This window comes from Allobosea sp. Tri-44, assembly GCF_004123845.1.
Classification (GTDB): domain Bacteria; phylum Pseudomonadota; class Alphaproteobacteria; order Rhizobiales; family Beijerinckiaceae; genus Allobosea.
Map to the genome: position 1 here is coordinate 112,249 of NZ_NBDP01000036.1, position 55,938 is coordinate 168,186.

The following is a 55,938-nucleotide window of genomic DNA, read 5'->3' on the forward strand; positions in this document are numbered from 1 at the left end:
GTCGTCAGCGATTGCGTCACGAAGGTATTGGCCGCGCCTTGCATCAGCACGGCGTAGAAGCGCGTCTTCGCGGCAACGAGCGTCGCACGATCGCTCCCTTGGGCTGCAGTCGCGAAACCGTCGACCGCGCGCCCGAGTTCGGCAATCGCCGCATCGCTGCCATGCTCCGCAAAGTTCCGGCCCGCAAAGCCTTCGAGTAGCGCTCGCAGCTCATAGAGCTGGCGCGCTTCATCATGGCTGATCGAACTCACCTCCGGGCCGCGGTGGGGAACCGTGACGACGAGACCTTCTGCCTCAAGTTGCCTTAGCGCTTCTCGGACGGAGGTCCGTCCTACCCCGATCTGTTCGCAGAGCTCGCGCTCGATTAGCCGCTGCCCTGGTTTGAAATGCCCGGCGGCGATGGCGCTGCGGATCCTGTCCTCCACCAAAAGGCGAAGCGTCGCAGCCTGGCGGGGAATTTGAAGATCGATCGTGTTCATTCTCCACTCTTCGCGCCCGTCTGATGATCAGTCAATCGGCGGTTGCATGCATAAGATAATGACAGATTGTCTGATAGCAGGCAATATGATAACGCGCTTCCTCTCATGAGCAGAGTCCATCTGCCGATCCCTTGGAGGAAACATGCTTCGCCTTGCCAAGCCACTGCTCGCCCTGGGCTTCGCCCTCGCCTCATTCAGCAGCGCTGCCCAAACCTACCCGACCCGCCCGATCAGCATGATCGTCCCGTTCGCTGCCGGTGGCACGACGGACGTTCTGGCCCGCATCGTCGCCGAGGCGATGGGCCAGCAACTCGGCCAGAACGTCATCGTGGAAAACATCGGTGGCGCCGGTGGCCGTACCGGGACCGAACGTGTCATTCGGGCCGCGCCGGACGGCTATACGATCCTGTTCGGCAATATGGGGCCGATGGCCGCCAGCAAGGCCCTGTTCAAAGACCAGCGCTACGACCCGCGCAGCGATCTCGCTCCAATCGGACTCGTGTCCGACGTGCCCATGGTCATCGCCGCGAGCAAGAAGAGCGGCGTGACCGATCTAAAGACCTTCGTCGCCAGGATGAAGGAGAAGGGCGACGCGGTCACATTCGGCACGGCCGGCTACGGCGCGACCTCGGACATGGCGCCGAATCTGCTGCTGCATCTGACAAAGCTCAAGGCCACCATCGTGCCCTATCAGGGGGCGGGACCTGCGATCCGAGATCTGACGGGGGGGTTCGTCGACGCCGTGATCGACCAAACCGTGACGCTCCTGCCACTCGACCAGGGCGGTGCGGTCAAGGCTCTGGCCGTCAGCGGGCCGAAGCGCATTCCGCAGGCGCCAGACCTTCCGACCTTTGCAGAAGCCGGGCTGCCGGAATTCAGCATGACCGTGTGGAACGCGATCAGCGCACCGAAAGCGACGCCACAGCCGATCGTTCAGAAGCTCGTCGCGGCGTTGGATGCCAGCCTTTCCGCGCCGACTGTTCAAAAGCGCTTCGAGGACCTGGCCGTGCCAGTGCCCGCCCCCGAATTGCGCGGGCCCGCCGTCTTGCAGAAGCTCGTTGCAACCGAGGTCGAACGTTGGGCTGCCGTGTTTAAGAACGTCGATAAGCCCTGATCTCAGCCCAACCGCGGATACGGCCTCACCAAAAGTGCATCACACCAGCTCTGCTGATGCTACGACGTGAATTCCGGGGCTCTCGGCCAAGGCAGCCTCGAGCATGGCGGCTGCAATCCTGCCGGCCGGGTTGATGCGCCATCGACGCGGAAGAGCTGGTCCAATCAGGTGCAGGACGACCGTTGCCAGCCTTTCGCCCACACGAAACTCCTGCCGGTCACCACCAATCAATCCTGGCCGCACATAGGTGAGCGAATGAAAGCCGAGCGTGGCAAGGTCGCGCTCGGTATCGCCCTTGACGCGGTTGTAGAAGAAGCTGGAGCCGCTGTCGGCGCCGATCGCCGAATTCAAGATGAATGCCGGCACACCATGCCGACGGGCGAGCCGGGCGATCGCGATCGGATAGTCGTGATCGACGCGGTAGAATGCCTCCCGGGAGCCGGCCGTCCGTAAGGTCGTACCCAGCGCGCAGATCACCGCATCCGCCGCCCACCAGGGCGCCTCTTCGGGCAAGGCTTCGAAATCAACTATAGGCGCAAGCAGTCTTGGATGCGCAGGCAGCGCACGGCGAACCGGGGCGATGACCTGAGTGACGCGATCTTCAGCGAGCGCTAATCGCATGACGTGACTGCCGACCAAGCCTGTCGCACCCACGAGCAGTAGCTTCATCTCGCCCTCCGACCTGCGTTAGCGGCGTGCTAGCTGCTCGACCGCTTCCTTGATCGGCGTCGCGCCAGCGGTGAGCTCAATGATGGCATGGTTGAGTTCAGGGTGCTCGACAATCGCGACCAATGTCGCCGCGACGTCTTCGCGCGATACGGTGCCGTAAGGTATCGCCACATCGGCGCGGACCTTTCCGGTGCCCGGCTCGTCCGACAATGTGCCCGGCCGCACAATCACCCAATCGAGATCTGTCGCGACAAGATGGGCGTCGGCGAGTTTCTTTACGCGGATGTAGTTCTCGAAAGCTTCCGAGGGCTTCTCGTCGCGCAGCGCGTCGGGAAATACCGAGACAAGTAGAAAACGCGCGACGCCGGCGATCCTTGCCGCCTCGACAGCCAGTTCCAGCCCGCGCCCGTCGATGGCGTTGGTGACTTCCATGCCGGCGCCACCGGCGCCGGCGGAGAAGACGACCGCGTCGCTGCCTTTTATCAGCGCGGCAAGCGCTTCGGCCGTTAAGGTCGTCAGATCGCCCGCGACGGGCGTCGCACCGAGGCTGGCGAGCTCATCTGCCTGCTCCGGCTTGCGATACAGCGCCCTGGGCTCGTGACTGCCCTGCGCCAGTTGACGCGACAGCCGACGGGCGACCTTGCCGGCGCCGCCGATAATAAAGACCTTGGCCATAGTACGATCCTTCTTCCGGGTAATCGCAAGACAACCGGGCGCCGCAAGCCGCGCCCGGTTGGCCGAAATCAAGCGCTCAGGGGGCGGAATGGGTATGGTAGATCTTGCTGACCACTGTCCACTTCCCGTCGACCTTCAGCAGATTGAAGAAGTCGGTGAAGCGGTAACCGGAGATGTTGTCAGTATCGACCCGGGCGCTGGCGGCGGTGCCAACGATATCAACGCGGACGATCGCAGCCTTGGCTTCAGGCGAGGGACGGAAGGCCGAGTCGATGACGTCAAAGAGACCCTGGATCGGGCCACCCGACAGCTTGCCGTCCTCAATGCCGAAAATGGTCGCCTTCTCGCTGAAGGCCGGCTTCATGATGGAGCTGTCGGCCTTGGCGCCACCGGAATTGTACTTGTTCAAGACATCTACGATGGCGTTATACTCGTCGAGATAAGTCGTGTTGGGCATGGCATTGTTCCTGTTTTGCGAGATCGCAGTTGTTGTCGAAACAGCGAGAGCTGTGGCGACGGTCGCTGCGGTCAAGAAAGTTGCGAACCGGACGCGGAGCGAATTCCAAAAAGAGTTCATTTTGTTCCAGAATTTGTGGGTGAAACGCCCGGTCAGTCGCCCTGGTGGGTGTGGTAGATCTTGCTGACCACCGTCCACTTGCCGTCGACCTTCAGCAGATTGAAGAAGTCAGTGAAACGGAAACCGGAGATATTGTCGGTATCGATCCGGGCACTGGCGGCGGTGCCGACGATGTCGATGCGAACGATCGCGGCCTTCGCCTCCGGCGACGGGCGGAAGGCGCTGTCGATCGTATCGAACAGTCCCTGAATTGGGCCGCCGGACAGCTTGCCGTCCTCAATGCCGAAGATGGTCGCCTTCTCGTTGAAGGCCGGCTTCATAATTGCGCTGTCGGCTTTCTTGCCGCCCTCATTGTACTGATTCAGCACCGCGACGATGGCATTGTATTCGTCGACATAGGTATGATTGGTCATTGGAGTCTCTTTCCTGATGATTGCTATCCCCAGGGGCACCTTGGGGACGGATTGAGCCGACTAGGCGGCTACTTGCCCGGCCGGGGACACAGGTCCCAATTGCCGGAGCTTGTTCTCCCGGCCGTTCAGCCACCAGCCGATCTGCGGCGGCCAGTTGGCAAAGGGGGTCTCGGGATTGGCCGCGCCCAGTGCCTGCTCGGCATGGAACGCGAAATTGGGATCGCGCAGCGCCTCGCGGCCGATTGCGACTAGATCGGCCTGCCCCGACGCCACGATCGCTTCGGCCTGTCGCGGATCAACGATCAGCCCGACGGCCATGGCGCCGAGCCCGGTCTCGGCCTTGACCCGCTCGGCATAAGGCACCTGGTGACCATAGCCGGTCGGATGCTCGTAAGGTCTGCCGATACCGCCCGACGAGCAGTCGACCACATCGACGCCGATCCCGGCGAGCTCGCGGGCAAAGGCGACGCTGTCTTCGATGGTAACGCCGGCGCGGCTGCCATCGACCGCCGAGATGCGGACGAACAACGGCTTGTCCTGCGGCCAGATCGCGCGCAGATCGCGAGCGATCTCCAGCGGCAGGCGCATCCGGTTCTCCGGGCTGCCGCCGTACGCATCGCTGCGCCGGTTAGTGAGTGGCGAGAGGAACGAGTTGAGCAGATAGCCATGGGCGCAATGCAACTCGATGACCTCGAACCCCGCGGCCAGCGCGCGCCGTGCCGCCGCGGCGAAGTCTGCACGGACCTTGGCAATACCATCCGCATCGAGCGCGGCCGGTACCAGCCAGCCCTTCTCGACCGGCTGAGCGCTCGCCGAGACGATCGGCCAGGGATGGTCGCCGCGGGCGTGATCTTCAGCTGTTAGCGGGCCGTCACCGTAGTAAGGACGCTGCATCGCAGCCTTGGGGCCGGCATGGGCGATCTGGATGCCAGGCGCCGCCCCGTGTCGCTTCAGGAAGCTCGCGATCCCTGCCAGCCCCTCGACCTGGGTATCGTTCCAAAGGCCGACATCGCCATGGGTGATCCGTGCTTCTGGCGAAACCGCCGTTGCCTCGACCATCACCAAGCCAAAGCCACCGAGGGCGAGCTTTCCGTAGTGAACAAGGTGGTAGCTGGTCACGAAGCCATCTTCCGCCTCGTATTGGCACATCGGCGAGACAGCCAAGCGGTTGCGCAGGGTCACCCCCCGCAGCGTCAATGGATTGAACAATTGGCTCATTATCTCTCGTCCAGGAAAGGCCTTGCCATTTTGGCTTCGGCGATTAAATGTCTGTAGCGATCGCTACACTTCGTTCATTTGTAGCGTCCGCTACAAACAGTCAAGCCCTCTGGGAGCAAAAAGTTCAACCGGACATGACCACGACGATCGCACCCCATCGCAGCAAGGGACGGCCTCGCTTCGACCGCGCCGTAGCGCTTGAGCGCGCCCTCGGCGTGTTCTGGCGACGCGGCTACGAACCGGCGAGTGTCGCCGAACTCTGCGCAGCCATGGAAATCAATCCGCCGAGCCTCTACGCAGCCTTCGGTAGTAAGGCGCAACTGTTCATGGAGGCGGTTGAGCACTACGAGCGCATCTATTGGGACGCCGCCTGGGAGCGCTTGGCCGACGTCGCTGACGTTCACGAGGCGATCGCCGGCTTCTTCCACGACGCAGTCCGGATCCTAACGTCACAGGATGCGCCTTGCGGCTGCCTCGTGATCTTGGCCGCCACCAACGTCTCGGCCGAAAGCCAAGAGGTCAACGACGCACTGAAGGCCTTGCGCAAAGAAGGCCGCGATTGGTTCCTTGCCCGGCTCCAACGCGCTGTGAGTGACGCGCAGCTGCCTGCGCAAACCGATACGGACGGGCTGGCAGCCGCGCTGAACACGATGCTGGAAGGCCTATCGCTTCAAGCTCGCGACGGTGCCAGCCAGGACGAACTCACCCGGATCGTGGTCGTCGCGATTACGATGCTGCCGGACAGCCCAAGGCGCTAACGCCGCCGGCGGACTGGAGTTTGCGGGAGCAAAGAGAAGGAGAGGACATGGGGAAGTTCGTTACGATGGGCGTAGACGGCACCGAACCCGAAACCTACGGACCGGACGAGGGTAGCGTGATCGCCGGCGCACCCCGCTTCAGGTCGTGGACGCTGGATGAGGCGGAAGGCGGCCTTTCGAGCGGGCTCTGGGAAGCGACTCAGGGTAAATGGAATTTTGAGAACGCCCATTGGGAGTATTGCCGGATCCTGTCCGGCGTCTCGGTCGTGACCGAGGAGGGCGGCGCGGCGCACCTGGTCAGAGCCGGTGACAGCTTTGTCCTGCGCGCCGGCTTCAGGGGCACCTGGGAGGTCATCGAGACGACCCGTAAGGACTACGTGATCCGAACCTGACACAGCGCTACGGGCGGCCGACGAGCGCATCGGTAGCCGCCCTTTCTCCGCGCGACGGCTCAGCCCTTGGCCTTGCTGGCCTCGTAGCGGGCCTTGTTCTCGGCGTTCGGCGGATAGAGCCCCGGCAAAGCAGCGCCAGCTTCGACCTCGTTCATGATCCAAGCCTCGAGCCGCTCCTGCTCGGGAGCCGCCTCCAGCACCGCGTCGACCAGTGCCGCAGGTATCAGCACAGCCCCGTCGTCGTCGACCACGATGATATCATCCGGGTAGACGGCAACGCCGCCGCAGGCGATCGGCTCCTGCCAGTTGACGAAGGTCAGTCCTGCGACCGAGGGCGGTGCGGCCGCGCCCTGGCACCAGACCGGCAGGCCCGTGCCGAGCACGCCGGCGACGTCGCGCACCACGCCGTCGGTGATCAGCGCCGCCACGCCCTTCTTCGCCATGCGGGCGCAGAGAATGTCTCCGAAGATGCCGGCGTCTGTGACGCCCATCGCATCAACGACCGCGATGCAGCCCTCCGGCATCGCCTCGATCGCGGCGCGGGTCGACTGTGGTGAAGACCAGGATTCCGGCGTGGCGAGGTCCTCGCGCGCCGGCACGAAGCGCAGAGTGAAGGCACGTCCGACCAGACGCGGCTGACCCGATTTTAGCGGCCTCGTTCCGCGCAGCCAGACATTGCGCAAGCCCTTCTTGAGCAAGATCGTGGTCAGGGTCGCCGTCGTCACCTTGGACAGGACTTCGACGATGTTTGCATCGGTGGTCATCGGAGGTTCTCGCTACTGAAGGATGGGAAGGAACGATCAGATGCTGGCGATCAGGCCGCCGTCGACGCGGATGACGCTGCCGGTCAGGTAGGCGGCGCGTTCGCTCGCCAGGAAGGCGACGACATCGCCATACTCCTCCGGCCGGCCATAGCGACCGAGCGCGATCGCGCCGGTACTCTCTGCGGCGACGGCTTCGACGCTGCGGTTCTCGCGCTTGGCCTTCTGCTCATCGAGGAAGCTGATGCGCGACGTCGCGATCCGGCCGGGCAGCACGATATTGGCGGTGACGCCGTCGGCGCCGACCTCTCGCGCCAGCGTCTTCGACCAGCCGACCAGCGACAGCCGCAAGGCGTTCGAGATGCCAAGATTGGGAATCGGCGCCACCACACCCGAGGAGGTCGAGGTGATGATCCGGCCCCATTTGCGCTCTCGCATGGCGGGCAGGACCCGGTCGGTCAGCGCGATCACCGAAAGCACCATCGCCTGGAAATGCTTCACCCAGAGTTCGCTCGGCTGCCCGGAGGCGGGGGTCGGCGGCGGACCGCCGGTGTTGTTGACGAGGATGTCGACCGGCCCGAGCTCCGTCTCGATCGCGGAGATACGCGCCTCAATCACAGAGAGGTCGGCGAGGTCCCAGGCCAGCGGCAGGGCCGTACCACCCTCGGCCCGGATTTCGCCGGCCGTGCGCTCGACCGCCGCTGGATCGATGTCGCCTAGCGCGACTCGAACACCTTCGCGTCCCAGTGCCTTGGCGATCGCGCTGCCGAGACCCCCGCCGGCCCCGAGCACGAGCGCTGTCCTTTCGGTGATGCCGAGATCCATCGATTGGGTCCTTTCAAAGTCCGACCAGTCTCAGCCGAGCTTGCCGCAGGCATCGGCGATGCGCTCGCAGGCGAGCCGGAGGCGCTCCGTGGCGGTGGCGAAGGAGATCCGAAAGAACGGCGCCAACCCGAAGGCCGAGCCGGGAACGACCGCAACATTGGCCTCCTCCAGTAGGAAGGTCGCGAAGTCGACATCCGTCTCGATGACTCGCCCGTCCGCCCTACGACGGCCGATCATGCCGGCGCAGGATGGGAACAGGTAAAACGCGCCGTCCGGCTTGCGGCAGCCCAGGCCCTCGATGCTGTTGAAGGCCTTCAGGCCGAGATCGCGCCGCTCTTGGAAGACGGCATTGCGCTCCGCGAGGAAGTCGAGTGGGCCGCTCAGAGCGGCAATCGCGGCAGCCTGCGACACCGAGCTGGGATTGGTCGTGCTCTGCGACTGGATGGTCGCCATCGCCTTGATCAGCTTGGTTGGCCCGCCGGCATAACCGATGCGCCAGCCGGTCATCGCATAGGCTTTCGAGACGCCGTTGCAGGTCAGCACGCGGTCGAACAGGGCCGGCTCGACGGCGGCGATGGTGGTGAACTCCCAACCGTCATAGCGCAGGTGCTCATACATGTCGTCGGTGAGTACCATCACCTGCGGATGGTCGAGCAGGACATCAGCGAGCGAGCGCAGTTCGGACGCCGAATACCCGGCCCCCGTGGGATTGCTCGGCGAGTTGAGCACCAGCCATTTTGTGCGGGGCGTGATCGCCGAGCGCAGCGCCTCAGCCGTCAGCTTGAAATCATCAGCTTCGCCGCAGGCCACCGTGACCGGCTTGCCGCCGGCGAGTCGCACCATGTCGGGATAGGAGACCCAGTAGGGTGCCGGGATAATGACCTCGTCGCCCTCGTCGAGGGTCGCGCACAGCGCATTGTAGAGCACCTGCTTGCCGCCGGTCCCGACGCTGATCTGAGCCGGTTCGTAGCGGAGGCCGTTCTCGCGCTCGAATTTGGCGACGATGGCGCGCTTCAGCTCGGGCGTGCCATCGACATCGGTATATTTCGTTTGGCCGGCGTCGATGGCGGCCTTGGCCGCCGCCTTGACGTGATTCGGCGTGTCGAAATCCGGCTCGCCCTGCGACAGGCCAATAACGTCCTTGCCTTGCCGGCGAAGCTCGTTGGCGAGTTGGGTTATAGCGATCGTAGGAGATGGCTGGACCGCCGACATGCGCCGCGCGAGCCGAACGCCAAGGGCCGTTGCAGTGGTGCCATGCATCATCCCATCTCCATCAGATTGGGGCTTTGCCACCCCTCCGGTCCTCTTCCTCTTCGGAAGCATGCGCCCGCATTGAAGAAAGGGAAATATGGGTTTCATCGCTTTCGAAAATCAGAAAAACTATCAGATACCGGCAGGCGTGGGTCGGTCTGCTAGGCGGGGGCTAAGCTGAGTTCCTGCCGGATTGCGCGAGCCTCGAGCTCGACCTCGCCACCTGCGATCGGCGGACGGGCGCGGTAGACGAGCACGCCACGACGGATCGGCTCGCCGAGTGCGCCGAGCAGGGCCGGCCCCCACAGCTCCGGGATCTCGTGCGCATGGAAGAGCGCGATGCGCGTGGTTTCGCTCCAGGAATGCCCGAGCTTCGCCAGCGTCGTGCCGACCGTGTCGATGGTGAAGTGGGTGCGGCGCTGCATCGCGGCCGGGCTCGTATCGCCCTCGGCGATGATTTTGCCGTCCGCCCCGATATCGGCCTGGCCGGACAGCAGGAAGGTGGTCGCCTTCACCGTCCTGGGAACCGTATAGCTGAAAGCACACATCGCGGTCGCAGCCGGTGGATGAAGGTCGAGCGCGATATTCGAGCGGCAGACCAAGCTATAGTCGCCGAAGACCAGGCCCCATTCGCGCAGCTTTGCGAGGTAGGGCACGTTGAAGCTCGACCATTTGTCGAAAGTTAGCGGCTCCGGCACCCGCAGCTCGATGCCGCAGAAGGCCTGGACCGGCCGGCCGATGCTCTTCAGGTAGCTTTCGATGAAGCCATAGGCCTCGCCGAGCGGAACCCAGCTCTGGAGCTCGGCGCGCACAACCTCATATCCCTGATCGGGAACGATGCCGGAGCAATAGGCCGCTCCGCTCGGCAGGATGGCGTAGTTGCCGGCGATGTTGGCGAGCAGCCCGTCGGAACGGGTGGTGATCTGCGGCGTGTCGGTCATGGCACTCTCCCTGATGGCGGCTTGAGGCGGCCTAGAACTCGTCGAGCGCCGGCGGGTCGAACCAGTTGGTCAGCGACAGACCGCCATCGACGACAAAGGCCGAACCCGTGACATAGGCGGATAGGCGGTTCGACAGGACCGCGAGCGCCATCGGCGCGAGATCCTCGCTGCATCCGAGCCGCCCAAGGGGAATATGCCGCGTAAGCGACGGATCGGCCACGAATCCTCCGGCGGCGATAGCGCCCGGCACCAGTGCGTTGACCCTGATGCCGAAGCGGCCCAGCGTCTTGGCAAGCTCCTTGACCAGCATGGCCAGCGCCGCCTTCGAGGTACTGTAATGCGGCAGGTTGCGCGGCGTCGCGGCATGCAGCGAGGTCAGCAGCAGGAACGAACCGGGCTTGCGCTCCGCGATCAACGAGCGCGCGATCTCGCGCGCAAGGTGGAAGCCGGCGTCCACGTTCACGGCGCGCATGTATTCCCAGGTATCATCCGACACCGCCAGCGCGTGATCCGTCTCGCGCCGCGGCGGCGCGGCGCTATGGACGAAATGGCTGACGGTTCCGAGCGCGGCGCGGGCATGGGCGAGCAGCGCATCGCAGCCCTCACGGACGGCGAGGTCACCGGCCCACGGCACGGCCAGTTCCGGCCGGGAAGAGCCTGCGATCGCAGCCTCGACTTTATCCTCACTCAGATCGGCGAACACGGTGCGTACGCCTTCCGCAACCAAGGCCTGCGCGATGGCGCGGCCAATGCCGTTACCGGCGCCGGTCACGAGAGCCGTGTCGTGCTTCGGATCGAAAGGGCGATCGAAAACGCTCATATGGCTACATCCTGATCGAGGAGCCGCCGCCACGACGCCCAATTGGCGAAATCGTCACCCGCGGCACTGCAGCACATGATCATTGACGCCGCCGCGGTGCGAGGGAATATGTGTTTTCCTGCCTTCGACATTCAGGGAAACTGATAATGGAGACGCGCTTTCTCCAAACTTTCCTAAGCGTCGTGCAGACTGGTTCTCTCTCCGAGGCGGCAAGGCGGCTCAACATCACGCCGTCGGCGGTCATCCAGCGAATCAAAGCGCTGGAAGACGAGATCGGACGGCCGCTCATCCAGCGTTCCGGCCATACGATGCAGCCTACACCGGCCGGAGCCGCCATTCTTGCGGAAGTCGAGCGCATGCTCTCCGTCGCGGAAGACATCAAGGCTGCCGCCGCAGCTGACCTCGAAACTGGCTTGCTACGCATTGGCGTGATCCACTCCGCCCTGACCGGCCTGCTCCCCGACCTGCTCGTGCAGTTGCGGCAGAACCGGCCCGGGATAGAACTCTACATTCTGCCGGGAATGTCCGGGGACCTCTATTCCTGCATTATCGAGGGCGAGCTCGACGCGGCTATTATGGTCCAACCTCACTTCGCGCTTCCCAAGGCCCTGGACTGGCTCCTGTTACGCCAGGAGAAGCTACTGGTCATCACGCCGCTGAGCGTTACCGAATCCGATGCGCGCGCGATCCTGAAGCGCGAGCCCTTTATCCGCTATGATCGCAACCACTGGGGCGGTCGCATCGTCGATCTGCACCTGCGCAAGCTGAAAATCCGGCCGCGCGAACAATATGAACTCGATTCCCTCGAGGCGATCACAGTCCTGGTCAGCCGCGGCCTCGGCGTTTCGCTCGTGCCAGACTGGCTGCCACCCTGGCCAGAAGGCGCCAATGTGCGCCGAATCAAGGCGAGCGGCGCACCGACACGCGATGTCGGTATCCTCTGGTCGCGAAGTTCGAAGCGGTTGCCGCTTATCCACGCCTTCATGGCCGAGGCAGTCAAGGCGATCCGTCTGAAGCATTCCCCTGGCGTACAGCCTGCGTAGAGACAGCCACGGCCCTACACTGCGGCGCTCGGGCGTCCGTGATGCCGGGCCGGGCCGGCCGAATGGAAGACTGCCGGTGTGTTCCTGGCGATGAGGGTCACACGGTCCGGCCGACTGCATAGGCCAACGTCGGCGAAGCTCGCCTGCGCCTTGGCTAGGCCGGCCGCGATTGCACAGACAGGAAGCCGATGGCGATTATCCCGCTTCGCACATACTCCGTGACGGTCAGATCGGTTTGTGGGCGTCGACCCAGCCATCGACGAGATTGAGGCTGAGCAGGAATTCAGAGCTGAAACGCTTGCGAACCAGCGGCTCGACTGGGATTGCCGCAGACAGGAAGGCCTGTTCCGCGGCCCGCGCTGCCACCGCCTCCGCATGCGTCGCGACGTGGAAGCGGAGCGAGGTCCCGGGCCGCGCCTGGGCGAGACGCCCGAGGTCGGGACCGATGATCGTCGCGATTTTGGGATAGCCACCCGTCGACTGCCGGTCGGCCATCAACACGATTGGCTGGCCCTCGCCCGGCACCTGGATCGCACCCATGGCGATGCCGTCGGAAGCGATGTTGTAGCCGAGGAGATGACTGAGCTTCGGCCCTTCCAGGAAGCAGGCCATGCGGTCGCCGCGGGCTGAGATCGTCCAGGGGCCGGCGAGGAAGTCGGCGATCTGGTCCGGCGCGAAATAATCGTCCTGCGGGCCGAGAATGACGCGGATTGCCTCGGCCGGCCGTTCCAGTAGCGGCGCGATGATCTGGCCCGTCTCGACCTCGGCGGGCGACGCTCCGCCAATCGCCAGGCGATCGCCGATCATGAGCCCCCGCCCTTCGATGCCGCCAATGCCGGTGCGGGTATGGGTCGCGGCCGAGCCGAGGACCTGCGGCACGTCAAAGCCGCCCGGCACAGCGAGATAGCACCATGCTCCGGCCTGGCCGGCTCGCAGCTTCAGCTTGGCACCCGGCTCGACCGCGACGACGACGGCCGGCGGTAACGCCTGGCCGTCGAGCGTCACTGCAAAGGAGCCGCCGGCGAGCGCGACCGCAACGGGGCCTCCTTCCGCCGTGACCTCGAGACCGCCGAGCGAGACCTCGATCGCGGCAGCGCAGGCAGGATTACCGAGGGCGCGGTTCGCGAGCGCATGGGCGAAAGGGTCCATCGGGCCCGCGCCGGTGACGCCGTAGCGCAGATAGCCATGGCGGCCGCCGTCCTGGATGGTAGAGCCCGGGCCGGCCGCAAGCACACGCAGCGCCGCGGTCACGCTGTCTGCCTCAGGGCGATGACCTCGCCCGACTCGGCGCGCGCGTCCAGCCTGGCGAAGGTCGCGACGTCGATCGGCTCGAAACGCAGGCTGTCGCCGGGCTCGATCAGGAAAGCGCTCGGGCGCTCCGGCGCATAGAGCCGTTCCGGCGTGCGCCCGACCACATACCAGCCGGTCGGCATGGAGAATGTGGCGATGGCGCTCAAGCCCCCGCCGACGAGTACGACCTTCGTGTCATGCGGCGGGCGCGGCTTCGTCCGACGTGAGATCGCGATCTCCTCGGGCAGGCCGCCGAGATAGGTGAAGCCCGGCGCGAAGCCGTACATGTAGGCGCGATACGTAGCACCGGCATGGATCGCGACCGCCTCGGCGGCTGACAGGCCCATGATCGCCGCCATCTCGGCGAGATCCTCGCCATAGGGTTCGTCGTAGCAGCAGGGAAGCGTCCAAAGTGAGGCCGCGCGCGCGTGCGCCACCGGCGCGGCCAGGCGTTCCTCCACGAGTGCGACCAGAGCGTCCCGGCCGAGCCGCAGCGGATCATAGTGGATCATCAGGGAGCGATAGGTCGGGACCAGCTCGCGGACACCTTCAGGAGTGGCGGCCGCCAGCGCGGCGTCGAGGGCGAGCACGCGGTCACTGATTGCCGGGTCGACCTCCGTGCCGAACTCGACGACCAACGCCGCCTCGCCGGCGTCGAGAAAGCGCGGGCGCAAGGGACACTCCGAGGTCATGCGAAGGCTGCGAGCCGCACGCCCGCCTGTTCCAGCGCCCTGCGCACATGCCGCGCCATCGCGACGGCATGGCTGGAATCGCCGTGCACGCAGACCGAGTGCACCTTCGTCGGCAGGCGCCTGCCCGAGGCGGTGATGACGACGCCTTCCGTTACCATCTCGACGACGCGGCCGGCGGCTTCCTCCGGATCGGTGATCATGGCGCCGGGCTGGCTGCGGGCAATCAGCTGGCCCTGTTCGGTGTAGCCGCGATCGGCGAATATCTCCTGATGGACGGAAAGTCCGGCGGCTTCACCGGCGGCGACCTGCTCGGTCAAGGCTATCGCCAACAGCGCGAGGCCGGGATCGACCGCCTTGACGGCGCGCGCGATCGCATCGGCCACCGGGCGCTCTTCGCAGGCGATGTTGCCGAGCGCGCCATGTGGCTTGACGTAGGTGATGCGATGCCCGGCATAGACCGCGAGCGCCACCGCCGCGCCGACCTGATAGGCGACGAGGCGCTCGATCTCGCCGGTCGAGAACGGGATTCGCCGGCGCCCGAAACCCCAGAGATCAGGAAAGCCCGGATGGGCGCCGACCGCGACGCCGCGCTGATGCGCCACCGCGAAGGCCTTCGCCATGATCTCGGGGTCGCCGGCATGCAGTCCGCAGGCGACATTGGCCGAGGTGACGATGGCGAGCATGGCTTCGTCGTCGCCGCAGCTATAGGCACCGAAGCCTTCGCCAAGATCGGAGTTGAGATCGACGGACACCATCGGAAATCCTCGCTGGCCGGATGGAACGGACACGGAGCGCGGCCCCGCCGGCCGGCGGAGCCGCCGCCATCAAATACCGAGATAGGCCTGGCGGATATCCGGATTGTCTCGCACCTCGGCGGCAGTGCCGGACAGGATCACCCGCCCGGTCTGCAGGACATAGGCGCGATCGGCGATCTCCAGGCTTTCGGCGAGACGCTGCTCGACCAGGAGTACGGTGACGCCGACCTTGCGGATCGTCAGCACCGCCTCGAAGATCTCGTCGACGAGCTTCGGCATGATGCCCTGCGACGGCTCGTCGAGCATCAGGATGCGCGGACGCGTCATCAGCGCGCGGCCGATGGCCAGCATCTGCTGCTCGCCGCCCGACAGCGTCGCGGCGCGCTGCGGCAGGCGCTCTTTCAGGCGCGGGAACAGCGTGAACACCTGCTCCAGTGGCTGCTCGCGGTCGGCCTTGGCCCGGTGCAGATAGCTGCCGAGCTTGAGATTGTCGGCGACCGAGAGGCGTGGGAAGAGCCGCCGGTTTTCCGGGACATAGGCGACGCCGCGCCGGGTGATCTCGTGGCCGGGCAGCCCGCTGATCCTCTCGCCGTCGAAGCGGACCTCGCCGGAGCGGGCCCTCTCCATGCCGGAGATGGTCTTGAGCAGGGTCGATTTGCCGGCCCCGTTGGCGCCGGCGACGACGACGATCTCGCCCTCGGCTACCGAGACCGAAATATCGGAGATGGCGATCAGGCCGTCATAGGCCGTGGTGAGGGAGGCGACTTCAAGCAGCACGGTGTCTCTCCCCCAGATAGGCGGTGATGACGGCGTCGTCGCGGACCACGTCCTTCGGCTTGCCCTCGGCCAGGACCTTGCCGAGATTGAGCACCACCGCGCGGTCGACCAGCGGCATCACGATCTCCATGACGTGCTCGACCATGATCACGGTGACGCCCTGGTCGCGGACCTTGCGGACGAGCTCGACGCCGAGGCGAGCCTCGCTCGGGGTGAGGCCGGTCATGACCTCGTCGAGCAGCAGGAGCTTCGGCTTCGTCGCGAGCGCGCGGGCGACTTCCAGCCGGCGCTTCTCCGGCGGGGTCAGGTCGCCGGCCGAAGCCTCGGTGCGGTGAGCTAGGCTGCAGAAGTCGAGCGTCTCGATGGCCGTCCGGCGTGCGGCGTGACTGCCGGGAACCTTGGCGAAGGCGCCCACCATCACATTGTCCAGGACGCTCATCGAGTCGAAGGAGCGCGGCACCTGGAAGGTGCGGGCGATGCCGAGCCGGCAGCGCGCCGGCGCCGGCAGCCCGGTGATGTCCTGGCCCTCGAAGAGGATGCGGCCCTCATTCGGCGGGAACGTTCCGGCGATGAGGTTGAACAATGTCGACTTGCCGGCGCCGTTGGGGCCGATCAGGCCGAGCATCTCGCCGCGGTGGACGGTCATCGACACGTTGGAATTGGCGACGAGGCCGCCGAAGCGCCGCGTCACATTGGCGACGGTCAGCAGGGTGTCCGTGCTCATGAACGTGCCTCCGCCTTGGGCTTGCGCCGAAACAGGCTGAGGAGGCCCTCTGGCTTGGCCAGCGAGACGAGCATGATCAGCCCGCCATAGATGATCAGATCGATGCCGGAGCCGGAGCCGCCAAGATAGGATCGGGTGATCTCGGTCAGCGGGATCAGGATGGCGGCGCCGACGACAGGCCCCCAGAGCGTGCCGATGCCGCCGAGCACCGCCGGGAGCGCGAAGAGCAGCGAGAAGCGGAAGCTCATCACGCTTTCGGGGTCGATATAGGCGAGGAAGCTCGCATAGAAGCTGCCGCCGACCGCCGTGAAAAAGGCCGAGACCGCCGCCGCCGCCATCTTCGAGTGGAATATCTCGACGCCGAGGCTTTCGGCCGCCTCAGGATTGTCCTTGACCGCCCGCCACCAATAGCCCCAGCGCGAGCCCTCGATCAGGAAGGTCACGAACCAGGTGATGGCGAGCAGGCCGAGGGCAAGGTGAACGTAGGGCACCTTGTCGCGGGCGAACTGCAGGGTCCACCAGCTATCGGAACCGAACGGCCACTGGATGCCGAGCGCACCGCCGACGAAATCCCAATTGTGGACGAGCACGAGCCCGATCTCGGCGATGACGATCGTCGCGATCGAGAAATAATGGCCTTTGAGGCGGAAGCAGGGATAGCCGAGCAAGAGCGCGATCGCCGCCGAGAGCACGCCGCCGACCAGCATGCCGCCCCAGGGCACGACGCCATAGGTCACGAACAGGACCGAGGTCGCATAGGCGCCGATGCCGAAATAGAGCGCGTGGCCGAGCGAGATCTGGCCGCAATAGCCGCCGAGGATGTTCCAGCTCTGCGAGACCGCGGCATAGAGCAAGGTCAGCACCAGGACGTTCTGAAGGTAGACGTCCCTGACCAGGAACGGGATCAGGGCGATCGCCGCGAAGACAGCCGCGGCAACGAGAAGCTGGTTGCGGCGCCGCGGCAGCAGGCCGGTGGCGGGCGGGAAAGGCAGCACATCCGTCGTCATGATCAGAGCTTTCCGAACAGGCCGCTCGGCCGGATGAAGACGATGCCCAGATAGAGCGTGTAGATGCCGATCGACTTCATCGCCGGCGGCAGCAGCGCCGCGGTGAGGGCCTCGACCAGGCCGACGATGACGCCGGCGGCGAGCGCCCCGAAGACGCTGCCGAAGCCGCCGAGCGCGACCGTGACATAGGCGATCAGGCCGAAGGTCGCACCGACCTGGGGATGAATGTAGTAGAAGATCGCGAGCACCGCGCCGGCAAGGCCGACGAGCGCGGCGCCGAGCCCCCAGCCGAGCGCGAAGACGCGGTTGCGGTCGATGCCGACCAGCGCCACCGCGCCCTGGTCCTCGCGGGTCGCTTCCAGGGCCTTGCCGAAATCGGTGCGCGACATCAGCAGATAGAGCCCGCCGAAAGCGGCGATCGAGACCAGCCCGCCGAAGATCTGCGGCCAAGGCAGAAAGACGCCGGCGAGGTTGAGCGTCTTGCCGCCGAGCCAGGAGTTGCCGATGCTGCGATAGTCCGGTGTCAGGAAGTACTGAGCGGCACCCTGCATCAGCGTCGCCAGCCCGAAGGTGGCGAAGATTTGCACCATGCCCTGATTGGCCTTGGCGCGCATGGCGAAGCGCACCACGCCGAGATAGGCCGCCGCACCGACCACGAAGAGTGCGGCGGCCGCGACCGGCACGAGCAGGACCGGGTCGATCGCGGTGAACAGGAACATCCCGAAGACGACGTACATCGCCGTCATCAGGAACTCGCCATGAGCGAAGTTCACGACGTCCATCAGGCCGAATATGAGCGAGAGGCCAACCGCGATCAGGGCGTAGATCAGCCCCATCAGCAGGCCGCTCGCAAGCACCTGAAGCAGGGCTTGCGTCGTCATGGCGAAATTCCTTCCAGTGCTGCGGTTCAGCCGTTCATCGGCCAGATCGCGTCCGCGATCGCCACGTCGCTCGGGAAGATCGTCACGAACTTGTTGCCGACATACTGCAGCAGCACCGGGCTGGCATCGGCGTTCTGTCCGTCCGCGCCGTATTTCACGCGCGACCAGGGCATGATCGTGCTGGTGCCCGGGATGTCGGTCGCGGCAATCGCATCGCGCACCTTGGGACCTTCAAGGGAGCCGGCGCGGTCTATCGCCTCGGCGAGCAGGAGCATTCCCATGAACTGCCGCGAGGTGTTGTCGTTCAGGTCGCGGTTCGAGCGAGCCTTGAACATCTCGTTCACCTTGGCGATGAACGGGCGCTTCGCCGCCAGATCGAGCGAGAAACTGGCGCGGGTGATCGCGCCCTTCAGCTTGTCGCCGACCGCGTCATAGGTCACCTGTTCGGAGAAGCCGCTCGCCTGTGCCACCAGGTTCTTCGGCTTGTAGCCGAGCTCGGCCGTGGTCTTCACCAGCAGCATGGCGTCGGTGGTATAGCTCGAGGGCATGAGCACGTCGGCATCGGCCGATTTGAGCTGCTGGACCTCGGCGGTCAGCGAGGGTGAGTTGGTCTTGTATTTAATGTCCGCCGCGATCTTGTAACCGCGGTCGTTGGCGAGCTTGCGCTGCGTGTTCGAGGAATCGACACCGAAGATCGTGTCCTCGAAGAACAGCGCGACCGTGTCGATCTTCTTGCCCTTCTTCTTCTGCGCGTCGAAGAAATCGAACATCGCGGCCGAGAACATCTCGTCCTGCGCAGCCGGGCGGAAGAAGAACTTCATGCCGCGCTTCTGCAGGCTCGGCGATGAGGAGTCCGCACACAGGAACGGCACGCCATAGCGCTCCGTCACGGCGCTGACCGTGGCCGAAACGGAAGACTGGTAGCAGCCGATGATGGCCGAGACCTTCTCCTGCGTGATCAGGCGCTCGGCTTCGGCCCTGCCTTTTTGCGGGTCGGCCTGGTGATCGGCGAAGACGAGGCGGACCTTGGCGCCGCCGAGCGCGGTCAGGCCTGCGCCCTTGGCGGCCACCAGATCGAGCGCATGATCGTTGTTGATGATGTCGAGCGCGGTCTCGAAGGCGTGGCGCGCATCGATGCCGACCTGCGCGCTGGCGCCGGACATCGGGTAGATGACGCCGATCGTCACCTCCTTGGGCGCCTGGGCGAGCGCGGCGTTGCGCGGATAGGCGACGGCGGCCGCGGCAACGGTCGATGCACCTGCCAGGAGCAGTTCTCTACGATTCATGGTGACCCCTCTTTGCTGTGTTGTGATGGCTGCGCGGCTCTTTGCGGCCGGCAGGTCGAAGAACCGTTTCAGATGACGGCAAACTCCGTGTTGCGGCGATCGGTTACGAGCATGCACCCGGGCGCATGCGTGATAGCGAAGACCGGCTTCACCTTGGCGATGACCGATTGCGGCGTGACTCCGCAGGCCCAGAACACCGGGACTTCGTCCGGCAGCACCTCGACAGCATCGCCATAGTCGGGCTGCGAAACGTCGCAGATGCCGATCAGCGCAGGATCGCCGATATGGACGGGCGCGCCGTGCACCGCGGGAAAGCGCGAGGTGATCTGGATGGCGCGGATCGCATGCGCCGCCTTCAGCGGGCGCATCGAGACCACCATCGGGCCCTCGAAACGGCCGGCCGGGGCGCAGGGAATACTGGTGCGAAACATCGGCACGCGAATGCCGCGCTCGACATGGCGCAGCGGGATGCCCTCCTGCAGCAGGGCCTCCTCGAAGGAGAGCGAGCAGCCGATCACGAAGGAGACGAGATCGTCGCGCCAGTATTCACTGACGTCACCGATCTCGGAGATCAACTCGCCGTTCCGCCAGACGCGATATCCCGGGAAATCGGTGCGGATATCGAGGTCCTCGCCGAGTGCCGGAACCTTCGGGCTGCCGACGTCGGACACGCCGATGATCGGGCACGGACGCGGATTGGCCTGGCAGAAGCGCAGGAAATCGGTGGCGAGATCAGCCGGTAGGATCGCAAGATTCCCCTGTACGAAGCCCGGCGCCAATCCCGATGTCGTACCCGCCAGCGAGCCGTCGCGACAGGCAAGCCGGATAGCGCGCGCCGAAGCCGCATCGCCGATCATATCCGGGTCACACCATGCTGCGAGGGTGCTTGCCTGTTTCATCGCGCCTGAGTTTCGATCGCGCCGCTGGTGACGACACAATGGACGCATTCCTTAGCCGGCTCGTCCAATCGTGAATTGGGATGGGTCACAATAAGATTCCATTGTGCAACCAGGCGCCCCCGGCCGCACGATGTCCTGACGGCGGAGGGCACCGGCGATACGCAAATCTCGCATGCAGCCGATGAGGCAAGGTCCAGTCTGAGGCCTCGGGCCTGAAACCAGAAATGCGTTTCCCTGTTTTCAGGTTTAAGAAGAACTGCAAGCCGTCCGACGCGGCTTCGAGACGTTCTGGGTCACTCACGCCGGCGCCGGAGCCTCGTAGGCGCCGCGACCTCCTGGGCGAAATCGGCCAAGGGTCGCGCGAGGCTGCCGCTCAGCGTGAGTGGGAAGGCGGCCATGCAGACCAGGTCCGGCAGCCGCAGTGCCGTTTCGATGGTGCGCAGCCGCCCTTCCCTCAGCTCCTTCTGGACCACGATCGGCGGGATCAAGCTCAGGCCGATCCGGTCCAGCGTCATCTGGACGATCGTGGTCAGCGAGGAATTGCCGAAGATGCGCGGCGGCGGCAGGCTGGGATCGTCCAGCGTCTCGCGCAGCCGCGGATAGGGCGCGGTCGCCTTCGGATACGTGATGATCGGGAAGTTGCGAATCCCGGCGATGCTCAGCGGCTCCTCGCCGAGGGCCAGATCGGGCGAGGCGATCACGGCGAGCGGATAGGCGCAGAGATCGCAGCTCGCCATGGTGAGGTCGTCGACCGGGCCCAGCAGGAAGGCGAGGTCGAGGTCGCCGCGGGCCAGGAGCTCGCGCATCACCGGTCGATGACGATATTGGGATAGACCGCGCGGGCGCGTTCCATGAACCGGCTGAGCCAAGTCCGGGCGATTGTCTCCGAGACGCTCAGCCGCAGAACGAGGCCAGGGATGGTGCGGAACGCCCGCCGAGGCGTGTACTATCATTGAGCTGCGATGGCGCTTACGATAGATGGCGAGCGCCCGCTCCCTGGAAGCGATTTCGGTACGCAGCTGGCGCATCTCGCCATCCCGATTACAGAAGCCTCGTGCGCCGGCGCTCTCGATGCGGCGATCCGGAGCTCCGCCTTGACGTGAGACAGACTGCGTTCTTGGGCTCGATCCTGATGCGCACAAGAATGTCGCGGAGGGGCCTTAAGCGCGGCCGCAATCTGGCCGATCTCGTTCCTGCGATGCTGCTTCGGGATCGCGGTTTTGAGCCCCTTCCGAGATATCGCCCATCGCTTCGAGAACGGGCGGATCGGCAGCGCGATTGAGCGGTCGACGCTGCAAGGCTACGCCGCAGCCGATCAGAATGGACGGGCCGCCCCACCTTGCCTTCCGGCGCGGCAGCTGCCTGCCGGATCACAGTCGAAGTGTCCCCGCCGACCTTGCAGTTGCTCAGGCAGTTCGTTCGCCTCGACTACAAGGATAGATTTTGTAATCCTTTGAGCGACAGAGCCCGATTTCCAATTCGATCAACTGAGGATCGCGCGCAGGCATTTCCATGTCACCGAAGACAGAAGCACGACCACATAACCAGCGGAAACAAATGTCCCGTTCAGCGGTACCGAAAGCAGTAAAGGCCTCGCGCGGCTCTAACGGTATCACGCATGAAAGGCCTCAGACGATTCCAATGGGCGATTCATTCCTGAGTTCCGACTGGAATTTTAGCAGTGCTATAAAAATATTTCATCTTGGAAAGAATCGCCCTGCACCATTAACGGGGACAGGCTTCCTTCCCATGCCCCCAGATAGCCCAGTGCCAGGTTACGTCTGTCAGGCGGCTCGTGCCCTCCTCAATGTGTCGCAGGCTTGGCTTTGGCAGCGTGCCAAGGTCTCCCGGAAGACAATCAACGATTTCGAGAATGGGCTTGGATCGCCAAAAATTGCCTTGAATCTTCGGCTGCGGCGGGCGTTGGAAGAGGCTGGGGCGCAGTTCGTATGTGGTGAGGACGTGGTAGGGGTCGTGGTCTATTCGTCAAAGAGCAATACTGCTCAGAGGTCGCGCTCGGACAGGCCCCGCGGGGCGTAAATGATTTCTGCGTTAACCATAATTAGCTAAATTTGTATCATTAATTTTTTATCAATTGTATATTGATCTCGTTCGATGCGCTGTCATGGCCTCGGCGCGTCGATTGCGATCATCTGCAACGCAGTAATCATAGCTGGCAACCTTTAGGCCAACTCTCCGCAGTCCCCCAACAGCTGACTGGTTGTCCATGTTTCGCATGAAGCATGGCCCCCCGGGCGATTTGTCTTCGACGTAGCAATGGAGCCCTTTTCATGGCCACCCAGAGGCGCTTCCGCTTGGCCTATCGACTATCTCCGCATACCGCGCTGGGGCGACGTCGGCGCGATGCCGGTCGAGCCAGAGCTCACCGGTTGGCAGTGCGGATACGTACTGCAATTCCGCAACTTGGCGATGAGTATCTGACTGCCTTGTTGGATGAGGAGTTTGACGACCTCTCCTGCGAACCACGGCTCCTTGTGCAGTTAGCCAACCAACACTGAGGGATCGGGCGCCCACCGCAGCGGCTCTGCGGCGGCGGCGTGCCGAACCCGCTCGGCGAATTGCATCCAAACAATCTTCGACCGGCTGACGCCCCAAGGGAGTCATCATGCAGCGTAGAAAATCCCTCTCGGGAGCAATCAAGCGCACTCCAGCTCGTTCTGATCTGCTGGCGCGCGCTTACCTCGAAATCCTCGCCCGGGAGGCGGGAGCGAGGAGCAAGGCAATGCTTCGCGGTGAATATTCCGATGCGGCTTTGGAGCGCCTGATCGACGACCTCGAGGACGACGCCCGCGATTTCGCCATCTCGCCTCTCCGGCCAGATCTGGCGGCCGTCGCGATCTTGATGGCGCGGGCGATTGAAGGGGAGCCTGGATTGGCACGCTGCATTCGCCGTGACGCTCCAGTCGTGGTCGTGACCACCCATAGTCCCAGTCTCGTCGAGATGGCCAAGGAGGTCGCGCAGCTGTGCGTGCTTCCCTCGAACTCGCGAGTTTTGGAGATTGATTCGACGGCGTCGGTTGGGCCTCAGACGCGCGGGATTCTGGTGGTGCGTGACGGCACTGCGAAAGCCGATCGCCGGGATAAAGGCAATCGCGAGGTCGCCGCGGCGCTTCAGCATCGCATTCCCATTATGGGCATCGCGCCGGACCCTTTGCGGCACCTGCCTCAAGCGCTGACAAGGACGGCAGAGTTCAGACTTGCCCTGCCATCGCTCGATCAGGCTGCCATCGCTCTGGTGGTCGAGGCAGTGTCGGGATTTGCACCAACGCGTGCGATAGATCCCGACCTACTGCGCCTTATCGACATCGACGATCTTCCTTTGGCTTTCCGGTTTGGTCGTCGTGGTGACGACTGCCTCTCCGCCATCGAGGACGTCGTGAGAAAGAGGGGTGAATACCTCTTCGAGGGCCCGTCGCTGGCAGAGCTTGCAGGCTACGGCGCTGCGAAGGAATGGGGGCTCCAACTGGCCGATGACTTGACGGAGTTCAAAGCCGGCCGCCTCAGCTGGGCTGACGTCGATCACAAGGGGCTCTTGCTTTCGGGCCCTCCGGGAACGGGCAAGACGCAGTTCGCTCGTGCCCTCGCAAAGACTGCTCAGGTTCCGCTGGTATCGACTTCAGTCGCGGAATGGAATTCGGCCTCGTACCTTTCCGGCACACTCCAGGCCATCCGTGACGCCTTCTCGCGAGCCCGTCGTCAGGCGCCGTGTATTCTCTTCATCGATGAGATGGACGGGATCTCGGACCGATCGAAGATCCGCGGCGACTACATCGAGTACTGGACGCAGATCGTGAACCTGTTGCTGGAGCAACTCGCCGGCATAGAGGAGCGAGCTGGCGTCGTCGTGATTGCCGCGACCAACCATTCCGACCGTATCGACCCCGCGGTAAAGCGAGCTGGTCGGCTCGATCGAGAGATCCAGATCGAAAAGCCTGATACGCGTGCACTTGCGGAGATATTCCGGTTTCACCTAGGCCCCGAGCTGTTGAAGGAGGCTGACCTCATTCCTGTGTCGCTGGCATCGCGCGGAGCTACCGGCGCGGATGTCGAGGCTATGGTTCGCCGTGCGAAGGGGGCTGCGAGGCGGGGCCGTCGCGCGCTCACGTTGGAGGATCTGGTCGCTGCCAGAGACGGGGACATCCCCGCTCTTCCTCCAGACTCTCGGTGGCGCATCGCGATCCACGAGGCTGGCCATGCTTTGGCCGCTCGCGAACTTCAGGCCGGAAAAGTGGGTGGGATCTCGATCCACCCGGCCGGTGGATTCGTCGAGTTCGAGAGCGATCTTTCCGGATCGGCGACGTACGACCGTCTCCAGCGGGAGATTGCCGTGCTGTTGGCCGGGCGGGCCGCGGAGCAGTTGATTCTCGGTGATGCCGGCGCCGGGGCTGGGATGAGCCGCGACTCTGACATCGGTCGTGCGACCGGCCTCGCGCTGCTGATCGAAACGCAGTGCGGCCTCGGGCACTCCGGGGGAGCGTATCTGGGTGACGTCAAGGACCTGGTTTACGCCCCGTCGGTGCACCTCGCGGTCAACTTGCAGCTGAAGGAGGCTGAGGCACGAGCGGCCGAGGCCTTGGCGCCCAATCGGGAAACTCTATTGGCGTTAGCCCAGGCGCTCGACCGGCAGGGCTATCTCTCAGCAGCGGAGGTCGAAGCGCTCCTCCGCGGCAGGCACGAGCCTGAAGCAATCAATTCGTCAGAATTTGCGAGGTCCGCATGACGCATCTCGACCAAGTTCCCCATCATGACCGACAGCCCGCGTCGGTGCCCGAAGTCGAGGCGCTTCTACTGAAGGCCACCCACGATCTTGCTGCGACGCTTGGTGTGGAGCCTCAACAGGCTCTCCGCGCCCTCGCGACGGTGGTTCAACGGCGCGCAGACTTCGAGCGGCTCCGGGGGGCGGCCAACGCAATCTCAGCTCGTCTCGCGCGCTAGCGCCCTTCGAATTTCCTCTCCTGAGAAAATGCTGCGCCTCCTCAACACAGGAGGCCATCGCGGCTGCTGGCCTAGCGACACCGGAGGATCGGCTCGTGCGTGAACTGGTAGAAAAAATCACAGCGGCGTCTGCAGACCTACGGCGACTAGAAAAAGGCTGGCTTCCCTCGGGAGCGGATCTCAGCAGCGCGGTAACCCTCGAGGGCTGGGTGATCGGCGTCGATCCACAAACCAATCAGACGGTCTTCTGGGGGCGATCGATCGGGCACCCCATCCTTGGCGATCGGTTGATCATGACCAGTCCCGTGCTGTGGGTTAGCAAGGACCGGACGATCGCGCGCACACTGAGCCGTTGGTATCGCTTGGGAAAGCCAGCGGAGCTCGCGCTCCATCCGTGCGGCTCTGATCCGGACGATCAAGAGCCAGTTGGCTGAGCCGCGGTGCCGGTCCGGGAGGCAGAGTTCCGTCGCCGCATGATCGGAAGCTCCAAGCCATGCGCCAACTTCCGGATTGAAGGATTGCTTTAAGGATACGCGATCAAGTCCAGATAGTGGTGCTTGGAGCGTTCACTCAATTAATGATTGAGTCAGAATCGCTGTCGTACGCCTGTATGCACAAGAGCGGCGAGCGAGCGCACATTACCTAGCGTAATTTGTATTGTATCGTGCCTCTTAGAACAAAACGTTCTAGGAATAATCTGCAATTTCTCAATTGCGGCCACCAGAAATCTGCACGCGATCAGCGTGAATCAGATCGAAAACTTATGGGTTTTCGGGGGGTAGACATGGAAGTACTAACAAGAGCGACGGCTGTCGACCCGTCGAAAGCAAGTCGGAACGTCGTCACCGGCTCGCGTGACAACTTCACGGGCTATTTTCCGTCACGGAAGAACGGGCGGCTGATCCAGTACGAGAGCCTGCTTGAGCAACGGATGATCCGGCTCATGGAGGCGGACAAGCATATCGTCGAATACACCGACCAGCCGAAGGCCAAGGAATGGCGTGACGGTTCCTACCGCACGCGGTGTTCCACCTTCGACTTCGAGTACATTGCCGACGACGGGACGGTCACGATCGTCGAGGTGAAACCGTGGTCGCGTGTCCAGAAGAAGGGCTTACTTGAAGAGTTTGCGTTCGCGCGCTTCGAGCTCGGGAAGCAGGGCTACAATTTCGAGCTTTGGACCGACCGGGAACTCAATGCCGGCGTCCGGCTGGCGAATGCTGAGATTCTGTCGTCTTCCGACACCGCATTCTCTTCCGACGAGCTCCTGATCCGTCTTCGGAATGCGATCTTCCACTTCGGTGACCGGGCGACGGTCGCTCAGCTGCGATACGCGCTGGATGGGGAAGCCCGAACCAACTTCGCGTGGTGGGGCATCGCCCGGCTTATCGCGCGCGGCGAATTCATCCTGTGCACGCCCGACGCGCCCCTCGACGACAACGCCATCGTTTCCGCCTTCCGCGCAAGCGACTCCCCGAAAGGAGCTGCCGGATGAATGCGCCCTCTTTCAACCTCCACACCGGTGACGCCATTCGCGTTGGCGCTGACTGGTGGGAAGTCCTGCACCGATCCCGCAACGAGGTCGCTCTCCGTCTCAGCGGGACGTTCACGACGCGCACCCTTTCCAACGGCGAGCTCGTCGACGCCTACTTCAAGCACGAGATTGAGATCCTCCGGAAAGCCCTGGGAGCCGGACTCCCCAAGGGCATCGATGAGATGATCGCCCGCACCTTCGAGACCATCCCTCGCCAGTGGCAGGAGGAGGCGCTTCGGCGGCTGGACTTCGTCGAGATCACCCATCGGCTATTCAAGCGGTTCCGCGGAAAGCCCGGTTGGGCCATGCGCCCGGGAAAAGGTGAAGGCTACGAGAAGGCGGCACTTGTTGCTGCCCACATGCGGCAGAAGCGGCAGGCTGATCGTCTTGGTATCCGTCGCTCGGAGGTCGGGAAGGAGACGGTGGGCGCGTCGACCCTCCGAGCCTGGTACACACGTTGGCGCAAGGCTGGCTACGCCCTGGGAGCCCTTGTGCCACTGCACGAGAAGAAGGGCGTCAGCACTCCGCGGATGGATGAGATCGTCGTGCGGATCATCGCCGACGTCGTGCGCAGCCGCTACATGACCCTGGAGCGTCTTCCGCTACGCATGGTCTATCAGCTGATCTGCGCGGAACTGATCAAGAAGAACAACGAGCTCAAGCAAGCCGATCCATCCTTCGAGGTCCTGCCGCGGCCCAGCGAAATGGCAGTCCGGCGCTGGATCAAGGAGTATCTCACGCCGTACGAAATCACGCTCGCTCGTGAGGGCAAGCGCGTTGCCGACCACCGCTTCAAGCTCGCGAAGCCAGGCCCGACCGCGATCCGGCCGCTCGAAGTGGTCGAAATCGACTCGACGCTTATCGATGTCCTGGTGATTTCACCGGGCGAGGCCAACCGGAACGCTCCGCTCAAAGAGCGCCGGACCGAGCGGGTGTGGCTCACCCTCGGCATTTGCCGCGCCACCCGCATGATTTTCGGTTGGGCATTCTCCCGCGACAAGCCGGATTGGTCTGCGATCATGGACCTGCTCCGGATGGGTGTGCAGCCCAAGGACCTGGAGGGCGCGGATCTCAAGACCGATTGGCCGGTCCTCGGCGTGCCAGAAGTTCTGGTCCTAGATAACGCCAAAGAGTTCCACTCGCATTCTATGCGTGCTGCCGCCGGGCAGTTGCTGATGGAGCTGCGATATACGCCCCGGCGCAAGCCTTGGCTGAAGGGCCGGGTCGAGCGGTTTTTCCGCGAGGTCAGCTCCGATTTCGTCGTCCCGATGCCGGGCCGCACGTTCAACAACGTCGTGAAAAAGGGCGACTACGATTCCAAGGGGCTGGCGATCATGTCCCAGGAGAAGCTCGAAGAGCTCTTCAAGATCTGGGTCGTGGACATCTATCACAACCGTCCGCATGCGGGATTGCTCGGAAAAACGCCGCTCCAGGCGTGGGAAGACCTGTCGGGCTTCGGGGTGCGTGTCCCGCCGAAGGCATCGGACCTCGATTCTCTGATCGGGCTCGTCGTCCCAAGGACAATCCAGCGGCGCGGCATCGAGTTCATGGGGCTGATCTACAGCTCGCCGGACCTCATCCAGCTGAAGCGCCGCGGCGGACATCTCGGTCGGCAGTACCTGGTCAAAATCGATCCTCTCGATCTGACCGTGATCCTGGTGCTGAATGAGACGGGCAAGGAGTGGGTGCCGATCCCCTGCGTCAAGGCCGCCGAGGTCCAGCACATCAACCTGGCAGTCTGGAAGGAAGTCGTTGCGATCGCTCGCGCGAAAACAGCAGCCGGCCAGCGCGTCGCCTGGGAAACTCTGCACGAGACCCGAGTTCGTATCGAAGAAGAGCTCACTGCCTTGGCAGGCACGATGTCCGCCGAGGACCGCCAGCGTCACAAGCTTCTCCGCCGGCAGTCGAAGAAGGACTACGAAGCGATCCTTGCAGACGTCGAGACCGTGAACTTCTCGGTCGCCGTTGTGCCCGGCGCCCCCGTGCAATTTGACGATATTCCGGAGGACCTCGAGGTCATCGAGATGGTCCCCCTGAAGCCGGTCAGCGAGGCCGGGGGCGTCCCGCTGGAGGAGCGCGATCCCGAGGCTCATCGCGAGGAGACGCTGCGGGAGACCACGGCGATTAGCGAGGACATCAAACGCCGCGAGCGCGAAATGCGCGAAGCGGTGGCGTTGACCGAAGAGCATCTCAACTCGGCTGGGAAGCTGCCGCCTCCTGCAGCGGCGCTGATTGGAAAGCCTGCAGACAGGGCTGCGCCGCTCCATCCCGTGGTGGCGGACTACGACGATGTCTCAAATTTCATGATGTCGGAAGACGATTGAGGGGGATTCCAGATGAACGTGGCTGTCAAAATCAACCCGGACGATGCTTATTCCAAGGCTCCGGATTTCGAGGAGCGAGCCAAGAAGGGCGGTCGTCACGCTCAGATCGCAGCGCTGGTCAGGGGTAGGCACGAGTCGAGCCCTCGCGAACGAGCCACCGAGTGGTTTCGCCGTATGCGCATGATCGAAGTTCCAACCGGGACTTGGGCCCAAGCGCGTGATTGTTTCGATCAGATCATCGCGGGGCTCGGCGAGGAAGATGAGGGCAAGGCATTCGCAGTCGACGGCCCCACCGGAGCTGGCAAGACTCACATCTTGAGGCGCCTTAGCCGGCATAAGAGTCTTGAACAGATCGAGACCGAAGATGGCCCGCTGAGACCCCTGCTGAAGGTGGAAATCCCTGCGGCCTGCGATCTGCGAAAGCTGGGCGTGCGCATGCTTCGTCGCATGGGTGTTGGAGTGGCACTGGCCGAAGACGCCGGTGAAGGCGACGCCGTAATCACGAAAGGGCTCCGCCTCGACCCCGAAGATGTTTGGGACGTCGTCCGGTCGCAGATCATGGCGCAGGGCGTCGTGGTCGTGATCATAGATGAGATCAATAACGTGTTCTCAAACCCAAGAGTCATGAGCGGCTCCAGATCGCCATGAAGTTCAAGGAGATGCTAGCCGACAAGGAGTGGCCGGTCTCTCTGGTTTTGGCAGGGGTCAAAGCAGCTAAGTTCGTTGAGGAATACAACGAACTGCGCCGGCGCACTCCGATAATCGAGGTTCGCCGCCTCGACAATGCTCGTCGTCAGCATATGGCGATTCTGCTGCAGAACTTCGAAAAGAAGCTAGGCTTCGCGGAGAAGCTTGATCTCCACCTCGGTGACTATCCGGAGCGGATGATTCATGCGACCGACGGAGAGGTCGGCCGCGTTGCCGATCTCTTCAAGCTTGCTGGGGTCGGTCCCTGGATGGCCGGCCGGTCAATGACCGTGCAGGACTTGGCTGCGGCTGCGGAGGCGATCGGGCTCTGCGACGTGAAGTCCAATCCTTTCCGTGTGGCCGACCTGTCGAAGCTGAAAAAGAAGAAAAAGTCCCTTGAGGACTATGATCGAACGCTCCTGCGGGGGAACCAGCGTCCTTCGGTCGAGGATAGAGAGTGAGGCTCGCAACCCTCCCGGTTCGCCCGATTCGTCATTCGGGTGAACCGGCCTACGCTTATTGCGCGAGGATAGGGGCGACGAACGGCCTGAAGACGCTAACCGACTGCGGTTACGTCTTTGGCTTCCGGTCATTCGAGATCATCCAGGGCAAAGGCCTAGAATGCGTTGCGGAACTGGCGGGCCAGGATATCGCTGCCTTGTCGTTCGACACAGCGAAAACCGCTCCTGACAGCGTTGAGCTGCGCGGCGAGCGACTGTTCAGAAGGCAGTGGAGCATCGCTTCACATTGCAAGGTTTGCCCGGGATGCGTTCGTCAGGACGTGGCGACGCCTGAGCAGTTTCGCCGGCGCTTTCCGAGAGCGTGGCGCCGGACCTTCTGGGACCTAAGAGCCATCGATGTATGCTTGGAGCATTCAGCGCGACTCATCGACGCCTGTGAAGCATGTGGCGAAGCTCTGTCCTATGAGAACGCCTCGGTCGGCCGATGCCCGCTGGGGCACGACATAGCGCGGTTCATCTGTGAAGCGGTTCCGGAAGGCGAGACGCTCGGAGCTCGGTATATCATGGGCAGGCTCGGCTTCGCGGACCGGGTAGCCTCTGCACTTCTCGATGACCTCGAACTGGGTCGCGCGATCACGACGATGGAGGCCGTGGGACGAGCCGCCATGGGGATAGAGCGGTTTGCCGAGGAGGCTTCAAACGCTTCGTCCGGTGCGATCCTCTCTGCAGGCTTCAATGCCATGCAGGGACTGTCTGAGCGGCTGCCGGTGATCCTAGACGGACTCGTTGCTCTGTCCGGGCAGCGCCCCTGGCGATGGGGCTTGCTGAAGGCTTATGGCGAATTCTACGAGTGGGTGATGGACGAGCCGCAATCTGCGGTCGCCCATGCGTTGCGTGCTGGAATTGTGGAGCACGCGCAGGCTTCGGACCAGGTCACCTTCAAAGCCAATACCAACGTCGCCGGCGTGGTGATGGCGACCTCGAAATATGTTCCGCTGGCTGAAGCGGCGGCGGAATGCGGCATGGGCACTGAGCGCTTCCGTCGTTTCTGTGAGGCGCAGGGCGTTCTCCCGAGCGCGAGGCTTCGCCAGGGGGAGAGTGCACGGATCTCCCGAGCGTTCGTGGATCAGTTCAAGGACATGGTCTCCGAGTGCTTCAATGCCACCGAGCTCGAAATCGCGCTTGGAGTGTCGTCTGCAGCCGCCAGGGCCATCGTCGATGCTGGCCTTGTCGACCCGATCCTCCCGGCTGAGCAGCGCCGTGAGCTCAAATTCAACATCGCGCTCTTTTCCGTCCAATCGGTTCGCAGGCTGATTGACGACCTCGCGGCAAGGATCGAACTGAGCGGAGAAAATCTCACCGCTCTGCCAAAAGCCGCTGCGACGGTGCGATTTGCTACGAGCAAGGCCGTCGAACTCGTCCTGTCGGGGCGGCTGTCTATCAGAGGCTACGACGGCAGCGCGCCAGGGCTTCAGGCTTTTCTGATCGACCGCTCCGAACTCTCGAAGGCAATCGGCAAGCAGCTATCCGATGAATACGTGCCGATCACGGTTGCGGCGGACCAGATTGGCATCAAGGGCGAGACCGCTCGGGCTTTGCGAGATCACAACCTACTCGACACAACCCGCCATCGAAACAGCCTTCTCGTGCGGCGGGACACCCTCCAGAAATTCGTCGACGACCACGTGACGTCGCAAAGCCTCGCAGCCAAGGGCGGCTTCGGCTCGGCAAGCGCCGCGACAAAGCAACTCAAAAAGGTCGGCCTCAGTCCGATCTTGCCTGTCGAGCTCGCTCGGCAAGCCATTTTCCGTCGGTCTGATGCCGAGGCGGCTCTGGATCGATGGCATCGACTCGAATCTGGCGCACCACGCGCTACCGAACACTGACTGGCCGATGGGATTGTGAGCATGAGGATCAACTACGTTGCCGTTTATCCCGCTCGTCAGGATGGGGAACCTGCATACGCCCATTTGATGCGTGTGGCTCAAGCCAACGGCGTCAAGCGCGTTGCGACTCTGGCGACAAACCTCGGTCTGGAATCATATCGCCTGCATATGCGGTCGTCTCTGGAGACGATCGCGCACGTCGGCCGCTCGGATACGGTCAGCCTCGCGCATGACACGGCCACTGATGATCGCGACATCGTCACCCTTCGCGGAGAAACGCTCAGACGCGGTACGCAGTGGGCCTCGCTTGGCATCCGGCGTGCTTGTCCGGCGTGCTACGCCGAGGACAAGAGGGCAGTCGAACCCTATAAGCGCCGGCTGCCCCGGGCGTGGCACCGGACCTGGTGGGACGTGACCGCGGTCACGGCTTGTCCGGTCCACTATTGCCGGCTGATCTCCCGCTGCCCGCAGTGCTCCGAGCCATTCGATCCGGGTCGCGGGTCGATCGATCGATGCCCGAATAATCATGACATCAGCCGTTTCGAATGCGTTCCGGCCGACGCTCAAGAGGTTCGGTCGTCAGCGTATATCGTCGGGCGGCTGGGCGGGGGACCGCGCATCAATGTGCCCGCTCTCGACGACATGCCTCTGCACTGGGCGATCGAGACCATGGAGGTGATCGGCTACGCAGCAACAGAACGTAGCTTCGTAAAGCAGCACGGCGATAGCCGAGGAGCGTCCAGCCAGTCGTGCGGCATTGGGCTGTCGGTCGTGGAGGATCTCGGTATCGCTGCTCCCAAGCTCGTTGCGGGGTTGAGGGAGGGGGCTCATACGGTCCGGGGCTCCGGCAAGCAGAAGGCTTACGGTGGTTTCGACACGTGGGCGTTCGGACTTCCCGACGGCGCACTAAAGCGCCACCTGACCAAGGCCATCGAACGGGATATGGCAGCCGCTGGTATCGGCAGGGCCATTCGCATCGTGCCAGTGGAAGCCTCCGGGATCAGTCTCTCCAAGGCGGCGCAGATGATCGGGACAAATGTCGACTGGGTTCGACGTGTGGCTGTCGAAAAAGGGTTTATCGAGCCGCGGAGGCGCTGGAAGGGAGCGCCAATCACTTTATCAGAGCAGACTGTTGAGATTCTCCGGCACGAGAAGGACGCTTGGCTGAATCTCGAAGAGACCGCGGCTCGGTTGCGCGTTGATGTTTACGCCATGCGGCGATTGCTGGACGCGGGGCACTTGGACGGAATCACCTCGGAAAACCCCCGGTTCGAAGCCACCTCCGGCGCGCACCAGTGGCGGATTTCGCCGGAAACAATCGACGGCTTCATTGCCAAGCTGGCGGGCACGCTAGACGAGAGCGTGAGTCCATCTTTGTCGTTAATCGAGGCCAGCTTCGCCGCATCCAAGAGTCTGACTCGCGTTGTGGGCTTGATCCTGCGGGGGCATCTTTGTGTATGCGCCATCGACGAGGCCGCCGAAGGCCTGGCTCGCTTGAAGGTCCGCGTCGTCGACATAAAGACGGCGTTGCAGAAAGATCGCGGGGATATGCGCACCTTCCTCGAGGCCAGCGCTGAGATCGGGCTTACGCCGGCCGCGGCGAAAGAGGTCCGCGATGCTGGCTACCTCCCTTTCACAAAGACGGGGCGCCGGTATGCCGTGTCGAAACAGGACATCGATGAGTTCAACGACCTCTACACGACATCCAGCAAGCTTGCAGAGAAGTTCGGTCTGCTGGGCTGGCAATCGGCGGATCAGCTGCTGAGAACCATAGGTGTCAAAGCCGTCGGCGACCGGGATTTCGCAAAGCGCTTCATCTACCACCGTAAGGAAACCGAGGAAGCAATTCGGGGATGGTCCCAGTCCGAAACCAAGGCCGAGTCGTATTCCGCCGGCGGATGGCTGACACCAAAGCATGCCCTCAATCAGCTTCAGGTTCCTTACATCCTGGGGATGGAGCTCATAGCGGCCGGTATTCTGCCGAGTGAAGATAACAGTCGCGGGCGGCGCCTCAGCGAGGAAGCTGTCAGCGAGTTTCGTGCCCGCTACCTCACCACTGTCGAAGCCGGAGAGCTCCTCGGCTGTACCGCCCAAAAGGCAATCAACCTGCTCCGCGAGCAGAAGCTGGTGGCTGGTCCACCGGACTACTCGGGGTATTTGTACGAGCGGAAATCCGCGTTGGAGGCGATCGAACGCCTGAACTCTGTGGTGGTAGAGGAGCCGCCGCGCTTCGAGTTCGACCCCGACGAGCACATCACTGCGTCCCAGATCACGGAACTCGTTGGCATCAATCGCGACACGATCACCTTTCTGGAAAAGAAGGGACTTCTCTCGTCCGCCCGACAGGGCGGCCAGTTCTATTTTTCGGCGACCCAACTCGCCGCCTTCCGTGAGCGATATCTAGGCGGAAGGGACGTCGTTGAGGCGCTGGCGGCGAACACCAAAGACCCTGGGATGAACCCAGTTTGGTTCTCGAAGCGCCTCGGGCTGAAGTCGGCCTTCGGCCCTCCCGAGATCAAGGCCTACATTTTCAACCGCGACGAGTTCGTGGAGGCAGTCCGCCAGTACGAAGTCGAGCGGCAAGCGGACGAAGATCGACAGGCGAAAATCGCAGAAATCCCCGTCCTCCTATCTCGGGATGTAGGAGCGAGGCTCAGAATCGTCTCAAAATTGATGGCCAATCTGGTTAGAGCTGGCATCCTTCGAGGCGAAAAGCGCGGCCTTTCCGTCGTCTTCACCCTTGAGGAAGTCGAGCGGTTTGAAAAAACCTACATCCTGGCTACGGAAGCCTCGGAGCACATCGGCAAAAAGGGCTCCATGACCGCGGTTGCCGCTCTGCAGCGGCTGGGCGTGCCTCCGATCGCCCCGTATTCAGAGCTTGGAGGCTACATTTACAATCGGGAGCAGGCTCTGCGTGCCCTTGATGGGCTCACACACAATCTTTGGTCAGCGGCCTGAGACGTAAGTCCCGAGCAATGCGGAATCCCAACTGCCCGGATCCGGATTGTCACGGCGCCTTCTTGGTACGCTTCTGCTTTCGAGCGTGTGCGCGTAGTTCGCGCACCCGTTGCTTACTGGCGTCGGCCAGTTGGGCATGATTGCGTTCACCCTCCTGGGTGAGCGCAACCGACGCCTGCCTTTTCAGAGCCGGTTTCCTCTGTTCCGGCGATTGTGACGGCCGCTCGGTCAATTCTCGTTCCAATCAATAGGGCGGTCTGAGCTGCAACTACCGTGGCCTCATGTCAGTGAGACACACCGCTGACGATGCCGGGAGGCATCGTCAGCGAGCTCAAGCCACGAACTGATCAGGTCACGCCCGGGTCGGCCCAGTCAGCTCCCACATCTGCTCGATACTCGCGCCGCCTCACTAGCGGCCCCAACGACCTGAGTCGATGATCTACGTCATTTGAGTCCGGATACCTGGCCAGAGAGTCAGGCTTTAGGGTGCCCCTACAAGCGGCGCGGTCTCAGGTATCGACCGTCGCGTTCAGCGCGTTGGTCTGGATGAATTCGCGGCGCGGCTCGACGACGTCACCCATCAGCTTGACGAAGAGGTCGTCGGCCTCGTCGTTCTGGTCGTTCTTGACGCGCAGCAGCGAGCGCACGTCGCGGTCGAGGGTGGTTTCCCAGAGCTGGTCGGGGTTCATCTCGCCGAGGCCCTTGTAGCGCTGCAGCGAAACGCCCTTCTTGCCGATGGCGTTGACTGCGTCGAACAGGTCGCTCGGGCCGTTGACGAGATGGTCGTCGCCCTTCCGGCTGAGCACGCCCGGCTTGGCATAGGCTTCCCGAAGCGAGACGGCGGCGGCGGCGAGCTTGCGCGCCTCCGAGCTGGCGAGCAGGCCGGCATCGAGCGCTGCGACCTGCTTCACGCCGCGCACCAGCCGCGAGAAGATGAAGGCGCCATCGGCCACCTTGCCCTCCCAGCCGCGCTCGATCTCGTCCGAGACGGCGTCGAGACGGCGCGCCACATAGGCTGCGGCTTCGGCAAGCTGTTCCTCGCTCTGATCGATCTGCGGACGCAGGGCGCCGGCGATCGCGGTCTGCTCCACGACGCGCCGATCATAGCGCGAATGCAGTTGCGCCAGCGTATTGCGTACGCCGCGCGCCTCCTCGATCAGGGCGCGCAGGTCCGGGCCACCGCGCTCCGCCCCGTCGCCGGTGCGGAAGACCGCGCCGTCGAGCGCGCTCTCGACGAGGTAGTCCTCGAGCGCACGCTCGTCCTTGAGATAGGTCTGCGACTTGCCGCGCGCTGCCTTGTAGAGCGGCGGCTGGGCGATGAAGAGATGCCCGCGGTCGATCAGCTCCGGCATCTGCCGATAGAAGAAGGTCAGCAGCAGGGTCCGGATATGGGCGCCGTCCACGTCCGCGTCGGTCATGATGATGATCTTGTGGTAGCGCAGCTTCTCGACGTTGAAGGCGCTGGAGTCCTTCTCGTCGCGGCCGATGCCAGTGCCGAGCGCCGTGATCAGCGTCCCGACCTGGTCGGAGGACAGCATCTTGTCGAAGCGTGCCCGTTCGACATTGAGGATCTTGCCGCGCAGCGGCAGGACGGCCTGGTATTCGCGGGCCCGGCCCTGTTTGGCCGAGCCGCCGGCCGAGTCGCCCTCGACGATGAAGAGCTCGGACTTGGCCGGGTCTCTCTCCTGGCAATCAGCCAACTTTCCTGGGAGAGACGCGATGTCGAGCGCGCCCTTGCGGCGGGTGAGGTCGCGCGCCTTGCGGGCGGCCTCGCGGGCGGCGGCGGCCTCGGCGACCTTACCGACGATGGTCTTGGCCTCGTTCGGATGCTCCTCAAGCCAGGTCGAGAGCGCCTGGTTGACGACGTTCTCGACGACCGGGCGAACCTCCGACGAGACCAGCTTGTCCTTGGTCTGCGAGGAGAACTTCGGATCGGGCACCTTGACCGAGACGATCGCGGTCAGGCCCTCGCGGCAATCGTCGCCGGTGAGCGAGACCTTCTCCTTCTTCGAGATGCCGGAGGTCTCGGCATAGCCGGTGACCTGCCGTGTCAGCGCCGCGCGGAAGCCGGCGAGATGGGTGCCGCCATCGCGCTGCGGGATGTTGTTGGTGAAGCAGAGCACATTCTCGTGGTAGCTGTCGTTCCACCACAATGCGACGTCGACGGTGATGCCGTCTTTTTCGTTCGAGAGCATCACCGGCTTGGAGATGATCGGCGTCTTGGCGCGGTCGAGATAGCGCACGAAAGCCTCGACGCCTCCGTCGTACATCAGCTCTTCGCGCACGACCTCGGCATGGCGGGCATCGGTCAGGACGATGCGCACGCCCGAATTCAGGAAGGCGAGTTCGCGCAGCCGGTGCTCGAGCGTCTTGTAGTCGAATTCGATCATCGTGAAGGTTTCTTGCGACGGGGTGAAGGTCACCTCCGTGCCGCGCCGGTCGCCGGCCGGGCCGACGATCTTCAGTGGCGCGACCGCGTCGCCATGGTGAAATTCCATGAAATGCTCGTTGCCGCTGCGCCAGATCCGCAGCTTGAGCGAGACCGAGAGGGCGTTGACGACGGAGACGCCGACGCCGTGCAGGCCGCCCGAGACCTTGTAGGAGTTCTGGTCGAACTTACCGCCGGCATGGAGCTGGGTCATGATGACCTCGGCCGCCGAGATGCCTTCTTCGGTGTGGATATCGGTCGGGATGCCGCGGCCATTGTCGGACACCGTGACCGAACCCTCTGCGTTCAGCGTCACCGTGACGAGGTCGGCATGGCCGGCGAGCGCCTCGTCGATGGCGTTGTCGACCACCTCGTAGACCATGTGGTGCAGGCCCGAGCCGTCATCGGTGTCGCCGATATACATGCCGGGGCGCTTGCGGACCGCATCGAGGCCTTTGAGCACCTTGATCGAGTCGGCGCCGTAGTCTTCGGCGCCGTTGGTGACGTCTGTCATGCAGGGGGTCCTTCGGCGGGCGAGCGTGGCGCCCGCGATCAGCTTGATTCGTTTACCGAATATAAGCGCTCAGGATGGCTTTTTCACATGCGCACGCACGCGTACGCGAGAGTGGCGGATTTAGCCAGAGAATGTCGCGATCGCATCCAGGAAAACCTCGCCGTACTGGGCGAGCTTGCGTTCGCCGACGCCTTCGATAGCCCGCATCTCTTCGAGGCCGAGCGGGCGCTCGCGCGCCATCGCAATGAGCGTCCGGTCGGTGAAGATGATGTAGGCGGCGACGCCTTCCTCGCGGGCGATGCTCAGCCTGAGTTGGCGCAGGTGCTCGAACAGGGCGGCGATGTCGCCGTCGAGTCCGTCGGCGCGTGCCGCCTCGCGCTGGCCGCGGCGCGAGCGCCGTTCGGCAAGCGGGTCGACGCGCAGCGCGATCGGCTCGCGGCCGAACAGGATGTCCTCGCCCTTCGCCGTCAGGCAGAAGCCGCCATGCTCGACGCTGGCCTCGGCAAGCGCACCGGCGGCGAAGAGCTTTCGCGTCAGCGCCATCCAGGCGCCCTTGGACTTGTCTGTGCCGACGCCGAAGGTCTTCAACCCGTCATGGTTCTGGCGGCGGATCGTATCGGTAGTCGTGCCGGTCAGGATGTCGGCGAGGTGGCCGGCGCCGAAGCGCTGGCCCGACCGGATGACGGCCGAGAGCAGCTTGCGCGCGTCGAGCGTGGCATCGGTGAGTTCGGGAGTAGCGGGTCCGCAGAGGTCGCAGCGGAACGGCGCATCGCCATGCCGACAGGGCGTGACGGCCTCGCCGAAATAGGACAGCAGGGCCGAGCGCCGGCAGAGCGCCGATTCGCACAGGTCGATCATCGCATTGAGGCGCTTGTGCTCGATGCGCCGGCGTTCCTCGTCGATCTGCTTCTCGTCGATCTGGCGGCGGCGCAACGCCATGTCGTCGACGCCGTAGAGGGTCAGCGTATCCGCGGGCAGGCCGTCGCGGCCGGCACGGCCGATCTCCTGGTAGTAGCTCTCGATCGAGCCTGGCATGTCGGCATGGACGACGAAGCGGACATCCGGCTTGTTGATGCCCATGCCGAAGGCGATAGTGGCGCAGACGACGACGCCGTCCTCCTGCAGGAAGATGTCCTGGTTGCGGTTGCGCTCCGCCTGCTCCAGCCCGGCATGATAGGCATAGGCCTTCCAGCCCTTCTCGCTCAGGCCTGCAGCCAACCGCTCGGTGCGCCCGCGCGAGGAGCAGTAGACGATGCCCGAGCCGCCGCGATGGACCTTCAGGAAATCGTCGATCTGCCGGCGCGGCTGCTCCTTCGGCGCGAAGGCGAGCTTCAGGTTAGGCCGGTCGAAGGAATGGATGACGAGATGCGGCGGCGCCGGGAACAGTTGCTGGGCGATGTCGTCGCGCGTCTGGCGGTCGGCCGTCGCCGTCAGTGCCGTCACCGGGACGTCGCCGAGCGCCTCGCGCACCTTCGAGAGCAGCCGGTACTCCGGGCGGAAGTCGTGGCCCCATTGCGAGACGCAATGCGCCTCGTCGATGGCGAGGCGAGTTACGCCCAGGCGGCGCAGGCGGGCGACCAGCCCCTCTCCTGCCAGCCGCTCGGGCGAGACGAAGAGCAGTCTGAGCTCGCCGGCGTTGAGCTTCGTCCATGCTTCGCTCGCCTCAGCTTCGCTGTTCATCGAGTTGAGCGAGGCGGCGGAGACGCCGGCGCGCACCAGCTGGCCGACCTGGTCGCGCATCAGGGCGATCAGCGGCGAGACCACCAGCGTCAACCCGCCGGCGACCAGAGCCGGCAGCTGGTAGCACATCGATTTGCCCGAGCCGGTCGGCATCACCGCGAAGACATCGCGGCCGGCGAGCGCAGCCTCGATCACCTCCCATTGCCCGGGGCGGAAATCATCATAGCCGAAGACCGACTTCAGGATCGCGCGGGCTTCTGATTCGCGGGGCGACGACATGGCCCGGATGTGCCGGATTCGCGCAGCGAAGGCCAGCCGCCTTGCGATTCCGTCCCCGGTTCCCGCAAGCCCGCTTGATCGGCCGCGGTCTGTGCCTCACGCTGCGGCAGCCCGGCAAGGAGGGTCATGATGCGCCTGCCCTTCGTCGCCCTGATGGTTGTATTGGCAGCTCCAGCGCACGCTCGGCCGTTGAGCGCGAATTGCCACCTAAGGGAAACGCCTGCTGGGAGCGCAGCTACGATGCCGCTCATCTCGCCAGCCATCCCCGGCAGAAGGTCACGCGAATTCGGCTGCTGCACAGCCCCCGGAACTGGCAACCGGGCGAAGGCGGCAGCCTCTACGTCATGCTCTACATCAACCTGCGCGAGCGCGTGAACGCAGGGCAAAACTTCGACTATCAGCTCAGCGGCTTCTGCCGGGCAGCCGGGCAGAGCCTGCGCTGCGTGCCCGAATGGGAGGCCGGCAGCTGGCGGATCGAACGCGGACCGAACGGGGCGCTCGACATCCGCAATGCCGGCATCACCGCCAATCCGAACCCCTATGATGCCGAGGAGATCGCTGACGATGCAGTCAGTATTCCAGCCAAGCCCGACGACGGGCTCTGGCGCCTGTCGCCGGCAAGCGGGCGCTGCGAGATCGAGTAGCCGGGCTCAAGGATTGAGCGCCGCCACCTTCACCAGCCGCGCCACCATCTTGTCACGCATGCCGCGCAGCCGCTTGTCGGTGAAGTCGCCGTCTTCGCCATAGGCCTTGTCGGCGCCGTTGACCGCCAGCATTTCCGGCACCAGCAGTGCGCCGAAGCCGAGCTCGAGCACGGTGCGTAGCTGCGTCAGGCAGCGATAGGTACCGAGATTGCCGGCCGAGGCGCCGCCGATGGCGACGACCTTCTCGCGCAAGCCTGGCCCGCCGGAACGGACGATGCTGATCCAGTCGAGTGCGTTCTTCAGCGCCGGCGGGTAGCCGGAATTATATTCGGGGCTGGCGATGAAAAGCCCGTCATGGGCGTCGACCAGGGCTGCCAGCGCCTTTGCCTCGCCGGGCGGGTCGTTGTCATAGGCGCGCGCGTCGATCAGCGGCAGCGGATAGTCGCCGAGCGAAATCTGCGTCACCTCAGCGCCCGCATCTGCGAGATTCCCGGCGATCAGGGTCGCGAGCCGGGCATTCATCGAGCCCGGCCGCCAGGAGCCGGCGAAGACGAGGATTTTGGGCATGGTCACTCCGACTGCGCGGCCGGAGCGAGCGCCCCGGATTTTTCATCGCGCGATGTCGAAGCGATGCAGGGCTTCCGTCAACCCCGCGCTGTCACGGCTTGGCGCGGCGATAGACCCAGACGCGCGCCGGCGGGATGTTGCGCAGCACCCAGTCGGAGACCTGCGCCTTGAGATGGGAGCCCTTGCGCGGCACCGGCGAGATCACCGCGTAGGTGAACTGGATGAAAGGTGCGCCGGGCTTGAGCACATTGGTGAAAGCGTCCTGCACCAGCTCCGTCCGTTCGGCCGGCGGCTTGTTGAACAGCGGTAGCGAGGACACTACTGCGCTCGCTTTTTCGGTCAGATGCCCGGCGAGCGTCGCCGACAGCGCATAGGCATCGCCCTCGATGACGGTAGCCTGCGGGAAACGGCGGCGCAGCAGCTCGCAGAATTCCGGGCTGTACTCGACCAGGATCAACCTGGACTCGTCGATGCCGCGCGCGATCAGCGCCTCGGTGACCGGGCCGGTGCCGGGGCCGATCTCGACCACCGGCCCCTCGGCCAACGGGTCGACATAGGACGCCATGCGCCTGGCCAGGAACGGGCTCGAGGGTGCGACGGCGCCGGTGCGGCCGGGCGAATCGATCCAGGATTTGAGGAAGCGGGCATCGTCGCTAAAACGCGCCTTGGCCTCGTCGGCCGCCTTGCGGACGCGCGATTTGAACTTGTCGGCGGTGTTGCGGACCTCGTCCTCGACCTTGTAGCGCGCCGCAGCGACCCGCAATCTCGCCTCGGCGACGCTGTCGACGAGATCGGCGGCGGTCAAACGCACCTCGTGCTCCAGCCGCGCGGCGACGGACGAGCGTCCGAGGCGGGTGGTGCGCAGGCGCTGACCGGAAGCGGAATGGGCCATCCAGAACCTCAGTTTGGCGACGGAAATGGCCCGCGCCGAAGCGACATGACAATGCCGTGACGTTACGCCGCTGTCATATGGGGTCAAGAGCAGGCCGAAGCCAGCGATTTCTCAAGCGTCGCGGAGCGAGGCGCTCAGAATAGCGGGCGCGGCTGCAATTCGCTGTCGAAGAGCAGCGCCATGCGTTCCGTCAGCCGCGGGTTATGGACAGTGAGCCGGCCACGTTCGAGCGAGAACATCCCGGCCTTGCGCAGCCGGGCCCAGGTCTTGCTGGTGTGGACCAGCGACAGGCCGAGCGCATCGGCGAGCTGCTGCTGCGTCAGCGGGAAGGCGAAGCTCTTCTCGGCGACCAGACCAAGCGCCTCGGCCCTTCGATAGAGCGAGATCACCAGTGCCGCGATCCGCTCTTGGGCGCTGCGTTGGCCGACCGAGGTCAGGTTCTCGTCGATCAGGCTCTCCTCACGCGATCCGAGCCAGGCGAGCTCATAGGCCAGTGCCGGCATCCGCCCGAAGAATTCATAGGTGCGTCGGCGCGGGAAGACGCAGAGCTCGACGTCGGTCAGCGCCTCGATGCCGTGCTGGGCGGCGCTCAGCAGCGAAGCCTGAAGCCCGACGAGATCGCCTGGCAGGAGGAAGTTGAGGATCTGCCGGCGCCCATCCGGCAGCGATTTGTAGCGGAAGGCCCAACCCGAGAAGAGCGTGTAGAGCTCGGCATCCTCCTGGCCGGGATGGATGATGTCGGCGCCGGCCGGCAATTGCCGGTGGTCGAGCTTCATTGTCTGGATGAAGCGGATTTCCTCGTCGGACTTGTCCTTGAAGGCCGGCTTCAGCCGCAGCGGACAGGCAAGGCAGGACGGGCTGCGGTGATTGCGATGATTGCTCGATGCGACGATCACGCCGGGCTCCCTCGCCCGCCCGGAACTCACGGCGAACGCTTGCGTTTTCTGTTTGGCGCGAAAGCCGCTGCTTAGCAATCGCGCTCCTTCGTCTCACGGCAGAATGCTCTGGAGGCCATCGCATGAAAACACCCGCCTCCGGGTTGCGGCGCTCGCGCCTGCGCCAGTTCTTTCGCGTGGCACGGCACTTCTGGACCGGGAAGAGCCGGCTGCGCGCCTGGGTGCTCACCCTCGCAGTCCTGCTGTTCGTCGCTACCCAGCTTGGCGCGGCGGTCGGTGTCAACGCCTGGAACCGGCTATTCTTCGACGCACTGGAGAAGCGCGACCTCGACAAGGTCTGGACGGCGGTCGGCTGGCTGCCGCTGATCGTTGCGGCGTCGGCAGCGTCGTTGTCTTGCCTCGTGATCAGCCGGATGCTGCTGCAGATGCGCTGGCGCGAATGGCTGACATATCGCCTCGCCGGCTGGTGGATCGCCGACCAGCGCTATTACCGGATGCAGTTCGTCGCGCCCGACCAGAGCGCGCCGGAATACCGCATCGCCGAGGATGTCCGTCTCGCCATCGAGCCTCTGGTCGAGTTCGCGATCGGGTTGCTCAGCGCCTTCGTCACCGCGGTGACCTTCGCCGCGATCCTCTGGCAGGTCGCCGGCGCGGCGCACTTCACGATCGGTGGGTCTGAGATCGTGATCCCCAGCTATATGGCGATCGCCGCGATTATCTATGCGGTCATCGCCTCGCTCGCGGCCTATTTCGCCGGTCGGCCTCTGGTGCCGCGCATCGCCGCCAAGAATGAGGCCGAGGCGCAGTTCCGCGCCGAGATGACGCGACTGCGCGAGAACGCCGAGAGCATCGCCCTGATCAAGGGCGATGCCGACGAGCGCGATTCGGTCGGAGAGAACTATGGCCGCATCGTCGCCGCCTGGCTGAAGGTGATCCGGCAGCAGGCGGTCATCGCCATCGTGCTCAACACCAATGGCGCGCTGTTCCCGATCGTGCCGTTGCTGCTGATCGCGCCAAAATACCTGTCGGGCGAGATCACGCTCGGCGCGGTCATCCAGGTCGTCGCCGCCTTCAGCGCCGTGCAGGCCGCGTTGATCTGGTTTGTCGACAATTTCGTCCGGCTGGCGGAGTGGTTCGCCTCGGTGACCCGCGTCGACGAGCTGGCGGAGACGCTGGAGGCGCTGGATGTCGGCACGATCATGGACGGCGAGACCCGGATCGAACTGGGCGAGAGCGAGGACGGCGCGATCCACATCGCCGATCTTTCGATCGCTCACAGCAACGGACGGATCGTCATCGCCGATGCGTCCGTGGTGATTGCGGCCGGCGAGAAGGTGCTGATCGCCGGCGAGAGCGGGACGGGCAAGAGCACGTTGATTCGGGCGATCGCCGGCCTCTGGCCCTGGGGCTCCGGTTCGATCAGGCTGCCGCCCGGCAAGCGCATCGCCTTCGTGCCGCAGAAGCCCTATCTGCCGATCGGCACGCTGCGCGACGTGATGCTCTATCCGGAAGCTGAGAGCCGCGTCGACGACGAGGCAGTCAGGGATGCGCTGAAACGCTGCGGCCTCGCCTCGCTCGGCCAACGACTCGACGAAGAGGAGCGTTGGGACCAGACCTTGTCCGGCGGCGAGCGCCAGCGTGTCGCCTTCGCGCGGCTGCTGATCCAGAAGCCCGACATCATCATCATGGACGAGGCGACTTCGGCGCTCGACGAGGCCAGCCAGGACTCGCTGCTCGGCCTGATCGAGAGCGAGCTCTCCTATGCGACGATCATCAGCGTCGGGCATCGGCCCGGCCTCGAGGATTTTCACGAACGCAAGATCACCTTCGAGAAGCGCGAGGCTGGCGCGCATCTGACCACGAAGCGTCTGACCAGGTCGCTCTGGCGGCTGTTTCGCCGCCGCGAGGCCGCCAACGATCAGCCGTCAGCCTGAAAAGAATTCGGATCGCCGCGAATTCCACGCAAACCGGAACAAGTCCCCGCCGAACGGGTTGAGAAGCCGTCCCCGCCTTGAAGGGCGGTCACACGAACGGGAGAGCGAAGATGACCACCGCCAGCCTTGCCCCCCTCAAGCGCGCTGCCACCTTCTTCGGCGGCATGGCCTTGGTCGTGACCGCGCTGACCATGGGCGCTTCGATCCAGAACGGCTTCGGCGAGAGCTCGGAAGCGGTCGCCCAGGCTAAGATCCAGCGTGGCGCTCCGGCCGACGTCCAGTTCGCGGCGGTCAACCCGGCCGAGATGCGCCGTGACTTCGCCCACCGGGTCGTGCCGACCTCGCAGCGCGAGGCCAGCCTCAAGGGCAATACCATCCTGCGCTGATCCGAAACTTTGGCGGAACCGATCCGCCGCTCGCGCGTAGTCTTATGTGACCGATCAGCAAAGCCGCCGCGAGGCGGCTTTTTGCCGTGACCGCGAGATCGGCCAGGCTGGGGACGAACATGTATCTGCGCATTCGCCACGCGACGACTTACCGCTATGCCGCTCCGGTCAACTTTGGCCCGCACCGGCTGATGCTGCGCCCGCGCGATTCCTTCGATCTGCGCGTGATCGACACGGCGATCACGATCTCGCCGCAGGCCAATCTGCGCTGGATGCACGACGCCTATGGCAACCCGGTCGCCATGGCGACGTTCGCCGGCAGTTCCGATACGCTCGATGTCGTCAGCGAACTCGTTGTCCAGCGCTTCGGCTCGGCCTTGCCGCGCAGCAGGGTGGAGCCCGACATCGAGAGTTTCGAGATAAGCTACACGCCGGCCGAGCGCGCCGTGCTCCAGCCTTATCTCGATCTGGCCGCGGCCGATCCAGATGGGGCTCTCGAAGCCTGGCTGCAGGCGTTCAGAGCACGGCTGAACGGCGGCCACCTGCTACGGGCACTGGCGCACGAGATCAGCACCGGCCTGACCTATGCGGTCCGTTATGACGAAGGCACCCAGCATCCGCTCGACACGCTGCAGATGGCGGCGGGCTCCTGCCGCGACTATGCTTGGCTGTTCATCGAGTTGGCGCGCCGGCTCGGCTTCGCTGCGCGCTTCGTCACCGGCTATATCCACGACCGCTCACCCCAGGGCGGGGCGATGGCCTCCGTGGTCGGGCTGACCCATGCCTGGGCCGATGTCTTCATCCCCAATGACGGCTGGGTCGAGTTCGATCCGACCAACGATCTCGTCGCCGACCGGCAATTGCTGCGCGTCGCGGTGGCGCGGGTGCCGGAGGACGCCTCGCCGATCGCCGGCAGCTATGTCGGCCCGACCGGGGCCTTCCTCGGGCTCAGCGTCGGGGTGGCGATCACACCGGCCGAAGGGCTGGGCTGAGTCGTCTCGCCTTGGATGCCGTGGCCGAGCTGCCAGACGCCGAGGCTTTGGCCTTGCGGCGGGCTGATCTCGACCGCCTCGATCTGCATCAGTAGCCCGGCGAACAGGCGTGGCGGGGCGATCCGCGGAGCGTCGCGATCGGTCGTGATCGCGATGTCGATGAGGTTCTCGCCGACCTTCGTCACCGCAAGGTCGATGCTGATGCCGGGAGCGGCCCGCAATGCGCGGGTGACCACGTCGACGATCAGGAAGCCGAGCGGGATGATCCGGTCGATCGGCAGGGCCGCTTCCGTCTCGATCCGGCTCTCCAACCGCTGCGTCCGGGCAAGGATCAGGCTCGAGATCATCGCGACGACATCGTCCAGGAAGAGGTCGATACGCACCGGCTGCATCTCGCCGTCGGCGAGGGTGAAACGATACGCCGCCGAGAGCACATGGACGCGGCATTCGGCGTCCGAGAGCGCCATCCGCGCCTCGCCCTGATGGTCGCGCTTGGTGAGGCCGATATAGCTCTGGACGACCTGCAGGCTGTTCTTGACCCTGTGATGCAGCTCGCGGACCAGAAAACGGTTGTCGTCGAGCGCGAGCCTGAGCTTGCTTTGACGCACCTCCTGCTCGTCCACCATCGCGTTGAACGCTTCGGCGACGCTGCGGATGTCACGCGGCATCTCATCGGAAAGCGCAACTCGGGCGCTGGTTGAGGCGGACCTCGCCCGGGCGGTCGCTTCGATGCCGCGCAGCCAGCGCACGCAATGCTGGTCGATCGCCTTCATGTAGACCAGCCCGAGCAGGGTCAACGTCAGGAGCGGTGCGAGCAACAGGATGTAGAACTGTGTCTTGGCCGCCTGTTCTGCGGTGCCGTCGAAGCTCACCACGACATAGAGGTCTGGTTCTACAACCATGCGGGCGCCATAGATTCGGCCCGGCCCGGCACGACTCGGGGCTGTCCAATGCGCCGTCTGAGCAGGTACGGTCTCAGCCTTCGGAAGCCATGATGCATCGGCCTGCGCGCCGCCGCGCGCGACGACGACCTCGCCGCCCCTTCGGACCAGCGCCGCCATCATGCCTGCATCGCCGCTGCCGAGATCGAAGACGTCGTCGAGCGGGTCCGGCTTGGTCAGCAGGAGGGCATCGCCCTCGTCGAACGGCGTGTAGATGGCCAGATAGGAGCGGCCCCCGATGGTGACCTGATCGTAGCGGGCCTTTGCGAATTCGGTGCCGCCCCAGAGCTTGATCGGCGGGCGGGCAGCGAGTTGGCTGGCGATCTCGCTGAGCTCGCTGTGGGCGATGCTGCCATCCAGCCCGCCGAGGCAATCCGGCCGGCCTGAAACCCGCAACAACAGCGCCTCATAGCCCGAGACCGCGGCGATCGTCCTCTCGGCGATCCGGTCGCAAGTATCGGTAGGCGGCGGCATGGCGCGAATCGCCGTCGCGCTGGCGACCAGCGACCGTAGCGCGCCGCGATACCAGACGCGGGTGCGGACGGCGAAATCGTCCGCCGTCCGCGTCTGCGCCGTCTGAATCGCCTCGAAGACGGTTCGATAGGTCGCGACCGCCGCCGCTGCAGTGAGGCAGGCGATCGGCAGGACGATCGCGACCATCAGTGCCAGCAAGCGGCCGCGGACCGTCCTGAACAGCGAGAGCGTCATCAGCTGCCGACGGTTTCAGGCCCGGCGCGCTGGACAGCCGCGGTGATCCGGCGATCGGGGCCGAGATCGTCGACGCCGCCGATAGACAAAAGCTCCGCCAGCTTGGCGCGCGCCCGGTTGACGCGACTCTTGATCGTGCCGATGGCGACGCCACAGATCTCGGCTGTCTCCTCATAGGAAAGCCCGGTGGCGCCGACCATGATCAGCACCTCGCGCTGCTCCTCGGGCAGCTTCGCCAACGCTTTGCGGAAATCGGCGAGGTCGAGATAGCTCTCCTGGTTGCCATGTGTGGCGAGCCTGTCGGCATAGGTGCCGTCGCTGTCCTGCACCTCGCGTCCGCGCTTGCGATACAGCGAGTAATAGGTGTTGCGCAGGATAGTGAAGAGCCAGGCCCGCAGGCTCGTGCCGGGTTGGAACTTTTCGGCGTTGCCCCAGGCCTTGAGCAGCGTATCCTGAACCAGATCATCGGCGAGCTGCATCGATCCCGACAGCGACGCCGCGAAGGCGCGCAGGTTCGGGATTTCGGCGATCAGCCCATCCTTGAAGTCAGGCGCGCTCATTGGCACCATCCTCGGTGCTCAGGCGTCGCTCGGTCGCCTCGAGCTGTGCCAGCAGGGCCAGGAAGCGATCCGGGATCGGCGCGGTAACGAGATCCTCATAATGAGCCTTGAGAGATCGGCCGATCGACTCTTGCACCCTTGGGTCGAGCACCACGTCCTCGTCGGGTTCGACAGGGGCCGCCTGGGGCGGGTCGACATTCATCAGATTCATGATCCCTCGCTCGATAGACGTCCCGACGTTCCGCCGGTCACGCCTCCACGTGTCGCACGCTCGATGCGCTTGCACGCGATTGCCCCGAAACGCACCTTCATTCAGCCCAGAAACGAGGTCACAGGCAAAAGGTTCCGCTGCCACAAAAAAATAAATTTCTTGTCATAACAGCGACTTGGGTGCTCTCTTCCGGCAACTTTGTCCAGAGCTGGATCCGATCGGGTTGAATCACCCTATCGGTGAATCCGCCTCTCACTTTTGGATGGAGCCCGTTCCGATCAGCTTGACCGCAAGCTGATCGGAACGGGCTCTCGGGGATAGCACCATGTCGATCGCCACTGAAATCGCGCCACACCTGCCGTATTTGCGCCGGTTCGCCCGGGCACTGAGCGGTACCCAGGCAAGTGGCGACGCTTACGTCGTCGCCTCGCTGGAAGCGCTGATCACCGACCCTGGCACCTTCCCGCGCGAGTTCGGCCCGCGAGTCGGCCTTTATCGTCTGTTCCTGCAGATGTGGTCGTCCGTCGGCCTCAACACGCAGGCTGCGGCGCCGGAGGTGGACCGCTCGGCCGCAGAGCGCAATCTCGATGCGCTGACGCCGCGTTCGCGCCAGGCCTTCCTGCTGCGGACGGTCGAAGGGTTCCCGATCGAGGAGGTCGCCCAGATCATGAACGTCACCACAAGCGACGCCGCCGGCCTGGTACAGTCCGCCGGTCAGGAGATTGCCGAGCAGGTCGCCACCGATGTGCTGATCATCGAGGACGAGCCGATCATTGCCCTCGACATCGAGACCATGGTCGAGGAGCTCGGCCACAGGGTCACCGGCGTCGCCAGGACGCATCGCGAGGCGATCGCGCTCGTCGCCAAGAAGCGCCCCGGCCTGGTGCTCGCCGATATCCAGCTGGCGGATGGCAGCTCCGGTCTCGAGGCGGTCAACGAGATATTGAGCGCGATCGAGGTGCCGGTGATCTTCATCACGGCCTATCCGGAGCGGTTGCTCACCGGCGACCGGCCGGAGCCGGCCTTCCTGATCACCAAGCCGTTCCAGCCGGAAGCCGTGAAGGCTGCGATCAGCCAGGCGCTGTTCTTTGACCGCCGCGCTGGCCGCAAGGCCGCCTGACCACCAGCCGAGGTGACTGGGAACAAACCGGCCGTCCCTCGCGTTGCCCCGACCCAGGCGATGCGAAGGAGATCGGTCATGTCCATGGCTCTGCTGACAGCGTTGATCGTCGCAGCCTCTCTGACGGTCCTGTTCTCGGCCGTCGGCTGACGGCATGCGAAAGCGCTGGCTCATGCGGCAAGGCGGCTGCGCCGTGATCGTGGCGGCCGGGCTCGCCAGCATCGGCGGCCCTGCAGGGGGCCGCGAAGCCCGCCCGGCAACAACGCTTTTGCCCCCGCCGCGACCTACCTCTTTGCCGGCCGCAGCTCCCATACCCGCTCCGGCGCCGCCGGCTGCGCCGGTCAGTGCCGAGCCTGCTGCTACAGAAGGCAGCGCCTGCCTCCGGATTCTGACCGGTATGGCCGGAAACCAGATTCGCCCGGCGGTGCCGACCGCAAAACCGGAAGCGGAGGATTGTCGGGTGGTCGATGCGGTCGTGGTCGAGGCGCTGGCGGTCCGCACCCCGTCGGGACAGGCGCAGGTCAGGCTGCTTCCGCCGCCGACGGTGAGCTGCGAGCTGGCGCGCGCGATCTCGCTCTGGCTCGACACGAGCCTGCAACCCTTGGCGCGTGGGGCATTTACGCGCGAGCTGACGGCGCTTCGCGTCGGCGGCGGGCATGAGTGCCGCAGGCGCAATCGCCAGACGCAAGGTCAGCTGAGCGAGCACGCCACGGGGCGGGCGCTCGACATCTTCGCCTTCCAGATCGGCGACGAGAAGCAAGGTGGGGTAGCAGTGTCCGTCGAGCGACCCAACGGTCTGGAGCAGGTGCGCTTTCTCGATGCGGTGCGCCAATCGGCCTGCGGCGCCTTCATGACGGTCCTGGGCCCCGGCTCGGATGCAGCCCACGCCAATCATCTGCATGTCGATATTCAGCAGCGCAGGGCGGCGTCGAGCCGCTTCTGCCAATGATCCCGGCTCGGCCCTATGACACAATCGTGAAGATGCTGTCCGGCACGTCGGACTGCGCGGCCACCGGCGGCGGGCACCTGCCGCTCGACCAGCTCTCACGTCGGCGCGCGAGCTCCGCTAGCGCCGAATCATGGTCGAAACCTTCGCGCAGAAGTTGTTCGAGGTCCCAGAATGGCGGAAGATCGCGCGCCAGGGTGGGCGTTGGGAATATGCGCACCGGGTCGGTCCGTCCTTGCTTTGGCATTTGCGCGTCCACTGTTCTGTTCCCGTCAACGCAAGCACCGGATTGAGGTTCCGGATTATTTGAGAACTATGGAGCGATTGGGGCGTTTTGGTGCGGTTTCGAGGCGCGGCGCGGATGGTCGAATCGGTTCCGAGCCGGGCAGGGGGCAAGATGCTTCCGGGACAGGGCGCAGGAGAGGGTGAATGAGACGTTTGATCGGAATGATCCTCCTGGCAGCCGGATCGAGCCTGTCCGCAGCTCCGGCCCTGGCGCAGAGCGGTGCGCCAGCCGGGCGCCTGACCTGCACGATCGGTGCAGGTCTCGCCCAGGCCGTGGCGACGCAGAAGCCGCTCGACTGCCGCTTCCGGCCGCGGCGCGGGCCCCTGCAGACTTATTCAGGTGTGATTCGCGGCTTCGCGCTCGATGCCAGGACGGTCGGGCGCAGCCTGCTCGCCTGGCGGATCTACGGGCCCTATGCGCGTGCGCCGCTCGGTGTCCTCAACGGCCCCTATGCTCGCAAGCAGGGCGAGGTCGCGTTGACCGGCAGCGTCGACAACGATGTCCGGCTGGTGCCGCGGGGCCTGCCGCTGCAGCGCGGCGCCAATGTCGCGCTCGGCGTCACCGCCTTCGAGCTCAACCTGGTCCGGACGCCGCGCAAGCGCTGATCGTCGATGCTTACGCTTTCCTAACCATATCCTGGCAATTTGAATTGAATTTGAGGAGTTTACAGCAGAGAATCCGGCTCAGAGCGGAACAAGGCTGATCGAGCAGGCGTTCATGAGGCTCACAAGCAAGTAAATCAGCTTGGGAGCGTATCGTGAAGTTAGAAGGTTATCTCGGGCTTATGGCCGGTATCCGGGTTCTCATCGTCGAGGACGACCCTTTTATCGCGATGGATATCGAGAGCGCCGTGAGCGAGGAGCTCGGCGACGACGCTGAGCTGATCGTGGTCGAATCGCTATCGCAGGCGCGCCGCGCCGCCGACCAGCCGCTCGACTGCGCCTTGCTCGACATCGACGTCATCGGCGGCAAGACCTTCGGCATCGCCGCCAGCCTGCGCGCCAAGGGAACGCCGCTGGCGTTCGTGTCAGGCTCGGCGCCGAGCGAGGTGCCGCCCGAGCTGCGTGACGTGCGTTTCGTGCGCAAGCCCTTCTCGGCCAACGAGCTGAGCCGTTTCGTTTCAAAGGCCGTGAACAAGACCTGAGACCAGTCGGCTACTCCGCAGCCTCCTCCTCGGCCGGCTGCTCCCGCTTTGGGAAGGTGACGGCGACGCGCGTGCCGGGGCGCGTGGCGGCACCCAAGGAGAGTGGTACGACCTCCATGGTAGCCCTCATGCTCCGCAACAGGCTGTTGATCACCGACTTGCCCAGCCCGGCCGTCTCCTGATCCTCCGGCATTCCAACGCCGTCATCTTCGACGGAGAGGACCAAATCCTCTTCGGACGTGCGGCCGAGGCGGATCGTGATCTTACCCGCGGCACCATCTGGAAACGCGTGCTTGATCGCGTTGGTCACCAGCTCGTTGATGACGACGACGAAGGAGACGGCGTCGCGACCTGGCAGACGGATCGCATCCATCGCCAGGCCGATCTCGATCGGCCGGCCTTCCGCCGCCTTGCCGATCTCGGCCAGCAAGTCTTCCAGATAAGGCTGGGCCTCGATCTCATCGGCCTCGATGTCGAGCCGCAGACGGCGTTGCCCGGCGGCGATCGCCTGGATGCGAGACTGTGCCTGCGCGAGCGCCTGCTTGACGGCCGGCTCGCGCGTCTGCCGGCTCTGGACGTTGAGGAGCGCCGAGACCATCGCCAGATTGTTGCCGACGCGATGGTTGACGTCGCGCAGCAGCGCCTCGATGCGCAGGCGTTCGTTCTCGAGCTGGAGCGTTCGTTCTGCGACCTTGCGCTCCAGCTCGGCGTTCGAACTCGACAGCGAAACTGCGCGCCGATACCGAACCCGCAATTGCAGCCAGGCCGCAAAGCACAGGCCGGCGAGGGCGACCAGGATGCCGACGCTGGCGAGGACGCGGCGGCGTGCCTCGCGGCGACTGCTGGCGTTCAGTCGATGATTCTCCTCGAGCTGGATTGTGCCGACGATGTCGCGCAAATCCTGGGTGAGCCGGTTGCCCGTGCCCTGTGTCACCAGGGTGATGGCGTCGCCGCGCCGACCCGCACGCACCAGCGCGATGGTCTCGGCCATCTCGGCGAGCTTGCGATTGGTGATCGTACGCGCGTGCCGGACGCGCTCGGTTTGAGTCAGGCTGTAGGCGACGAGGCGCTCTATCGCGTCCAGGCTCGGAAGCAACTCCACCCGCCGCTCGTTATAGGGTTCGAGATAATGCTCGTCGCCGGTGAGCAGGAAGCCACGCTGTCCGGTTTCCGCGTCGAGCAGATTGCTCAGAAAGCGCTCGCTGCGTTCACGGATGTCGATCGAGCGCGCGACGAGCCGCGAGGCCTCGTCGGCCTGCATGTTGATCCAGGTGGCGATGAGCACGGCAGCCGTGACCACCGCGATCGCGATCGCCGCCGAGGATGCGGTGTAGAGGCGCGCACCGAGCGAGGGGAGTCCCGGTAACAGCCCGCGTGGACGGAGCTTCAGCTGGGCATTCATTGATGCCTTGAATAGACGCTGAAGATCGATCGCCAAAGGTAAAAAGACAGACCGCAGTGGGACGGCCGCGATAAAGGCGCCGCTTCAAGCCGGATCCGCCTTATTTTTCAGCGTCATCACCCTGCCCAAACTGCCGGCCCAGAATGAGGCCGAGCAGAACGACGCCGCCGACGAGCGCGGTGCGCCAGCCGAGCTTGCGACTGCCGACCAGCGATGCCGCGATCGGCGCTGCGGCGACGGCGGCGGCAAGGCGCCGGTCCGGGCGCGGCCGGTTCTTCACATAGAGCGCGATCCCGAGGGCGAGTAGCGCGGTGGCGAGCAGGCCACCGGCAATCGACAGGCTGGCGATGATGGCGCCGTAGTGCAGCGTCAGCAGCGTATGCAGTGCGTCGAGCGCGTAGCCGACAGCAGCAGTCGCCAGCACGCCGGCCAGCAGATAGAGCACGACGACCGTGACGTTGCGGCGCACGACGCCGCCGATCTCGCGCGTGACCAGACCGGTCAGCCCCCCCAGCATGGCCTTAGCGCGCCGAGAGGAAGCCGACGAACAGCCCGACCGCAGCCGCCAGGCCAAGCGCCCGCAAGGGCCGCTCGCGGATCTCGCGGATGATCAGCTCTTCCAGGTCACCGGCTTGCTCGCGGGCGATCTCGACCATGCGGTCGGTGTCGACGCCGACAGATTTCAGCTTGCTGCTGACGGTCGCGGCGAGGTCTTCGGCTCCGCGCGTCAGGCTGGCCTCGATCTCTTCGGCCTCGTTCTGCACGCGGCGGCCGGCGCGGCCGGCGCGCTGAGCCGTGTCGGAGGCGGCGTCGGCGACTTCGTCCTTGGCGCGTTTGACCGAGGCCGCGGCCTGTCGCTTCGCAGTGGTGCTGGTGGCGGCCATCAAACGGCTCCTTTGGTGCTGGAATGGCGACGATGCCACGCCAATGGCGTGGCGCAAAGCTCAACGCGCCAGCGCCGGCGCAGTTCCGGCCGGGGGGGCGGTGGCGGGCGTTGTGTCGCTTTCGGCTTGCTCGGCGTCCTGCTGCGCTTTTCGGTAGTTGGCGATCTCCTCTCGGGCGAGGAGGCCGACCAGCAAGATCGGCGTTGAGAGCACCGCGCCAATCGGCCCCCATAGCCAGAGCCAGAAGATGAAGGAGATGAAGACGAGGAAGGGCGAGATCGTCAGCCGCCGGCCGACGAAAACGGGTGTCACCGCATTGCCTTCGATCAGGTGGACGATGAAATAGGCCATCGCCGGCCAGGCTGCGACGAGCAGCGAGGATGGCGACAGCAGGCCGGCGGCAAAGAACGCGACCGTGACCATGATCGGCCCGATGAAGGCGAGATAGTTGAGGAAGAAGGCGAGCGCCCCCCAGAACACCGGATAGGGCAGGCCGGCCGCCCAGGCGATCGCCATCGAGATCACGCCCATGCCGAGGTTGATCAGCGTCACCAGGCCGAAATAGCGGGCGGTGCGGATCTCGATTTCCTCAAAGAAGGATCCTGCCGATCGACGTGCGCCGCGTCCGAAGCAGAGCCTGAGCACACGGGCCTTGAGATGGCGCCGCGTCGCCAGCCAGAAATAGACGGTGGCGATGAAGATCAGGAGGCCGCCGGCTGCGGTGGTCGATGACACCGCGATCGAAACCAGCGGATTGCCGTCGGAGACGCTGACCTTGGCGCCGTCGCCGCCGGCGAAATTCTCGGCGAACTTCTTGAAGTCCTCCATGAAGGCGAGCACGCCGACCAGCTTGAACTTCAGCGCAGCCACCATCTTCGGAAACTGGTCGCTCCAGGCGGCGATCGGGACGGTCAACGTGCCGATCAGCACGAGCAGCAGCACGACGCCGGCGAAGACGATAAGGCCGGCGGCGAGGTGCTGTGGCACGCCACGCCGCACCATCGCATCGACCGGAGGCCCGAGCACCAGGCCGAAGATCACGCCGGCGGTCACCGGCAGCGCGATGACCCGCGTCAGGTAGAGCGAGGCGGTGGCGAGGATGACGAAGATGCCGACGATGCAGTAGCGGACGATGAGATCATGGTCGTGCGGCGTGATCTCGCTGGAGGTGGTCTCCTCCACCTCCGGCTCGGCCATGTAGCGCGGAAACGGCTTCCAGGCGGATGCGTTGAGCATATCGGCGAAACCAGCGCGCAAATGGCGCCCCCCGGCGCACTTCGCCTGCTCAACGCGGCGGTTGCGACGAAGGTTCCGGCGTTCGGGCCGCTGCTCAGTGCGCCTCGTCCCAGTTGTCGGCGGCGCGCGCATCGACGACGAGCGGCACCTTGAGCGCAACCGCCGGCTGCGGCGCCTCGACCATGACCTTGCGGATCACCGGCAGCGCCGCCTCGACCTGGGCCTCCGGCACCTC

54 protein-coding genes (2 of these 54 cut by a window edge) are annotated in these 55,938 nt (G+C 64.5%); 20 read left to right on the plus strand and 34 right to left on the minus strand.

Annotated elements, in window-relative coordinates:
• On the minus strand, positions 1–479 hold the 5' portion of the coding sequence (locus B6S44_RS21885; RefSeq protein WP_129159004.1) for a GntR family transcriptional regulator. The gene continues 211 nt to the left of window position 1, outside the view; only the first 479 of its 690 coding nucleotides appear in the window; the start codon lies at positions 477–479; its stop codon lies beyond the left edge, outside the window.
• Between the two features lie 142 nt (positions 480–621).
• On the opposite strand from B6S44_RS21885, the gene B6S44_RS21890 reads away from it, so the two are divergent.
• Complete coding sequence (locus B6S44_RS21890) at positions 622–1,593, plus strand: Bug family tripartite tricarboxylate transporter substrate binding protein (protein WP_129159005.1); 972 nt, start codon at positions 622–624, stop codon at positions 1,591–1,593.
• A 39-nt stretch (positions 1,594–1,632) separates the two neighbouring features.
• On the opposite strand, the gene B6S44_RS21895 is transcribed toward B6S44_RS21890, so the two are convergent.
• The 5 genes from B6S44_RS21895 to B6S44_RS21915 all read right to left on the minus strand — a co-directional run bounded on the left by B6S44_RS21895 (position 1,633) and on the right by B6S44_RS21915 (position 5,145).
• A complete protein-coding gene (locus B6S44_RS21895) occupies positions 1,633–2,262 on the minus strand; it encodes an NAD(P)H-binding protein (protein WP_129159006.1) in 630 nt (209 codons plus the stop codon).
• Between the two features lie 18 nt (positions 2,263–2,280).
• Entirely contained in the window at positions 2,281–2,937 is a 657-nt protein-coding gene (locus B6S44_RS21900) for an SDR family oxidoreductase (protein WP_129159007.1), read from the minus strand.
• 76 nt (positions 2,938–3,013) lie between these two features.
• A complete protein-coding gene (locus B6S44_RS21905; RefSeq protein WP_129159008.1) occupies positions 3,014–3,394 on the minus strand; it encodes a nuclear transport factor 2 family protein in 381 nt (126 codons plus the stop codon).
• Positions 3,395–3,546: 152 nt separating this feature from the next.
• Entirely contained in the window at positions 3,547–3,927 is a 381-nt protein-coding gene (locus B6S44_RS21910; protein WP_129159009.1) for a nuclear transport factor 2 family protein, read from the minus strand.
• Between the two features lie 60 nt (positions 3,928–3,987).
• A complete protein-coding gene (locus B6S44_RS21915; RefSeq protein WP_129159010.1) occupies positions 3,988–5,145 on the minus strand; it encodes an NADH:flavin oxidoreductase/NADH oxidase in 1,158 nt (385 codons plus the stop codon).
• A 134-nt stretch (positions 5,146–5,279) separates the two neighbouring features.
• Here B6S44_RS21915 and B6S44_RS21920 point away from each other — a divergent pair, with 134 nt between their 5' ends.
• Entirely contained in the window at positions 5,280–5,903 is a 624-nt protein-coding gene (locus B6S44_RS21920; protein WP_129159011.1) for a TetR/AcrR family transcriptional regulator, read from the plus strand.
• 47 nt (positions 5,904–5,950) lie between these two features.
• Complete coding sequence (locus tag B6S44_RS21925) at positions 5,951–6,295, plus strand: cupin domain-containing protein (protein WP_129159012.1); 345 nt, start codon at positions 5,951–5,953, stop codon at positions 6,293–6,295.
• Positions 6,296–6,354: 59 nt separating this feature from the next.
• Here the strand turns inward: B6S44_RS21925 and B6S44_RS21930 are convergent, their stop codons facing one another.
• The 5 genes from B6S44_RS21930 to B6S44_RS21950 all read right to left on the minus strand — a co-directional run bounded on the left by B6S44_RS21930 (position 6,355) and on the right by B6S44_RS21950 (position 10,893).
• Positions 6,355–7,059 carry a ribonuclease activity regulator RraA gene (locus B6S44_RS21930; protein WP_129159013.1) on the minus strand — a complete coding sequence of 235 codons (705 nt, stop codon included), beginning with the start codon at positions 7,057–7,059 and terminating at the stop codon, positions 6,355–6,357.
• A 36-nt stretch (positions 7,060–7,095) separates the two neighbouring features.
• Positions 7,096–7,881 (minus strand): SDR family oxidoreductase, encoded by a 786-nt coding sequence (locus B6S44_RS21935; protein WP_129159014.1) that lies wholly within the window; start codon positions 7,879–7,881, stop codon positions 7,096–7,098.
• A 30-nt stretch (positions 7,882–7,911) separates the two neighbouring features.
• Positions 7,912–9,144: a pyridoxal phosphate-dependent aminotransferase gene (locus tag B6S44_RS21940; RefSeq protein ID WP_465246134.1), complete on the minus strand. Its 1,233-nt coding sequence runs from the start codon at positions 9,142–9,144 to the stop codon at positions 7,912–7,914.
• Positions 9,145–9,293: 149 nt separating this feature from the next.
• Positions 9,294–10,073 (minus strand): 2-amino-5-chloromuconate deaminase CnbZ, encoded by a 780-nt coding sequence (gene cnbZ / locus B6S44_RS21945; protein WP_129159015.1) that lies wholly within the window; start codon positions 10,071–10,073, stop codon positions 9,294–9,296.
• A gap of 31 nt (positions 10,074–10,104) precedes the next feature.
• Positions 10,105–10,893, minus strand: coding sequence for an SDR family NAD(P)-dependent oxidoreductase (locus B6S44_RS21950; RefSeq protein WP_129159099.1), 789 nt, complete (start codon positions 10,891–10,893; stop codon positions 10,105–10,107).
• 146 nt (positions 10,894–11,039) lie between these two features.
• Here B6S44_RS21950 and B6S44_RS21955 point away from each other — a divergent pair, with 146 nt between their 5' ends.
• Entirely contained in the window at positions 11,040–11,936 is an 897-nt protein-coding gene (locus B6S44_RS21955; protein ID WP_129159016.1) for a LysR family transcriptional regulator, read from the plus strand.
• A gap of 225 nt (positions 11,937–12,161) precedes the next feature.
• Here the strand turns inward: B6S44_RS21955 and B6S44_RS21960 are convergent, their stop codons facing one another.
• The 10 genes from B6S44_RS21960 to B6S44_RS22005 form a co-directional block, all read right to left on the minus strand.
• The gene (locus tag B6S44_RS21960) at positions 12,162–13,187 is read right to left on the minus strand and encodes a 5-oxoprolinase subunit C family protein (RefSeq protein WP_129159017.1); all 1,026 of its coding nucleotides are present in this window, start codon (positions 13,185–13,187) and stop codon (positions 12,162–12,164) included.
• Positions 13,184–13,918, minus strand: a complete 735-nt coding sequence (locus B6S44_RS21965; RefSeq protein ID WP_129159018.1) for a 5-oxoprolinase subunit B family protein — start codon at positions 13,916–13,918, stop codon at positions 13,184–13,186. The genes B6S44_RS21960 and B6S44_RS21965 overlap by 4 nt, the downstream gene beginning before the upstream one ends.
• Positions 13,915–14,673: a LamB/YcsF family protein gene (locus B6S44_RS21970; protein ID WP_129159019.1), complete on the minus strand. Its 759-nt coding sequence runs from the start codon at positions 14,671–14,673 to the stop codon at positions 13,915–13,917. The genes B6S44_RS21965 and B6S44_RS21970 overlap by 4 nt, the downstream gene beginning before the upstream one ends.
• Before the next feature lie 69 nt (positions 14,674–14,742).
• Positions 14,743–15,450, minus strand: a complete 708-nt coding sequence (locus B6S44_RS21975; protein ID WP_129159020.1) for an ABC transporter ATP-binding protein — start codon at positions 15,448–15,450, stop codon at positions 14,743–14,745.
• On the minus strand, positions 15,440–16,174 hold the full coding sequence (locus B6S44_RS21980) for an ABC transporter ATP-binding protein (protein ID WP_129159021.1): 735 nt from the start codon (positions 16,172–16,174) through the stop codon (positions 15,440–15,442). The genes B6S44_RS21975 and B6S44_RS21980 overlap by 11 nt, the downstream gene beginning before the upstream one ends.
• Positions 16,171–17,181 carry a branched-chain amino acid ABC transporter permease gene (locus B6S44_RS21985; RefSeq protein ID WP_129159022.1) on the minus strand — a complete coding sequence of 337 codons (1,011 nt, stop codon included), beginning with the start codon at positions 17,179–17,181 and terminating at the stop codon, positions 16,171–16,173. The genes B6S44_RS21980 and B6S44_RS21985 overlap by 4 nt, the downstream gene beginning before the upstream one ends.
• 2 nt (positions 17,182–17,183) lie before the next feature.
• On the minus strand, positions 17,184–18,062 hold the full coding sequence (locus B6S44_RS21990) for a branched-chain amino acid ABC transporter permease (protein ID WP_129159023.1): 879 nt from the start codon (positions 18,060–18,062) through the stop codon (positions 17,184–17,186).
• A gap of 26 nt (positions 18,063–18,088) precedes the next feature.
• The gene (locus B6S44_RS21995) at positions 18,089–19,348 is read right to left on the minus strand and encodes an ABC transporter substrate-binding protein (protein ID WP_129159024.1); all 1,260 of its coding nucleotides are present in this window, start codon (positions 19,346–19,348) and stop codon (positions 18,089–18,091) included.
• Between the two features lie 68 nt (positions 19,349–19,416).
• Positions 19,417–20,205 (minus strand): putative hydro-lyase, encoded by a 789-nt coding sequence (locus B6S44_RS22000; protein WP_129159025.1) that lies wholly within the window; start codon positions 20,203–20,205, stop codon positions 19,417–19,419.
• A 335-nt stretch (positions 20,206–20,540) separates the two neighbouring features.
• On the minus strand, positions 20,541–21,053 hold the full coding sequence (locus tag B6S44_RS22005; protein WP_164985918.1) for a substrate-binding domain-containing protein: 513 nt from the start codon (positions 21,051–21,053) through the stop codon (positions 20,541–20,543).
• A 1,820-nt stretch (positions 21,054–22,873) separates the two neighbouring features.
• Here B6S44_RS22005 and B6S44_RS22015 point away from each other — a divergent pair.
• The 8 genes from B6S44_RS22015 (at position 22,874) to B6S44_RS22050 (ending at position 35,053) form a co-directional block, all read left to right on the plus strand.
• Entirely contained in the window at positions 22,874–24,988 is a 2,115-nt protein-coding gene (locus tag B6S44_RS22015) for an AAA family ATPase (RefSeq protein ID WP_129159027.1), read from the plus strand.
• 310 nt (positions 24,989–25,298) lie between these two features.
• A complete protein-coding gene (locus B6S44_RS22020; protein WP_206735217.1) occupies positions 25,299–25,637 on the plus strand; it encodes a DUF6634 family protein in 339 nt (112 codons plus the stop codon).
• A 350-nt stretch (positions 25,638–25,987) separates the two neighbouring features.
• Positions 25,988–26,698 carry a hypothetical protein gene (locus B6S44_RS22025; RefSeq protein ID WP_129159028.1) on the plus strand — a complete coding sequence of 237 codons (711 nt, stop codon included), beginning with the start codon at positions 25,988–25,990 and terminating at the stop codon, positions 26,696–26,698.
• Complete coding sequence (locus B6S44_RS22030) at positions 26,695–29,061, plus strand: Mu transposase C-terminal domain-containing protein (RefSeq protein ID WP_129159029.1); 2,367 nt, start codon at positions 26,695–26,697, stop codon at positions 29,059–29,061. Before B6S44_RS22025 ends, B6S44_RS22030 begins: the two co-directional genes overlap by 4 nt.
• Before the next feature lie 12 nt (positions 29,062–29,073).
• Entirely contained in the window at positions 29,074–29,709 is a 636-nt protein-coding gene (locus tag B6S44_RS22035) for an AAA family ATPase (protein ID WP_129159030.1), read from the plus strand.
• Positions 29,706–30,209: a hypothetical protein gene (locus tag B6S44_RS22040; protein ID WP_129159031.1), complete on the plus strand. Its 504-nt coding sequence runs from the start codon at positions 29,706–29,708 to the stop codon at positions 30,207–30,209. The genes B6S44_RS22035 and B6S44_RS22040 overlap by 4 nt, the downstream gene beginning before the upstream one ends.
• Positions 30,206–32,095 carry a TniQ family protein gene (locus B6S44_RS22045; protein ID WP_129159032.1) on the plus strand — a complete coding sequence of 630 codons (1,890 nt, stop codon included), beginning with the start codon at positions 30,206–30,208 and terminating at the stop codon, positions 32,093–32,095. The genes B6S44_RS22040 and B6S44_RS22045 overlap by 4 nt, the downstream gene beginning before the upstream one ends.
• A gap of 21 nt (positions 32,096–32,116) precedes the next feature.
• Positions 32,117–35,053 carry a TniQ family protein gene (locus B6S44_RS22050; RefSeq protein ID WP_129159033.1) on the plus strand — a complete coding sequence of 979 codons (2,937 nt, stop codon included), beginning with the start codon at positions 32,117–32,119 and terminating at the stop codon, positions 35,051–35,053.
• A 509-nt stretch (positions 35,054–35,562) separates the two neighbouring features.
• Here B6S44_RS22050 and gyrB read toward each other — a convergent pair.
• Together gyrB and recQ are read right to left on the minus strand one after the other, a co-directional pair.
• Positions 35,563–37,995, minus strand: coding sequence for a DNA topoisomerase (ATP-hydrolyzing) subunit B (gene gyrB / locus B6S44_RS22055; protein WP_129159034.1), 2,433 nt, complete (start codon positions 37,993–37,995; stop codon positions 35,563–35,565).
• A 120-nt stretch (positions 37,996–38,115) separates the two neighbouring features.
• Positions 38,116–39,954: a DNA helicase RecQ gene (gene recQ, locus B6S44_RS22060; RefSeq protein WP_129159035.1), complete on the minus strand. Its 1,839-nt coding sequence runs from the start codon at positions 39,952–39,954 to the stop codon at positions 38,116–38,118.
• A gap of 200 nt (positions 39,955–40,154) precedes the next feature.
• Between recQ and B6S44_RS22065 the strand changes: the two genes are divergently transcribed.
• Positions 40,155–40,598 carry a hypothetical protein gene (locus B6S44_RS22065; protein WP_129159036.1) on the plus strand — a complete coding sequence of 148 codons (444 nt, stop codon included), beginning with the start codon at positions 40,155–40,157 and terminating at the stop codon, positions 40,596–40,598.
• A gap of 6 nt (positions 40,599–40,604) precedes the next feature.
• Here the strand turns inward: B6S44_RS22065 and B6S44_RS22070 are convergent, their stop codons facing one another.
• From B6S44_RS22070 to B6S44_RS22080, 3 genes are all read right to left on the minus strand, one after another.
• Positions 40,605–41,165 (minus strand): NADPH-dependent FMN reductase, encoded by a 561-nt coding sequence (locus tag B6S44_RS22070; protein WP_129159037.1) that lies wholly within the window; start codon positions 41,163–41,165, stop codon positions 40,605–40,607.
• Positions 41,166–41,256: 91 nt separating this feature from the next.
• Entirely contained in the window at positions 41,257–42,057 is an 801-nt protein-coding gene (locus B6S44_RS22075) for a class I SAM-dependent methyltransferase (protein ID WP_129159038.1), read from the minus strand.
• Positions 42,058–42,191: 134 nt separating this feature from the next.
• Positions 42,192–42,953: a Crp/Fnr family transcriptional regulator gene (locus B6S44_RS22080; protein ID WP_248309703.1), complete on the minus strand. Its 762-nt coding sequence runs from the start codon at positions 42,951–42,953 to the stop codon at positions 42,192–42,194.
• Positions 42,954–43,075: 122 nt separating this feature from the next.
• On the opposite strand from B6S44_RS22080, the gene B6S44_RS22085 reads away from it, so the two are divergent.
• The 3 genes from B6S44_RS22085 to B6S44_RS22095 all read left to right on the plus strand — a co-directional run bounded on the left by B6S44_RS22085 (position 43,076) and on the right by B6S44_RS22095 (position 46,265).
• A complete protein-coding gene (locus B6S44_RS22085; RefSeq protein ID WP_164985919.1) occupies positions 43,076–44,887 on the plus strand; it encodes an ABC transporter ATP-binding protein/permease in 1,812 nt (603 codons plus the stop codon).
• Positions 44,888–44,997: 110 nt separating this feature from the next.
• Positions 44,998–45,273 carry a hypothetical protein gene (locus B6S44_RS22090; protein ID WP_129159040.1) on the plus strand — a complete coding sequence of 92 codons (276 nt, stop codon included), beginning with the start codon at positions 44,998–45,000 and terminating at the stop codon, positions 45,271–45,273.
• A 119-nt stretch (positions 45,274–45,392) separates the two neighbouring features.
• On the plus strand, positions 45,393–46,265 hold the full coding sequence (locus B6S44_RS22095; RefSeq protein ID WP_129159041.1) for a transglutaminase family protein: 873 nt from the start codon (positions 45,393–45,395) through the stop codon (positions 46,263–46,265).
• On the opposite strand, the gene B6S44_RS22100 is transcribed toward B6S44_RS22095, so the two are convergent.
• Genes B6S44_RS22100 through B6S44_RS22110 form a run of 3 tightly spaced genes read right to left on the minus strand, consistent with a single transcriptional unit; the run spans position 46,190 to position 48,685 of the window.
• Complete coding sequence (locus B6S44_RS22100; protein ID WP_129159042.1) at positions 46,190–47,914, minus strand: sensor histidine kinase; 1,725 nt, start codon at positions 47,912–47,914, stop codon at positions 46,190–46,192. The two genes, B6S44_RS22095 and B6S44_RS22100, sit on opposite strands and share 76 nt — an antisense overlap.
• The gene (locus B6S44_RS22105) at positions 47,914–48,483 is read right to left on the minus strand and encodes a sigma-70 family RNA polymerase sigma factor (protein ID WP_465246135.1); all 570 of its coding nucleotides are present in this window, start codon (positions 48,481–48,483) and stop codon (positions 47,914–47,916) included. Before B6S44_RS22105 ends, B6S44_RS22100 begins: the two co-directional genes overlap by 1 nt.
• Complete coding sequence (locus B6S44_RS22110) at positions 48,461–48,685, minus strand: NepR family anti-sigma factor (RefSeq protein WP_248309704.1); 225 nt, start codon at positions 48,683–48,685, stop codon at positions 48,461–48,463. The genes B6S44_RS22105 and B6S44_RS22110 overlap by 23 nt, the downstream gene beginning before the upstream one ends.
• 325 nt (positions 48,686–49,010) lie before the next feature.
• Between B6S44_RS22110 and B6S44_RS22115 the strand changes: the two genes are divergently transcribed.
• The 4 genes from B6S44_RS22115 to B6S44_RS22130 all read left to right on the plus strand — a co-directional run bounded on the left by B6S44_RS22115 (position 49,011) and on the right by B6S44_RS22130 (position 52,181).
• Positions 49,011–49,805: a response regulator gene (locus tag B6S44_RS22115; protein ID WP_129159044.1), complete on the plus strand. Its 795-nt coding sequence runs from the start codon at positions 49,011–49,013 to the stop codon at positions 49,803–49,805.
• Positions 49,806–50,202: 397 nt separating this feature from the next.
• Positions 50,203–50,754 carry an extensin-like domain-containing protein gene (locus B6S44_RS22120; protein WP_164985920.1) on the plus strand — a complete coding sequence of 184 codons (552 nt, stop codon included), beginning with the start codon at positions 50,203–50,205 and terminating at the stop codon, positions 50,752–50,754.
• A 426-nt stretch (positions 50,755–51,180) separates the two neighbouring features.
• The gene (locus B6S44_RS22125; RefSeq protein WP_129159046.1) at positions 51,181–51,642 is read left to right on the plus strand and encodes a DUF992 domain-containing protein; all 462 of its coding nucleotides are present in this window, start codon (positions 51,181–51,183) and stop codon (positions 51,640–51,642) included.
• Between the two features lie 152 nt (positions 51,643–51,794).
• On the plus strand, positions 51,795–52,181 hold the full coding sequence (locus B6S44_RS22130) for a response regulator (protein ID WP_129159047.1): 387 nt from the start codon (positions 51,795–51,797) through the stop codon (positions 52,179–52,181).
• A 10-nt stretch (positions 52,182–52,191) separates the two neighbouring features.
• On the opposite strand, the gene B6S44_RS22135 is transcribed toward B6S44_RS22130, so the two are convergent.
• The 5 genes from B6S44_RS22135 to polA all read right to left on the minus strand — a co-directional run.
• Positions 52,192–53,583 (minus strand): sensor histidine kinase, encoded by a 1,392-nt coding sequence (locus B6S44_RS22135; RefSeq protein ID WP_129159048.1) that lies wholly within the window; start codon positions 53,581–53,583, stop codon positions 52,192–52,194.
• Between the two features lie 100 nt (positions 53,584–53,683).
• On the minus strand, positions 53,684–54,100 hold the full coding sequence (locus tag B6S44_RS22140) for a hypothetical protein (RefSeq protein ID WP_129159049.1): 417 nt from the start codon (positions 54,098–54,100) through the stop codon (positions 53,684–53,686).
• 4 nt (positions 54,101–54,104) lie between these two features.
• Positions 54,105–54,467, minus strand: a complete 363-nt coding sequence (locus B6S44_RS22145) for a DUF883 C-terminal domain-containing protein (protein WP_129159050.1) — start codon at positions 54,465–54,467, stop codon at positions 54,105–54,107.
• A gap of 60 nt (positions 54,468–54,527) precedes the next feature.
• The gene (locus tag B6S44_RS22150; RefSeq protein WP_164985921.1) at positions 54,528–55,703 is read right to left on the minus strand and encodes an AI-2E family transporter; all 1,176 of its coding nucleotides are present in this window, start codon (positions 55,701–55,703) and stop codon (positions 54,528–54,530) included.
• Between the two features lie 94 nt (positions 55,704–55,797).
• A protein-coding gene (gene polA / locus B6S44_RS22155; protein ID WP_129159052.1) for a DNA polymerase I crosses the window boundary here: on the minus strand, positions 55,798–55,938 show its end. 2,895 nt of this gene lie beyond the right edge of the window; only the last 141 of its 3,036 coding nucleotides appear in the window; the start codon falls outside the window, past its right edge; it ends in the stop codon at positions 55,798–55,800.

Excerpts from the sequence above, each read along its gene's own strand:
- B6S44_RS21930 (WP_129159013.1), bottom strand. The coding sequence starts at position 7,059 with ATGACCACCGATGCAAACATCGTCGAAGTCCTGTCCAAGGTGACGACG.
- B6S44_RS21990 (WP_129159023.1), bottom strand. The coding sequence starts at position 18,062 with ATGACGACGCAAGCCCTGCTTCAGGTGCTTGCGAGCGGCCTGCTGATG.
- B6S44_RS21950 (WP_129159099.1), bottom strand. The coding sequence starts at position 10,893 with ATGAGCGTTTTCGATCGCCCTTTCGATCCGAAGCACGACACGGCTCTC.
- B6S44_RS21905 (WP_129159008.1), bottom strand. The coding sequence starts at position 3,394 with ATGCCCAACACGACTTATCTCGACGAGTATAACGCCATCGTAGATGTC.
- B6S44_RS22140 (WP_129159049.1), bottom strand. The coding sequence starts at position 54,100 with ATGCTGGGGGGGCTGACCGGTCTGGTCACGCGCGAGATCGGCGGCGTC.
- B6S44_RS22070 (WP_129159037.1), bottom strand. The coding sequence starts at position 41,165 with ATGCCCAAAATCCTCGTCTTCGCCGGCTCCTGGCGGCCGGGCTCGATG.
- B6S44_RS22035 (WP_129159030.1), top strand. The coding sequence starts at position 29,074 with ATGAACGTGGCTGTCAAAATCAACCCGGACGATGCTTATTCCAAGGCT.
- B6S44_RS22120 (WP_164985920.1), top strand. The coding sequence starts at position 50,203 with ATGGCCGGAAACCAGATTCGCCCGGCGGTGCCGACCGCAAAACCGGAA.
- B6S44_RS21910 (WP_129159009.1), bottom strand. The coding sequence starts at position 3,927 with ATGACCAATCATACCTATGTCGACGAATACAATGCCATCGTCGCGGTG.
- B6S44_RS21900 (WP_129159007.1), bottom strand. The coding sequence starts at position 2,937 with ATGGCCAAGGTCTTTATTATCGGCGGCGCCGGCAAGGTCGCCCGTCGG.
- cnbZ (WP_129159015.1), bottom strand. The coding sequence starts at position 10,073 with ATGACCGACACGCCGCAGATCACCACCCGTTCCGACGGGCTGCTCGCC.
- B6S44_RS21920 (WP_129159011.1), top strand. The coding sequence starts at position 5,280 with ATGACCACGACGATCGCACCCCATCGCAGCAAGGGACGGCCTCGCTTC.
- B6S44_RS21995 (WP_129159024.1), bottom strand. The coding sequence starts at position 19,348 with ATGAATCGTAGAGAACTGCTCCTGGCAGGTGCATCGACCGTTGCCGCG.
- B6S44_RS22015 (WP_129159027.1), top strand. The coding sequence starts at position 22,874 with ATGCAGCGTAGAAAATCCCTCTCGGGAGCAATCAAGCGCACTCCAGCT.
- B6S44_RS21890 (WP_129159005.1), top strand. The coding sequence starts at position 622 with ATGCTTCGCCTTGCCAAGCCACTGCTCGCCCTGGGCTTCGCCCTCGCC.
- B6S44_RS22095 (WP_129159041.1), top strand. The coding sequence starts at position 45,393 with ATGTATCTGCGCATTCGCCACGCGACGACTTACCGCTATGCCGCTCCG.
- B6S44_RS21935 (WP_129159014.1), bottom strand. The coding sequence starts at position 7,881 with ATGGATCTCGGCATCACCGAAAGGACAGCGCTCGTGCTCGGGGCCGGC.
- gyrB (WP_129159034.1), bottom strand. The coding sequence starts at position 37,995 with ATGACAGACGTCACCAACGGCGCCGAAGACTACGGCGCCGACTCGATC.
- B6S44_RS22075 (WP_129159038.1), bottom strand. The coding sequence starts at position 42,057 with ATGGCCCATTCCGCTTCCGGTCAGCGCCTGCGCACCACCCGCCTCGGA.
- recQ (WP_129159035.1), bottom strand. The coding sequence starts at position 39,954 with ATGTCGTCGCCCCGCGAATCAGAAGCCCGCGCGATCCTGAAGTCGGTC.
- B6S44_RS22150 (WP_164985921.1), bottom strand. The coding sequence starts at position 55,703 with ATGCTCAACGCATCCGCCTGGAAGCCGTTTCCGCGCTACATGGCCGAG.
- B6S44_RS22025 (WP_129159028.1), top strand. The coding sequence starts at position 25,988 with ATGGAAGTACTAACAAGAGCGACGGCTGTCGACCCGTCGAAAGCAAGT.
- B6S44_RS22005 (WP_164985918.1), bottom strand. The coding sequence starts at position 21,053 with ATGCGCGAGCTCCTGGCCCGCGGCGACCTCGACCTCGCCTTCCTGCTG.
- B6S44_RS22135 (WP_129159048.1), bottom strand. The coding sequence starts at position 53,583 with ATGAATGCCCAGCTGAAGCTCCGTCCACGCGGGCTGTTACCGGGACTC.
- B6S44_RS21895 (WP_129159006.1), bottom strand. The coding sequence starts at position 2,262 with ATGAAGCTACTGCTCGTGGGTGCGACAGGCTTGGTCGGCAGTCACGTC.
- B6S44_RS21915 (WP_129159010.1), bottom strand. The coding sequence starts at position 5,145 with ATGAGCCAATTGTTCAATCCATTGACGCTGCGGGGGGTGACCCTGCGC.
- B6S44_RS22030 (WP_129159029.1), top strand. The coding sequence starts at position 26,695 with ATGAATGCGCCCTCTTTCAACCTCCACACCGGTGACGCCATTCGCGTT.
- B6S44_RS21985 (WP_129159022.1), bottom strand. The coding sequence starts at position 17,181 with ATGACGACGGATGTGCTGCCTTTCCCGCCCGCCACCGGCCTGCTGCCG.
- B6S44_RS22040 (WP_129159031.1), top strand. The coding sequence starts at position 29,706 with ATGAAGTTCAAGGAGATGCTAGCCGACAAGGAGTGGCCGGTCTCTCTG.
- B6S44_RS21965 (WP_129159018.1), bottom strand. The coding sequence starts at position 13,918 with ATGACCTCGGAGTGTCCCTTGCGCCCGCGCTTTCTCGACGCCGGCGAG.
- B6S44_RS22085 (WP_164985919.1), top strand. The coding sequence starts at position 43,076 with ATGAAAACACCCGCCTCCGGGTTGCGGCGCTCGCGCCTGCGCCAGTTC.
- B6S44_RS21925 (WP_129159012.1), top strand. The coding sequence starts at position 5,951 with ATGGGGAAGTTCGTTACGATGGGCGTAGACGGCACCGAACCCGAAACC.
- B6S44_RS22110 (WP_248309704.1), bottom strand. The coding sequence starts at position 48,685 with ATGAATCTGATGAATGTCGACCCGCCCCAGGCGGCCCCTGTCGAACCC.
- B6S44_RS22115 (WP_129159044.1), top strand. The coding sequence starts at position 49,011 with ATGTCGATCGCCACTGAAATCGCGCCACACCTGCCGTATTTGCGCCGG.
- B6S44_RS22100 (WP_129159042.1), bottom strand. The coding sequence starts at position 47,914 with ATGACGCTCTCGCTGTTCAGGACGGTCCGCGGCCGCTTGCTGGCACTG.
- B6S44_RS22050 (WP_129159033.1), top strand. The coding sequence starts at position 32,117 with ATGAGGATCAACTACGTTGCCGTTTATCCCGCTCGTCAGGATGGGGAA.
- B6S44_RS21940 (WP_465246134.1), bottom strand. The coding sequence starts at position 9,144 with ATGATGCATGGCACCACTGCAACGGCCCTTGGCGTTCGGCTCGCGCGG.
- B6S44_RS22105 (WP_465246135.1), bottom strand. The coding sequence starts at position 48,483 with ATGGTGCCAATGAGCGCGCCTGACTTCAAGGATGGGCTGATCGCCGAA.
- B6S44_RS22145 (WP_129159050.1), bottom strand. The coding sequence starts at position 54,467 with ATGGCCGCCACCAGCACCACTGCGAAGCGACAGGCCGCGGCCTCGGTC.
- B6S44_RS22125 (WP_129159046.1), top strand. The coding sequence starts at position 51,181 with ATGAGACGTTTGATCGGAATGATCCTCCTGGCAGCCGGATCGAGCCTG.
- B6S44_RS21980 (WP_129159021.1), bottom strand. The coding sequence starts at position 16,174 with ATGAGCACGGACACCCTGCTGACCGTCGCCAATGTGACGCGGCGCTTC.
- B6S44_RS21955 (WP_129159016.1), top strand. The coding sequence starts at position 11,040 with ATGGAGACGCGCTTTCTCCAAACTTTCCTAAGCGTCGTGCAGACTGGT.
- B6S44_RS21970 (WP_129159019.1), bottom strand. The coding sequence starts at position 14,673 with ATGGTGTCCGTCGATCTCAACTCCGATCTTGGCGAAGGCTTCGGTGCC.
- B6S44_RS22000 (WP_129159025.1), bottom strand. The coding sequence starts at position 20,205 with ATGATCGGCGATGCGGCTTCGGCGCGCGCTATCCGGCTTGCCTGTCGC.
- B6S44_RS22090 (WP_129159040.1), top strand. The coding sequence starts at position 44,998 with ATGACCACCGCCAGCCTTGCCCCCCTCAAGCGCGCTGCCACCTTCTTC.